Origin of the sequence: Streptomyces sp. NPDC050504 (genome assembly GCF_044458065.1) — a bacterium.
Lineage (GTDB): Bacteria > Actinomycetota > Actinomycetes > Streptomycetales > Streptomycetaceae > Streptomyces.
The window spans coordinates 1-57671 of sequence record NZ_JBITHO010000001.1 but is presented as its reverse complement, the minus strand read 5'-3'; the positions used below and the strand labels follow the sequence as shown (position 1 = coordinate 57671).

At 73.1% G+C, this 57671-nt stretch carries 42 protein-coding genes and 1 pseudogene (1 of these 43 running past the window's edge); 9 read left to right on the top strand and 34 right to left on the bottom strand.

What is annotated here, in order from left to right; genetic code table 11:
• Nucleotides 1–222 carry the final stretch of a catalase gene (locus ACIBNE_RS00215; protein WP_399269965.1) on the top strand. The gene continues 1932 nt to the left of window position 1, outside the view, so only the last 222 of its 2154 coding nucleotides appear in the window; its start codon lies off the left edge, out of view; the stop codon is at nt 220–222.
• A 107-nt stretch (nt 223–329) separates the two neighbouring features.
• A complete protein-coding gene (locus tag ACIBNE_RS00210; RefSeq protein WP_399267770.1) occupies nt 330–1385 on the top strand; it encodes a biotin/lipoate A/B protein ligase family protein in 1056 nt (351 codons plus the stop codon).
• A gap of 45 nt (nt 1386–1430) precedes the next feature.
• Here the strand turns inward: ACIBNE_RS00210 and ACIBNE_RS00205 are convergent, their stop codons facing one another.
• Entirely contained in the window at nt 1431–2186 is a 756-nt protein-coding gene (locus ACIBNE_RS00205; protein WP_399267768.1) for a response regulator, read from the bottom strand.
• Nucleotides 2183–3568: a sensor histidine kinase gene (locus ACIBNE_RS00200; protein WP_399267766.1), complete on the bottom strand. Its 1386-nt coding sequence runs from the start codon at nt 3566–3568 to the stop codon at nt 2183–2185. The genes ACIBNE_RS00205 and ACIBNE_RS00200 overlap by 4 nt, the downstream gene beginning before the upstream one ends.
• Nucleotides 3569–3735: 167 nt before the next feature.
• On the opposite strand from ACIBNE_RS00200, the gene ACIBNE_RS00195 reads away from it, so the two are divergent.
• The gene (locus tag ACIBNE_RS00195) at nt 3736–4719 is read left to right on the top strand and encodes a carboxymuconolactone decarboxylase family protein (protein ID WP_399267764.1); all 984 of its coding nucleotides are present in this window, start codon (nt 3736–3738) and stop codon (nt 4717–4719) included.
• A 29-nt stretch (nt 4720–4748) separates the two neighbouring features.
• Here ACIBNE_RS00195 and ACIBNE_RS00190 read toward each other — a convergent pair whose 3' ends face one another.
• From ACIBNE_RS00190 to ACIBNE_RS00130, 13 genes are all read right to left on the bottom strand, one after another.
• Nucleotides 4749–5777, bottom strand: a complete 1029-nt coding sequence (locus tag ACIBNE_RS00190) for a LacI family DNA-binding transcriptional regulator (protein ID WP_399267762.1) — start codon at nt 5775–5777, stop codon at nt 4749–4751.
• A gap of 290 nt (nt 5778–6067) precedes the next feature.
• Nucleotides 6068–7876 (bottom strand): glycoside hydrolase family 36 protein, encoded by a 1809-nt coding sequence (locus ACIBNE_RS00185; RefSeq protein ID WP_399267760.1) that lies wholly within the window; start codon nt 7874–7876, stop codon nt 6068–6070.
• A gap of 4 nt (nt 7877–7880) precedes the next feature.
• Complete coding sequence (locus tag ACIBNE_RS00180; protein WP_399267758.1) at nt 7881–8696, bottom strand: carbohydrate ABC transporter permease; 816 nt, start codon at nt 8694–8696, stop codon at nt 7881–7883.
• On the bottom strand, nt 8693–9640 hold the full coding sequence (locus ACIBNE_RS00175) for a carbohydrate ABC transporter permease (protein ID WP_399267756.1): 948 nt from the start codon (nt 9638–9640) through the stop codon (nt 8693–8695). The genes ACIBNE_RS00180 and ACIBNE_RS00175 overlap by 4 nt, the downstream gene beginning before the upstream one ends.
• A 5-nt stretch (nt 9641–9645) precedes the next feature.
• The gene (locus tag ACIBNE_RS00170; RefSeq protein ID WP_399267754.1) at nt 9646–10980 is read right to left on the bottom strand and encodes an extracellular solute-binding protein; all 1335 of its coding nucleotides are present in this window, start codon (nt 10978–10980) and stop codon (nt 9646–9648) included.
• The gene (locus ACIBNE_RS00165; protein WP_399267753.1) at nt 10965–12155 is read right to left on the bottom strand and encodes an aminotransferase class V-fold PLP-dependent enzyme; all 1191 of its coding nucleotides are present in this window, start codon (nt 12153–12155) and stop codon (nt 10965–10967) included. Before ACIBNE_RS00165 ends, ACIBNE_RS00170 begins: the two co-directional genes overlap by 16 nt.
• A 203-nt stretch (nt 12156–12358) precedes the next feature.
• Nucleotides 12359–12916 carry a class IV adenylate cyclase gene (cyaB, locus tag ACIBNE_RS00160; protein ID WP_399267751.1) on the bottom strand — a complete coding sequence of 186 codons (558 nt, stop codon included), beginning with the start codon at nt 12914–12916 and terminating at the stop codon, nt 12359–12361.
• 14 nt (nt 12917–12930) lie between these two features.
• Nucleotides 12931–13779: a helix-turn-helix domain-containing protein gene (locus ACIBNE_RS00155; RefSeq protein WP_399267749.1), complete on the bottom strand. Its 849-nt coding sequence runs from the start codon at nt 13777–13779 to the stop codon at nt 12931–12933.
• Between the two features lie 667 nt (nt 13780–14446).
• Nucleotides 14447–15466 (bottom strand): TIGR03842 family LLM class F420-dependent oxidoreductase, encoded by a 1020-nt coding sequence (locus ACIBNE_RS00150; RefSeq protein WP_399267747.1) that lies wholly within the window; start codon nt 15464–15466, stop codon nt 14447–14449.
• Nucleotides 15467–15566: 100 nt separating this feature from the next.
• Complete coding sequence (gene hydA / locus ACIBNE_RS00145; protein WP_399267745.1) at nt 15567–16973, bottom strand: dihydropyrimidinase; 1407 nt, start codon at nt 16971–16973, stop codon at nt 15567–15569.
• 61 nt (nt 16974–17034) lie between these two features.
• Nucleotides 17035–18315 carry an aspartate aminotransferase family protein gene (locus tag ACIBNE_RS00140; RefSeq protein ID WP_399267743.1) on the bottom strand — a complete coding sequence of 427 codons (1281 nt, stop codon included), beginning with the start codon at nt 18313–18315 and terminating at the stop codon, nt 17035–17037.
• Complete coding sequence (locus tag ACIBNE_RS00135) at nt 18312–19163, bottom strand: nitrilase-related carbon-nitrogen hydrolase (protein ID WP_399267741.1); 852 nt, start codon at nt 19161–19163, stop codon at nt 18312–18314. Before ACIBNE_RS00135 ends, ACIBNE_RS00140 begins: the two co-directional genes overlap by 4 nt.
• A 170-nt stretch (nt 19164–19333) precedes the next feature.
• Entirely contained in the window at nt 19334–20569 is a 1236-nt protein-coding gene (locus tag ACIBNE_RS00130; protein WP_399267739.1) for an alginate lyase family protein, read from the bottom strand.
• Between the two features lie 312 nt (nt 20570–20881).
• Between ACIBNE_RS00130 and ACIBNE_RS00125 the strand changes: the two genes are divergently transcribed.
• Nucleotides 20882–21796, top strand: coding sequence for an ion transporter (locus ACIBNE_RS00125; protein WP_399267737.1), 915 nt, complete (start codon nt 20882–20884; stop codon nt 21794–21796).
• 39 nt (nt 21797–21835) lie between these two features.
• Here ACIBNE_RS00125 and ACIBNE_RS00120 read toward each other — a convergent pair whose 3' ends face one another.
• Nucleotides 21836–22087 carry a helix-turn-helix domain-containing protein gene (locus ACIBNE_RS00120; protein ID WP_399267734.1) on the bottom strand — a complete coding sequence of 84 codons (252 nt, stop codon included), beginning with the start codon at nt 22085–22087 and terminating at the stop codon, nt 21836–21838.
• A gap of 32 nt (nt 22088–22119) precedes the next feature.
• On the opposite strand from ACIBNE_RS00120, the gene map reads away from it, so the two are divergent.
• A complete protein-coding gene (map, locus tag ACIBNE_RS00115) occupies nt 22120–22887 on the top strand; it encodes a type I methionyl aminopeptidase (protein WP_399267732.1) in 768 nt (255 codons plus the stop codon).
• 62 nt (nt 22888–22949) lie between these two features.
• Here map and ggt read toward each other — a convergent pair whose 3' ends face one another.
• The gene (gene ggt / locus ACIBNE_RS00110) at nt 22950–24755 is read right to left on the bottom strand and encodes a gamma-glutamyltransferase (RefSeq protein WP_399267730.1); all 1806 of its coding nucleotides are present in this window, start codon (nt 24753–24755) and stop codon (nt 22950–22952) included.
• 104 nt (nt 24756–24859) lie between these two features.
• On the opposite strand from ggt, the gene ACIBNE_RS00105 reads away from it, so the two are divergent.
• Nucleotides 24860–25600 (top strand): hypothetical protein, encoded by a 741-nt coding sequence (locus tag ACIBNE_RS00105; protein ID WP_399267728.1) that lies wholly within the window; start codon nt 24860–24862, stop codon nt 25598–25600.
• On the opposite strand, the gene ACIBNE_RS00100 is transcribed toward ACIBNE_RS00105, so the two are convergent.
• The 3 genes from ACIBNE_RS00100 to ACIBNE_RS00090 all read right to left on the bottom strand — a co-directional run bounded on the left by ACIBNE_RS00100 (nt 25583) and on the right by ACIBNE_RS00090 (nt 28718).
• The gene (locus tag ACIBNE_RS00100; protein ID WP_399267726.1) at nt 25583–26833 is read right to left on the bottom strand and encodes a cytochrome P450; all 1251 of its coding nucleotides are present in this window, start codon (nt 26831–26833) and stop codon (nt 25583–25585) included. The two genes, ACIBNE_RS00105 and ACIBNE_RS00100, sit on opposite strands and share 18 nt — an antisense overlap.
• Nucleotides 26830–27594: an alpha/beta fold hydrolase gene (locus ACIBNE_RS00095; protein ID WP_399267724.1), complete on the bottom strand. Its 765-nt coding sequence runs from the start codon at nt 27592–27594 to the stop codon at nt 26830–26832. Before ACIBNE_RS00095 ends, ACIBNE_RS00100 begins: the two co-directional genes overlap by 4 nt.
• A 293-nt stretch (nt 27595–27887) precedes the next feature.
• Nucleotides 27888–28718 carry a MerR family transcriptional regulator gene (locus ACIBNE_RS00090; RefSeq protein WP_399267722.1) on the bottom strand — a complete coding sequence of 277 codons (831 nt, stop codon included), beginning with the start codon at nt 28716–28718 and terminating at the stop codon, nt 27888–27890.
• A 165-nt stretch (nt 28719–28883) separates the two neighbouring features.
• Between ACIBNE_RS00090 and ACIBNE_RS00085 the strand changes: the two genes are divergently transcribed.
• Nucleotides 28884–30074 carry an Ig-like domain-containing protein gene (locus tag ACIBNE_RS00085; RefSeq protein WP_399267720.1) on the top strand — a complete coding sequence of 397 codons (1191 nt, stop codon included), beginning with the start codon at nt 28884–28886 and terminating at the stop codon, nt 30072–30074.
• Between the two features lie 48 nt (nt 30075–30122).
• Here ACIBNE_RS00085 and ACIBNE_RS00080 read toward each other — a convergent pair whose 3' ends face one another.
• The 3 genes from ACIBNE_RS00080 to ACIBNE_RS00070 are packed head-to-tail and all read right to left on the bottom strand — an operon-like array spanning nt 30123 to nt 33750.
• Nucleotides 30123–32321 (bottom strand): xanthine dehydrogenase family protein molybdopterin-binding subunit, encoded by a 2199-nt coding sequence (locus ACIBNE_RS00080; RefSeq protein WP_399267718.1) that lies wholly within the window; start codon nt 32319–32321, stop codon nt 30123–30125.
• Nucleotides 32318–33289: an FAD binding domain-containing protein gene (locus ACIBNE_RS00075; protein WP_399267716.1), complete on the bottom strand. Its 972-nt coding sequence runs from the start codon at nt 33287–33289 to the stop codon at nt 32318–32320. Before ACIBNE_RS00075 ends, ACIBNE_RS00080 begins: the two co-directional genes overlap by 4 nt.
• Nucleotides 33286–33750, bottom strand: coding sequence for a (2Fe-2S)-binding protein (locus ACIBNE_RS00070; RefSeq protein ID WP_399269963.1), 465 nt, complete (start codon nt 33748–33750; stop codon nt 33286–33288). Before ACIBNE_RS00070 ends, ACIBNE_RS00075 begins: the two co-directional genes overlap by 4 nt.
• A 178-nt stretch (nt 33751–33928) precedes the next feature.
• On the opposite strand from ACIBNE_RS00070, the gene ACIBNE_RS00065 reads away from it, so the two are divergent.
• The gene (locus tag ACIBNE_RS00065) at nt 33929–35551 is read left to right on the top strand and encodes an alpha/beta fold hydrolase (RefSeq protein ID WP_399267714.1); all 1623 of its coding nucleotides are present in this window, start codon (nt 33929–33931) and stop codon (nt 35549–35551) included.
• 35 nt (nt 35552–35586) lie between these two features.
• Here the strand turns inward: ACIBNE_RS00065 and ACIBNE_RS00060 are convergent, their stop codons facing one another.
• The 8 genes from ACIBNE_RS00060 to ACIBNE_RS00025 all read right to left on the bottom strand — a co-directional run bounded on the left by ACIBNE_RS00060 (nt 35587) and on the right by ACIBNE_RS00025 (nt 42405).
• Nucleotides 35587–36447: an amino acid ABC transporter permease gene (locus ACIBNE_RS00060; protein ID WP_399267712.1), complete on the bottom strand. Its 861-nt coding sequence runs from the start codon at nt 36445–36447 to the stop codon at nt 35587–35589.
• A complete protein-coding gene (locus ACIBNE_RS00055; RefSeq protein ID WP_399267710.1) occupies nt 36444–37088 on the bottom strand; it encodes an amino acid ABC transporter permease in 645 nt (214 codons plus the stop codon). Before ACIBNE_RS00055 ends, ACIBNE_RS00060 begins: the two co-directional genes overlap by 4 nt.
• 14 nt (nt 37089–37102) lie before the next feature.
• The gene (locus ACIBNE_RS00050) at nt 37103–38008 is read right to left on the bottom strand and encodes a glutamate ABC transporter substrate-binding protein (RefSeq protein WP_399267709.1); all 906 of its coding nucleotides are present in this window, start codon (nt 38006–38008) and stop codon (nt 37103–37105) included.
• Between the two features lie 16 nt (nt 38009–38024).
• Complete coding sequence (locus ACIBNE_RS00045) at nt 38025–38768, bottom strand: amino acid ABC transporter ATP-binding protein (protein WP_399267707.1); 744 nt, start codon at nt 38766–38768, stop codon at nt 38025–38027.
• Between the two features lie 195 nt (nt 38769–38963).
• The gene (locus tag ACIBNE_RS00040; protein WP_399267705.1) at nt 38964–39404 is read right to left on the bottom strand and encodes a DUF6278 family protein; all 441 of its coding nucleotides are present in this window, start codon (nt 39402–39404) and stop codon (nt 38964–38966) included.
• 89 nt (nt 39405–39493) lie between these two features.
• On the bottom strand, nt 39494–40273 hold the full coding sequence (locus tag ACIBNE_RS00035; RefSeq protein ID WP_399267703.1) for an exodeoxyribonuclease III: 780 nt from the start codon (nt 40271–40273) through the stop codon (nt 39494–39496).
• 40 nt (nt 40274–40313) lie between these two features.
• Nucleotides 40314–40946, bottom strand: a complete 633-nt coding sequence (locus ACIBNE_RS00030; RefSeq protein ID WP_399267701.1) for an MBL fold metallo-hydrolase — start codon at nt 40944–40946, stop codon at nt 40314–40316.
• Nucleotides 40947–40959: 13 nt separating this feature from the next.
• Nucleotides 40960–42405 carry an alpha/beta fold hydrolase gene (locus ACIBNE_RS00025; protein WP_399267699.1) on the bottom strand — a complete coding sequence of 482 codons (1446 nt, stop codon included), beginning with the start codon at nt 42403–42405 and terminating at the stop codon, nt 40960–40962.
• A gap of 334 nt (nt 42406–42739) precedes the next feature.
• Between ACIBNE_RS00025 and ACIBNE_RS00020 the strand changes: the two genes are divergently transcribed.
• Nucleotides 42740–43972 (top strand): nucleotide disphospho-sugar-binding domain-containing protein, encoded by a 1233-nt coding sequence (locus tag ACIBNE_RS00020; protein ID WP_399267696.1) that lies wholly within the window; start codon nt 42740–42742, stop codon nt 43970–43972.
• Between the two features lie 45 nt (nt 43973–44017).
• Here the strand turns inward: ACIBNE_RS00020 and ACIBNE_RS00015 are convergent, their stop codons facing one another.
• The 3 genes and pseudogenes from ACIBNE_RS00015 to ACIBNE_RS00005 form a co-directional block, all read right to left on the bottom strand.
• A complete protein-coding gene (locus ACIBNE_RS00015) occupies nt 44018–46888 on the bottom strand; it encodes an AAA family ATPase (protein WP_399269961.1) in 2871 nt (956 codons plus the stop codon).
• Between the two features lie 118 nt (nt 46889–47006).
• Nucleotides 47007–51074 carry a type I polyketide synthase gene (locus tag ACIBNE_RS00010; RefSeq protein WP_399267694.1) on the bottom strand — a complete coding sequence of 1356 codons (4068 nt, stop codon included), beginning with the start codon at nt 51072–51074 and terminating at the stop codon, nt 47007–47009.
• Nucleotides 51075–51081: 7 nt separating this feature from the next.
• Nucleotides 51082–57663: pseudogene (locus tag ACIBNE_RS00005) on the bottom strand (SDR family NAD(P)-dependent oxidoreductase); the annotation flags it as partial.
• Between the last annotated feature and the right edge of the window lie 8 nt (nt 57664–57671).

The window sequence follows — 57671 nt, the reverse complement described above, 5'->3', positions numbered from 1 at the left end:
CGCGACAGCTATCTGCACGGCAAGGCGATCGGCGCGCTGGGCGGCGGGGCGGGGGCGCTGCGGGTGCTGGGCGTGCTCCCGGACGGGCCCGACCCGGTGCCGGGCGTGATCACGCGCGCCGGGCCCGCGCCGGGCGCGGACACGGAGGAGTTCCTGCGGGCGTTCGCCGAGGCGGTCGCGGCGCACCGGCACCGGGACCGCCCGCCGCCGCGCGTCCCGTGACGTCCGCCGCGCGGTGACCGCCGTGCCGCGCCCCGCACCGGCCCGGTTATCGTGAGGTCCGGGAACGGACATCTCGGTCACGGGACAGCGGATCGCGGAGGCGCACGGTGCACGGTGAGTACAAGGTCCCCGGCGGCAAGCTCGTCGTGGTGGACCTGGAGGTCGAGGACGGCGCCCTGCGCGGCGTGCGGGTGGCGGGCGACTTCTTCCTGGAGCCCGACGAGGCGATCCTCGCCATCAACCGGGCCCTGGAGGGCGCCCCCGCCGACACCGACGCGCCGGGCCTGGCCGCCCGCGTCGAGGCCGCCCTGCCGCCCGGCACGGTGATGTTCGGGCTGTCGGCGGAGGGCGTGGCCGTCGCGGTGCGCCGCGCCCTGGCGCACGCCACGGACTGGACGGACTACGACTGGCAGCTGATCCACGCGGGCCCACAGCCCCCGGCCCTGCACATGGCGCTGGACGAGGTGATCACGACCGAGGTCGCCGAGGGCAGGCGCCCGCCGACGCTGCGCGTCTGGGAGTGGGGCGCGCCCGCCGTCGTCATCGGCTCGTTCCAGTCGCTGCGCAACGAGGTGGATCCGGCGGGCGCCGAGCGGCACGGCATCCAGGTGGTGCGCCGGATCAGCGGCGGCGGGGCGATGTTCATCGAGCCCGGCAACACCATCACGTACTCCCTCTCCGTCCCCGACTCCCTGGTCTCGGGGCTCTCCTTCGCCGACAGCTACGCCTATCTCGACGACTGGGTGCTGGGCGCGCTCGGCGACATGGGCGTCAAGGCGTGGTACCAGCCGCTCAACGACATCGCCACGGACGCCGGGAAGATCGCGGGCGCGGCCCAGAAGCGCGTGGTGACGGGCGGCGGCGCGGTGCTGCACCACGTGACCATGGCGTACGACATCGACGCGGACAAGATGCTCGACGTGCTGCGCATCGGCCGCGAGAAGCTGTCCGACAAGGGCACGAAGAGCGCGAAGAAGCGCGTCGACCCGCTGCGCCGCCAGACGGGCCTGGCCCGCGAGGCCGTCATCGACCGCATGATCGACTCGTTCCGGGGCCGCTACGGGCTGACCGGGGGCGAGGTCACGGACGAGGAGATGGCGCGCGCGGAAGAGCTGGCGCGGACGAAGTTCGGCACGGAGGAGTGGACGGCGCGGGTGCCGTAGGACGACTGGTACGGCCGGGACGGCGGGGTCACCGGCGGCGGGGGCTCAGCGCGCCCCGCCGCCGGGGGTCACGAGGCCCGACTCGTAGGCGAAGACGACCAGTTGGGCCCGGTCGCGGGCACCGAGCTTGGTCATCGCACGGCTGATGTGGGTCTTCGCGGTGTACGGGCTGATCACCATGTGGTCGGCGATCTCCTCGTTGCTGAGGCCGCGCGCGGCCAGCGCCGTCACCTCGCGTTCGCGGCGCGTCAGGGTCTCGAAGCCGGTGGGGGTCGCGCGGTCCGGCGGGCGGGAGACGAACTCGCCGATCAGACGGCGGGTGATCGCGGGCGACAGGAGCGCGTCGCCGCTCGCCGCGACGCGGACCGCCCGGAGCAGTTCGGCGGGCTCGGTGTCCTTGAGGAGGAAGCCGGCGGCGCCCGCGCGCAGCGCGTCGAAGACGTACTCGTCCAGGCCGTAGTTGGTGAGGATGACCACGTGCACGGAGGCCAGCGCGGGGTCGTCCGCGATGCGGCGGGTCGCCTCGATGCCCGTCATCACCGGCATCTGCACGTCGACCAGCGCCACGTCCGGGACGTGTGCGCGCGCCAGGGCGACGCCCTGCGCGCCGTCCGCGGCCTCGCCCACCACCTCGATGCCGTCCTCCGCCTCCAGCAGCGCGCGGAACCCCGCGCGCATCAGGGCCTGGTCGTCGACGACCAGGACGCGGATCGTGCCGTCCGTACGGGCCTCGCCGCCCGGCTCCGGCGCGTCCCGCACGCTGCGCCCGCCCGTACGGCCGCCCGCGCCCGGCGCGCTCATCGTGCCTCCAGCGGCAGCCGCGCGCGCACCGCGAATCCGCCGCTCTCGCGGGCCGCCGCGCTCAGGGTGCCGCCCAGCGCGGCGGTGCGCTCGCGCATGCCGGTCAGACCGGTGCCCGGCACCACCGGATCGCCGGGCGCGAGCGGCCCCTCGTCCTCGACCCGGACCAGCAACTCGCCCCGCCCGTAGGTGATCCGCACCTTCGCCTCCGCCCGGTCGGCGTGCCGCGCCACGTTCGTCAGCGCCTCCTGCACGATGCGGAACGCCGCCCGGTCCACGTCCGGCGGCAGGGACCTCACCGCGCCCTCGACCGTGACGGTGACCGGCACCCCGGCCGAGCGCGCCCGCTCGGCCAGCTCGTCCACGCGGGCCAGTCCCCCCGCACCGTCGGGCGCCACGTCCGTGCGCAACACCTCCAGTGTGGCGCGCAGTTCGCGCATCGCCTCGCCGCTCGCCTCCTGGATGGCCAGCAGCGCGGGCGGCGCCTCGTCGCCCCGCTTGTTCGCGAGGTGCACGGCGACGCCCGCCTGGAGCTTGACGATCGAGATGGAGTGGGTCAGCGAGTCGTGCAACTCGCGCGCGATGCGCAGCCGTTCCTCGCCCGCCCTGCGCAACGCGACCTCCTCGCGGGTGCGTTCGGCATCGGCCGCGCGCTGCTCGGTCTGCCGGAGGTACGCCTGCCAGTTCTTGTCCGCGATCCCGGTGACGACCGCGCACAGGAACCAGCCCGCGAGGAGCACGGTGCGCTCCGCGACCCCATCGGCGCCCGCGTGCGCGGTGACGTACCCGGCGAGGAACACCCCGCCCGCCGCCGCGCCGACGCCCCTGTTGCCGCTGCGCGAGACCGCGTGGACGGCGGCGACCACGGGCAGCGCCGCCCAGGAGCCGCCGTCGCCGTGGAACACGTACCCGAGCATGGCGGCCGTGGTGAGCGCGAGGACCGGCACCGGGGCGGACCGGTGCGCGACCAGGACCAGCGAGCCGACCGCGATCAGCGCGAGGTCCACCGCGGCCCCTGCGGCCCCGAGGCCGTCCGGCTCCCCCGACGCCAGCCCGGCCGCCGCGGTCAAGACGCCGATCACCACGACGAAGGCCACGTCGGCCACGTGCACCAGCCGCTGCCGCCCCGCACCGGCCGGCCCGCGCACGCCATCCGGCTCCACGCCAGCCGCCTCCCGCACGCCCACCCCGTCCACACCGGCCGCCTCCCGCACGCCCACCCCGTCCACACCGGCCGCCTCCCGCACGCCCACCCCGTCCACCTCCCGCACGCTCATCCCATCCGCGCCGGACGGCCCGCGCACGCCCACCCGCTCCGCATCCGCGGACTCCCGCGCGTTTCCCCGCTCCACGCGGGACGGTTCCCGCCTGCTCCCCTGCATGCGCGCACCCTAGCCCGCGCCGGCCCCGCCCCGCCTCAGTCGTCGAGACGGTTGCCGCACTACTCCCCACGCAGTAGTCGCGCCCCTCTCCGGCCCGCTCGCAGCAGTCGCGACTGCCTCCGGTCGTACGACGACGGGGACGCACCCGGGCGGCGAGCATCGTCCCCATGACCGGACCTTTCCGCTTCACCTCGCCCGTACCCGTCCCGTCCGCGACCGGAGTCGTCGCGGACGCCTACGCCCAGCAGGAGGCCGAGTTCGGCATCCGCGCCCCCGCGCCCTTCGCCGCGCTGTCGCCCTCCGTGCCGCTGTTCACCGCGGCCTGGGTGCTGATGCGCGAGTCGCTGCTCACCGGCATCGCGTCCCGTACGGAGAAGGAGCTGGTGGCCACGGGGGTGTCACTGGCCAACGCGTGCGGGTTCTGCGTGGGCGCCCACAGCATGCTGCTCCTCGCGGGCGGCGAGCGGGAGTTGGCGGCGCGGCTCGCCTGGGGCGACGAGCCCGCGGACCCCGCGCACGCCGCGCTCCTCGACTGGGGCAGGCACGGCGGCCCCGCGCCCTTCCCCGCCGACCTGGCGCCCGAGTTCATCGGTACGGCCCTCACCTTCCACTTCGTCAACCGCATCGCGTCCGTGCTGGTCCACGAGCCCGCCATGGCGGACCCGCGGCAGCGGGAGCGGCTGCTGGCGAGCCCGGCGGGCCGCCGCCTCGCCGAGGCGGTCCTGCGCGTGCCGCCGTCGGGCGAGGGGCTGCGGCTGCTCCAGACCCGGGGCGTGGAGCCGCCCTGGGCGTGGGGGACCCCGATCGGCGCGGCGTACGGCGCGCTGCGGGACGCGGCGCTGATGGGCAAGGGGCTGCTGTCGGGCGACGAACAGGCCTTCGTCGAGCGGGCGGTGGCCGAGTGGGACGGCGTTCCCCGTCCGGCCGAGCTGCCCGAAGCCCCCTCCCCCGGCGCGCGCCTGGCGCTGCTCGCGGCGCTCGCCCCGAACAGCGTCACGGAAGCGGACGTGGCCGCCTGGCTCGTACCGCCGCACTCGGACCACTGCCTGGTGCATCTGGTGTCGTACGGCGCGTGGTTGGCGGTCGAGCGGATCGAGGCGTCCCTGCTGGGGGTGCGGGCCGCCGGGGCCGTGGGGCACGGCGCCCGCTGAACACCCCCCGGAACCCGGGCGGTTGACGGCTATCGCGTCGGCGTGCTCCCCCGTACCACCGGCTCCGCCGGGAGGAGGAGGCCGCTCTCCGGGGCGGCCGCCGGGTCCTCGACGGCCGTGATCAGCCGCTCGACGAGGGCCTGGGCGATGGCCGGGAGGGGCAGCCTGACGCTGGTCAGGGCGGGCTGCAGCAGCGTGCAGAGGGGGATGTCGTTGAAGCCCGTGACGGCGACGTCGTCGCCGACGGTCAGACCGGCCGCGCGGACGGCCTGGTAGGCGGTGAGCGCGAGCCAGTCGTTCGCGCAGACCAGGGCGGTCGGCCGGTCGGGTCCGGTGAGCAGGCGCTGGACGGCCAGGGTCAGCGCGGCCGGGTCGTCGTCGGGGACGCCGACCTCGAAGGCGCCGTCGGTGGCGGCGGCCGCGGCCTGGAGGAAGCCGGTCCTGCGGTCGGCGAGCCAGGGCAGGGACGCGGCGGAGTTGAGGAAGCAGATCCTGCGGTGGCCCTGGTCGAGCAGGAGCCGCACCAGCCCGGCGGTGACGGCGGTCGAATCGATGTCCACCCAGTTCTGCGGGCGTCCCGGTGCGGTGCGGCCGAAGGCGGCGAACGGGAACCCGGCCTCGGCCAGCACGTCGACGCGCGGGTCGTCGTGGACGACGTCGGAGAGGACGAACCCGTCGACCTGCCGGGCCGCGATCAGCCCGTTGAACGCCTTGGCGACCGCGCCCGCGCCCTGCTGGGGGTCGGCGCGGAACAGCAGGATGCGGTGGCCCACCGCGTCGGCCGCGCTGACCAGCGCCTGGAGGAAGCCGCCCATCAGCGGGTTGGGGTCGGCGGGGTTGTCGGCGGGCGCGGGGTAGCCGATGACCTTGCGGGTGCCGGTGCGCAGGCTGCGGGCGGACTGGTCGGGCTGGTAGCCCAGCTCGTCGATGGCGGCGGTGACCCGGGCGAGGGTGGTGGCGCGCAGCCGGTGGGGCGCGTTGAGGGCGTTGGAGACGGTCTGGCGGGAGACTCCGGCCGCGTGTGCGACGTCCTCGATGGTCACCTGTCGAGCGGTCATCGTTCCTCTGCGGGCGGTAGGCGGCGGGTGGTGGGGCGGCCGGGGCCGGGGGGGGCGCCCGCCCCCCCCCCCCCCGGGGGGGGGGCCGCCCCCCGCCCCCCCCCGGGGGCGCCGGCCCGGGGGGGGGGGGCGGGGGGGCCCGGCCCCCGGGGGGCCCCGGGGGGGGCGGGCGGGGGGCCCGGGGGGGGGGGGGGGGGGGGGGGGGGGGGGGGCGGGGGGGGGGGGCCCCCCCCCCCCCCCCCCGGCCCCGGTGCTGCGTCCGGCCCCCGGCCCCGGCCCGGGGCGAGCGGTCAGGGCTCGCGGGTCAGGGTGAGCAGGCCGCCGGTCGGCACGGTCACCGCGTTCGCCCCCGCGGCGAGGTCGAGCGCGGTCTCGGACAGGATCTCACCACGGCAGTCCTGGACGCGGACGAGGGCACGCTGCGGCCGTGCGGCGACCAGCGGCACCACGGGGTCGTCGTCCGCGTTGGCGACGAACAGCGTCCCGGCCCCGGCCTCGCCCGTCCGGTCGGGGAGGTCGACAGACAGCGGCGCGTAGCGGGCGACGACGGTGGTGGCTCCGGCGCGGGCCACGACCAGCGGGTAGCCGAGGTCGGGCCGTACGGGCTCCAGGTCGCCGAGCTGGAGGACGTCCGCGTGCTCGCGGCAGAAGCCCAGCCAGAAGCGCAGCACGGCGAGCTGGTCGGCGCTCTGGGCGGTGAGGTCGACGGATATCTGCGGTACCGAGAACAGGGCGTTGACCAGGTGGACGGCGACGGACTCCGGCGTTTCGGCCGGGTGCCACATGGTCATGTCGGCGTGGACGGCGAGCGGGCCCGCCGTGAGCCGGCAGTCGACGGTGCGCTGGCGGTTCTGGGCGGCGCCGAGCGGGCAGTCGACGGCGCGGACCATGCTGGCGTACGGCCAGAGCCCGGGGCCGACGTACGGCTGGCGGTGCTCGACGATCACGTCGGGGCGGGTGCGGCGCAGCCGGGCGTCGAGGTCGGCGAGGAGCTGCCGCACGCCCTCGTGGACGGCGGTGCGGTCGGCGCCGGGCGGGGCGGGCGGCGGGTCCGCGACGGCGAAGCAGTCGATGAAGTCGAGCTTCACGCCGTCCGCGCCCCACTGTTCGACGGCGCGCGAGACCTTCTCGATCAGGTGGGCGCGCACCTCGGGGTGGCGCGGGTCCAGGACGGCCGCCTCCAGGTCCGCGTCCTCCCGCAGGACCAGGTCCTTGAACCGGTCCCACGCCTTGTTCTGGCGGCCGATGAACGGCAGGGCGTACCAGAGGAGGTGGGCGAGGCCGAGCCGGTGGACCTCGGCGACGTGGGCCGCGGGGTCGGGGAAGGCGGCCGGGTTGGGCTCCCAGTCGCCGCAGTGGGCGTAGCCGCGGGCGCGGTCGGCGGTCTGCCAGCCGTCGTCCACGATGACGCTCGCGCAGCCGAGGCCGGCGGCGAGCGCGGCCTGGCGCTCGACGGCCGCGGCGTCGACGTTCTGGTGGAGGCTGTACCAGGTGGAGTACGCGGGCAGCCGGGCGGCGGGCGGGACGCCGGGGTGCGTGGTGCCCTCGGCCCACCAGGCGGCGACGGCCCGGACGGTGGCGGCGAAGTGGCGGCCGCCGAGGTCGATCCGCAGCCTGAACGGCGCCGCGCCCGGGGCGAGTTCCTGCTCCACGGTGAAGGCGAACTCGCCGGTCTCCTCGACCACGCCCCCGCCGATGCGCACGGGTGCGGAGGTCTCGCCCAGGGCCGCGGTGCACAGGGCGCGGTCGCCGGTGCCGACGAGGCTGGCGACGGGGGCGCCCTTGGCGTACGAGACGGTCCTGGGCGTGCTCCAGGAGGGCGGGAGCCAGCGGGCGGCGCTGGTGTCGGGGGTCCAGTAGGCGGTGGCGCCGACGCAGGGCACCCGCCATTCGGCGCGGACGGTCGCGGGGGCGGCGGACGAGACCTCGATGAGGGTCACGCCGTCGTCGAGCTGGGTGGCGGTGGCCTCCAGCCCTTCGGCACCGGGGCCGGGTCCGGCAGGGGCCGCAGGGGCGGCAGGGGCGGCGGTGAGGTGGACCGTGAGCGGGGCGCCGGTGACGTGCGTCAGGCCGGTGGTCACGGTGATCGCGGCGTTCACGGGGTCACTCCTTGGTCGCCCCGGCCAACAGGCCGGAGATGAACTGGCGTTGCAGGAAGAGGAAGAGGGCCATCACGGGGATAGCGGCGATGGCGCTGGCGAGCAGGACCTGCGCGTAGTTGGTGGTCGAGAGGCCCTGGAGGGTCGCGGTGGCCACGGGCAGCGTGTGCATCTCGGGGCTGCGCAGCGCGATCAGGGGCCAGACGAACTGGTTCCACGCGCCGAGGAAGACGAACAGCGCGAGCGCGGCGATGACGGGCCGGTTCACCGGGATGACGATCCGCCACAGCACCCGCAGTTCGCCCGCGCCGTCGACGCGGGCCGCGTCGAGGAGTTCGTCGGGCATGGAGCGCAGCGCCTGCCGCATCAGGAAGATGCCGAACGGGGTGACGAGGCCGGGCAGGACGACGGACTGGTAGGAGTCGATCAGTCCGATGTCCATCATCATCTCGAAGATCGGGATCAGCATCACCGTGTCGGGGATGACGAGGGTGCTGAGCAGCAGCGCGAAGAACAGGTTGCGCCCGCGGAACTCGAACTTGGCGAAGGCGTATCCGGCCAGCACGGAGACGGCGACCGCGCCCACGGTCTGGGCGGTCGCCACCACGAGGGTGTTGACCAGGACGCGGGTGAGTCCGATGGACTCCTCAAGGCCCCGGAGGTTCTCCATCAGGTGGCCGCCGGGGAGCAGTTTCGGCGGCCAGGAGAAGACGTCCTTGTCGTCCTGGGTCGCGGCGACGGCGAGCCAGTAGAAGGGGGCGACGCAGAGCCCGAAGGCGCCCGCGAGCAGCAGCGTGAGCGCGGTGCCCCGGCGCTTCACCGGCGCTCTCCCATCACGCGGACCTGGATGAGGCCGAGTACGGAGACGATGACCGCGAGCGCGTACGCGAGAGCGGAGGCGTACCCGAAGTCGAAGTACTTGAAGCCGTTGTTGTAGAGGTACATGGTCACCGTCAGGGTGGAGTTGTCGGGGCCGCCGCCGGTGAGGACGTACGGCTCGTCGAAGAGCTGGAGGGTGCCGATGGTGGAGAGCACCACGGTGAGCAGCAGGATCGGCCGGAGCTGGGGCAGGGTGATGGCGGTGAAGCGGCGGACGGGTCCCGCCCCGTCGACCTTCGCGGCCTCGTAGAGCTCCTTGGGGATGCCCTGGAGTCCGGCGAGGTACAGCACCGCGTTGTAGCCGGTGTAGTGCCAGGTGAGGACGAGGACGATGGCGATGCGGGCCCAGAAGGGGCTGCCGAGCCAGTTGATCCGGTCGGTGCCGAACAGGGAGAGGACCCAGTTGAGCAGTCCCGCGTCGTGGTTGAGGATCACGGAGAACATCACGCCGGTCGCGACCAGGCCGGTCAGCGAGGGCACGAAGACGCCGAGCCGCCACACCGGGCGGAGCCACACCTTGCTCGAATTGAGGCCGAGCGCGACGAGCAGGGCGAGGCCGAGCATCAGCGGGACCTGGACGGCGAGGATCAGGCCGGTGTTCTTCAGCGCGGTCCAGAACAGCGGGTCGTCCAGCAGGCGGCGGTAGTTGGCGAGCCCGGCGAACTCCCGGTCGTCGCCGTTGCCGGTGGTGAGGCTGATCCAGAGCGAGGCGACGATGGGGTAGGCCTTGAAGACCGCGAAGCCCAGGACCGCGGGCATGATCAGCAGGTACGGGACGGAGGCGCGGGTGAGCAGTCGGCGCCGTCCCTTGCGGGCGGGGCCCGGCCGCCCGGCGGCGCGGCGGCCGGCCGGGGCGGGGGCACTCTTGGGCGGGGCGAGGGACATGATGGTCAGGCCGCCTGCTTCCGACCGGTCTGCTGGGCGAGCTGCTTGGCGGCGTCCTTGAGGGCTGCCGCCGGGTCGGCGCCCTTGAGCAGCACCTTGCTCTGGGCGTCGCTGGCGAGCTTGAGGGCGCGGGAGTAGTCGCTGGTGAAGTTGGTGGCGCCGGACCCGGCGCCGAGCGAGTCCACGAAGGTCTTCAGCACCTTCTGGCCGCCGTAGAAGGGGTGGGGCGCGCTGAACTTGGGGTCGGCGTAGGCCGCCTTGAGGGCGGGGAAGACGCCGCCGGCCGTGAAGATCCGGTTGATCTCGGCGGGCTTGGTGAGCGCGTACTCGACGAACCGCCAGGCGGCCTTGCGGCGCTTGCTGGAGCCCGCGACCGCCAGGTAGGTGGAGTTGACGATGGCGTTGCGCTGCCCTCCCGGCAGGGCGGCCGGCGGCTGCATGACGCGCCACTTCCCCTTCTGTCCGGGGAACTTGAGGGCGAGGTACTCGGCGGCCCAGGCTGCGTCCGCGACGGTGGCGAGCTTTCCCTGGCTCAGCAGCCGCTTGCTGGTGCCCTGGCCCGCCGTGTCGGCGAGCAGTCCGGCGTCGTTGAGGCGCTTGACGACGGTGAGGGCCTGGACGGCGGCGGGGGCCGCGAGCGTGATGTCGCCCTGGCCGTCGAAGTAGAAGGCGCCCTGGAGCTGCATCAGGTTCTGGAAGAAGTCCACGTCCTGGGTCGCGCCGGTCTTGTCGAGCCCGAGCAGGCTCGCCCCGGAGGCGGACCGGATCTTCGGTCCCGCGGCGATCAGGTCGTCCCAGCTGCTGATGCCGGCCGGGTCGACGTCGGCCTTCTCGAAGTAGTCCCGCCGGTAGAACAGGCCGAGCGGGTTGACCTCCCACGGGAGGGCGTGGACGGCCTTGTCCTCGCCGATGACGGTCGGCCACAGGCCGTCGGCGAAGGCGTCCTTGTGCTTGTCGGCGCCGAGCTTGGACAGGTCGGCGAGGCCGTCGGGGAACTTGTCCAGGTAGCCGGGCAGGTAGTCGACGCCGACGTGCAGCACGTCGGCGAGGCCCTTGCCGCCCGCCGCGAGGCCGACGGTGATCTTGTCCCAGATGGCGGGCTCCCCGACGTCCTGGACGTCGACGGTGATGCCGGGGTTGTCCCGCTCGAAGGAGGGGACGACGGCGCGCAGGCCCTCGGCGGCGGTGGTCCAGCTCCAGACGGTGATGCTTCCGCTGTCGCCGTCACCTCCTCCCGCGGCGCCACCGCCGCCGTTGTCGCCGCAGGCGGCCAGGCCGAGACCGGCGGCGGACGCGGTCGCTGTCCGGAGCAGTTGGCGGCGGTTCAGGCGGTGGGACATGTCGGCTCCTGGGGTGGGGTCGTGGGACGGAGGGTGGAGTGGGAGGGGACGGGGTGGTGCGCCGTGCCGCGCGCGAGCGCGTGCAGCGCGTCCGCGAACAGGTCGGCCGCGGCCGTCGGGGTGTCCGCGTGCGGGGACAGCCGGATCCACTCGTCGCGGCGGGTGGTGATCACGCCCGCCGCTCCGAGGGCCGCGTGCACGGCTGCCGGGTCGTGTCCCGGCAGCCGGAACGCGCCGATGCCGCCCCGCTCGCCGGGGTCGATGCCGTCCAGCAGGACTTCGGCACCGGCCCGCCGCGCGCGGTCGAGGAGGTCGGCGAGGGTGGCGCGGATCCGGGTACCGACGGCGGCGGGGCCGCCCCCGGCGAGCAGGTCGTCGATCGCCGCGCCGAGCGCGGCGGCGGCCGGGAAGTCGGGGTTGGTCGCGAGGTGCGCGGCCGCGCCCGGCAGCGGCGCGGCCGGATGCCGGTGCGCGAAGGGCTCCTCGACGCCCGCCCAGCCGCCGAGCCCCGGGGTCAGGCGCTGTGCGCACCGGTCGCGGATGAGCAGCAGCGCGGCGCCCCAGCCGGCCCGCAGCCACTTCTGGCCGCCGCTGACGAGGACGTCGGCGGCGCCCGCCTCGATCGGGACGGCGCCCAGGCCCTGGATGGCGTCCACGATCAGCAGCCGGTCGGGGCCCAGGGCCTCCTTGAGGTCGGCGAGCGGCGCCAGGTGGCCGGTGAGCGAGTCGACGGCGCTCACCGCGAGGGCGGTGACGTCGGGGGCGAGGTGGCGGCGCAGCAGGTCGGGGGTGATGTGGCGGTGGCCCGCCGGGTCGAGGAGGCGGACGGCGGGGCCGCCCCTGGAGGCGAAGCGGAGCCAGGGGTAGAGGTTGGCCGGAAACTCGCCCCTGGGGACCAGGACCGCCCCCGGGCCGCGCAGTGCGGCGGCCACGGTGAACAGGCCGTTGCTGGTGGACGGGGCGAGCGCGATCTCGTGCGGCCCGGCGTCGAGCAGCCGGGCCGCCGAGGCGCGGGCCGCGTCACTGAGGGCGAACAGCCGGTCGAGGTCGGCGGGGCCCGAGCGGGTGGCGAGCGAGGTCGCCCCGGCGAGCGCGGCGGCGGCCGGACGGGAGACCGGGCCGACCCTGGCGTGGTCGAGGTAGCCCGCGGCCGGGCCCTCCCCCTGAATCGACACAGAAATTGGATCGTTCAAAATTTGCCCTAACGGAACCCACGTGAAGCACTTCCTGGAATTTGAAGGTTCACATTAGGGAGGTCGGGCCACCCCGGCAAGAGGTTGGACGCACCTGGTTCTCAGCGGGACGCGGACACCTCGCGGTCGCGCTGCGGCCACATCCCGGCCACGCCGAACGCGGCGGGGGCGTCGTGCGTCCAGGGTCAGCGCGCGCGGCTGGCGCGGACCGCGCTGGTGTACGTGTCGCGGGTCAGATCCTCCTCACCGATCCCCAGATCGGCGAGTACGGCCCGCACGTCCGCGAGAGCCGCCACAACGTCGTCCTCGGCGGCCAGTGTCTCCACTTCCAGGAACGTCCCGTCGATCTCCGGGACCCGCACCAACGTCGCCAGCACGTCGCGGCCATGGGCCTCGATGTCGTAGTTCCGACAGCGCTTCTCGAACGCGATGAGCGGCACGTAGCCCAGCCCGCGCAGCATCGCGTGCACCGCATCGGCGTCCTCCACTCGCGTCTCGTACTCAGGCTTCGACCCTGACGCCTCGTCAACTGCGGCGCCCTTGAAGGTGAGCACCGTGCGGATGCCGTCGGCGCCGTGCACGGTCCGTACCCTCAGCTCCTGATCCTGCCCGTCGAGTGACCCGTCCGGCCGGTCGTAGTACGTGTCCTGATACACCTCTACCCGGCCGGGCGCACGCTCCTCCAGCCGGTTCAGGACCTCTTCCGGTGCACGCACCCAAGCCTTCAGCTCTGCCTCGATCACCCGCTGCTCCCTTCTCAGGCCGTGCGTTCGCCCTCGTCGAGCATCGCCTCGAACATCCGCCGGAAGCCGCGGTACAACGGCCCGTGTGGTGTCTCCATCACCTTGTACGTCGCCGACTCGTGTCCCTCCCACCCGACGTCGAAGGCGGACACGAACATGACGGCATCCAACCGGATGATCCGCCAGGTCGGCAGCATCCGGTAGCGGAACACCGACAGGTCGCAGATGTCGGTTAGCTCGCGCAGCCGCGCCTCGGCGAGGCGGACCCCGCTGGCCAACGACTCCACGGATTCACCGATCTCCGCAGCGCGGCGGGCGAGTGCGGACGCTTCGGGGTGGAGGAGCAGTACCCGGACCCGGGGCAGCGGTCCCGCAGTGCGGGTCAGCGAGGCCCGCAGCAGAGAGTCGTTCAATCCGATCAGCCCGAGCCCGCGAACAGCAAGCACATCCAACTCGGTTGCGGTGGTGGCCTGCTGCTGGATCTCTTCGGCGGCGGACGCCTGCCCGGCGTAGACGCGTACGACCTCGGGGAAGGCGGCCAGGTCGAAGACCGCACCCGCTGAGCGGGCCTCTCGACTCGCGGCGAGTCCCATCAAGTGTCGGGCGTCGTCGGGCATGTGGAGGCCGTCGGCGACCCGCTCGTACACGTCGAGCCTCACGACCTCCCGGCGCCCGTTGATGATCTCGTTGACGCGGGCCTGGGTCATGCCGACGGCCGCGGCGATGCGGGACTGGCTGGCGCCGGCGTACTGCTGAACGTAGCGGAGGACCGCGCCGACATCGCGGGCCCGTAAGGCCTGGCGCACCTCGGCGTGTTGCCATGCCCACTCGGGCATGGGGATCGGGACGAGCGCTGTCGACATCGGCCCCCACTGTTCATGGCGGGATGGAAATGCATCTCACCATGAGATTACCGGCAGGGGATAGAGCAGTCAGGCACGCCACAAGATCCTGAAGACATGACGAACCCACCGCCTCTCGAATGGACGCCATCCGGCGTCACGGTCTCCATGCAGCCCGCAGGGAGTTGGTGGGACGCCGTGCGCGTCCCCCGGAGTCTCTGCCCGGTTGCCCTCGGCCGACTCGACGCGCGCACGGGCGCCGTCATCGAGGACCCCCAGAGCGGACCGCCGTACTGCCTCGACCGCACTGCGGCGCGGACACTCGGGCCACGACCGTGACGGCGCACCTCGTAGCCGACTACGACCAGCCGTGCCACCGGTGCGGGCATCTGATCCTGGCCGATACCCCCTACGTCGAGTTCGTCGTGGGTGAGGGCCTGCGTGGGACCGTCCGGGTCCACCTCCGGTGCCCGGATGAGAGCGAGGACGCCCCGTGCCCGGACGCAGGGGGAGGACGCGTGACCCGCGAAGCGGCACTGTGCGCACGCTGCGGCAGCGGACGCAACGTGCAGACCGTCGCATACGTGGATGCCGCGTCGGGTCCACCACGGTCGGTGTACGCGTGCGGCGAGCATCGGGCCGCAGTCGCCAAGGCGGCCCGGTGATCCCGCCCCCTCCCCCGTCAGCCTCAAGCGCCGGTGAACACCGGGACGACCTCGGAGCCGTACGCGTCGATGACGCTCTCGCGCGCGTCGTGCATGGCGTACACCGCGAACTGGTCGACGCCCAGGTCGCGCAGTGCGGTCAGCTTCTCGATGTGCGCGGACGCCGGGCCGAGCAGGCAGAAGCGGTCGACGATCTCGTCGGGGACGAAGGCGGTGTCGGGGTTGCCCGTCCTGCCGTGGTGGCTGTAGTCGTAGCCCTCGCGGGACTTGATGTACGCGGTGAGGTCCTCGGGCACCAGACCGGAGTGTTCGCCGTAGCGGGCGACGAGGTCCGCGACGTGGTTGCCGACCATGCCGCCGAACCAGCGGCACTGCTCACGGGCGTGCGCCAGGGCCGCCGGGGAGTCGTCCGCCGTCACGTACGCGGGGGCCGCGACGCAGATGGTGACCGAAGCGGGGTCGCGGCCCGCGGCCTCGGCGGCATCGCGCACCGCCTTGACCATCCACTCCGTGAGGAAGGGGTCGGCGAGCTGGAGGATGAAGCCGTCGGCCTTCTGCCCGGCGAGGGCCAGCGCCTTGGGCCCGTACGCGGCCATCCAGACCGGCAGCTTCCCCTCCCGCACCCAGGGGATCCTGACCGGGTTGCCGTCCACGGCCGCCTCCCGGCCCTCGGCCAGGTCGCGGATGACGTCGATGGCCTCGCCCAGCCTGGCCAGGGTGTTCGGCGCCCGGCCCGCGACGCGCATCGCGGAGTCGCCGCGCCCGATGCCGCACACCGTGCGGTTGCCGTACATGTCGTTGAGCGTGGCGAAGGTGGACGCCGTCACCTCCCAGGTCCTGGTGCCGGGGTTGGTGACCATGGGGCCCACCGTCAGCTTCCTGGTGTGCTCCAGGATGCGGCTGTAGATGACGAAGGGTTCCTGCCAGAGCACCGCCGAGTCGAAGGTCCAGCCGTAGGTGAATCCGTTGCGCTCCGCGCGGCGCATCAGTCCGACGACCTCGGATGCCGGCGGGTCGGTCTGGAGGACGAGTCCGAAGTCCATGGCGTGCTGCCCCTCTTGGTCCGGTTCGGGTGCCGGGGACGGCCCGGCGGTCGGGCCGCCCCGGCGGTGGGATCGAGTGGCCCCTTCGGCGGGGCCGCACTCAGCCGAAGTGCTCGCCGACGCCTCGGGGCACGTACGCGCCGTGTCCGGCCCGGCCCACGAACTCCCGCCGCTCGATGACGAGTTCACCGCGCGAGAAGACCGTATCGGCGCGGCCGGTGACCGTCTTGCCCTCGTACGCCGAGTAGTCGACGTTCATGTGGTGGGTCTCGGCGGAGATGACCTGGGTCGCCGCCGGGTCGTAGATGACGACGTCGGCGTCCGCGCCGGGCGCGATGGTGCCCTTCTTGGGGTAGAGGCCGAACATCCGGGCCGGACTGGCGCAGGCGATCTCGATCCAGCGGCGGCGCGAGATGTGCCCGTCGAGCACGGCCTGGTGGAGCAGGTCCATGCGGTTCTCGACGCCCGGCAGACCGTTGGGGATCTTCGAGAAGTCGCCCCGGCCCAGCTCCTTCTGGCCGGTGAAGCAGAAGGGGCAGTGGTCGGTGGAGACGACCTGGAGGTCGTTGGTGCGCAGGCCGCGCCAGAGCGCGGCCTGGTGTTCGCGCGGCCGCAGCGGCGTGGAGCAGACGTACTTGGCGCCCTCGAAGTCCGGCTCGGCGAGGTTGTCGGTGGACAGGAAGAGGTACTGGGGACAGGTCTCGCCGAACACCGGCAGGCCCTCGTCCCTGGCCCTCGCCAGCTCGGCGACGGCCTCCAGGGCGGAGACGTGCACCACGTAGAGGGGGGCGCCCGCGACCTGGGCGAGCTTGATCGCGCGGTGGGTCGCCTCGGCTTCGAGGAGCGCCTTGCGGACCTCGCCGTGGTGGCGGGGGTCGGTCTCGCCGCGCTGGAGGGCCTGTTCGACCAGGACGTCGATGGCGATGCCGTTCTCGGCGTGCATCATGATCAGCCCGCCGTTGGCCGCCGAGCGCTGCATCGCGCGCAGGATCTGCCCGTCGTCGCTGTAGAAGACGCCCGGGTAGGCCATGAACAGCTTGAAGGAGGTGATGCCCTCGCCGACGAGGACGTCCATCTCCTTGAGGGTCTTCTCGTTGACGTCGGAGAGGATCATGTGGAAGGCGTAGTCGATCGCGCACTTGCCGTCCGCCTTGGCGTACCAGGCGTCCAGTCCCTTGCGCAGGGCGTGGCCTGGCGACTGGACGGCGAAGTCCACGATGGTGGTCGTCCCGCCCCAGGCGGCGGCCCTGGTGCCGGTCTCGAAGGTGTCGGACGCGAAGGTGCCGCCGAACGGCAGCTCCATGTGGGTGTGGGCGTCGACGCCGCCCGGGACGACGTACTTTCCGGTGGCGTCGAAGGTGCGGTCGGCCGTCAGGGCGTCGGCGGCGGCCGTGCCGTGCGCGACGAGGGCGGCGATGCGGCCGCCCTCGATCAGCACGTCGGCGTGGGTCTCTTCGGCGGCGGTGACGACGAGGCCGCCGCGGATCAGGGTGCGGGTGCTGCTCATGGTGGTGCGCTCCCTCGACGGTGCGTCGGTTGTCCGGTGCGTCGGTTGTCCCGTGCGTCGGCTACAGCGCGCGCAGCGCTCGTTCGATGATCGACGCGCCCTCTTCGGCCTCGGCCACGGTGAGCGTGAGCGGCGGGGCGATGCGCAGGACGCTGGTGTCGTGGCCGCCGCCCTTGCCGATGAGCAGTCCGCCCTCGCGGGCCGCCTCCAGGACGGCTGCCGCCGCCTGCGGGTCCGCCTCGTCGGTGCCCGGTTTCACCAGCTCGATGCCGAGCATCAGGCCCCGGCCGCGCACCTCGCGCACGGCGGGGCTCTGCGCGCCGATGGCCCGCAGCCGCTCGATGAGCAGTCCGCCGACGCGCCGCGCGTTGCCCTGGAGGTCGTGCTCCAGGAGGTACGCGAGGTTGGCGTTGCCCGCGGCCATGGTGACCGGCGAACCGCCGAACGTCGAGATGGAGTTGGCGTCCAGGCAGTTCATGACCTCGGCGCGGGCGACGACGCCGCCGATCGAGGTGCCGTTGCCGATGCCCTTGGCGAAGGTGAGGACGTCGGGCGGGCCGCTCGCGGCGTGCGCCTGCCAGCCCCAGAAGTGGTCGCCCGTGCGGCCCCAGCCGGTCTGCACCTCGTCGGAGATCCACAGGATGCCGCGCTCGGCCAGCACCTCGCGGAAGGCGGCGTACAGCCCGTCGGGCGGGGAGGTGAAGCCGCCGACGCCCTGGATCGGCTCGGCGATCAGGGCCGCGGCCTCCCGGGTGTGGCCGAGGAGGTCGCGCAGGTCGGTGACGCACGCCTCGATGAACTGCGCGTCGCTCAGGTGCGCGTACGGGCCCCGGGAGCGGACGCCGCCGTGCACGTACAGCGTCTGGAGCGGCGAGAGGCTCGTCGGGGACCAGGCGCGGTTGCCGGTGATGGAGACGGCAGAGAAGGAGCGGCCGTGGTAGCTGTTGCGCATCGCCAGGATCTGGTTGGAGCGGCGGTACGCGGTGGCGAGCAGCAGGGCCGTGTCGTTGGCCTCGGTGCCGGAGGTGGTGAAGAAGACGCGGGCGTCGGGGATGCCGGAGAGGGTGGCGATCCGCTCGGCCAGCTCGACCATCGGGCGGTTGAGGTAGAGGGTCGAGGAGTGGATGAGCCGCCCGGCCTGCTCGCTCACCGCCTTGGTGACCTCGGGCAGGGCGTGGGCGGTCATGGTGGTGAGGATGCCGCCGAAGAAGTCGAGGTACTTGCGGCCCTCGGCGTCCCAGACGTGGCGGCCCTCGCCGTGGGTCAGCTCGATGGGCTCGCCGTAGTAGAGGGCGAGCCACTCGGGGGTGACGGCCTTGTGGCGGTCGAAGAGGGACGTCACGGCTTGACCAGCCCTTCGTAGGCGTCGGGTCGGCGGTCGCGGTAGAAGGCCCACTGCTGCCGCACTTCGTCGATTAGCCCGAAGTCGAGGTCGCGCACGAGGAGTTCCTCCTCCTTGTCGGAGGCCACGTCGCCGACGAACTGGCCGCGCGGGTCCACGAAGTAGCTGGTGCCGTAGAAGTCGTTGTCGCCGTACTCCTCCTGGCCGACGCGGTTGATGGCGGCGACGAAGTACTCGTTGGCGACGGCGGACGCGGGCTGTTCCAGCTGCCAGAGGTAGCCGGAGAGGCCGCGCGAGGTGGCGGACGGGTTGTACACCAACTGGGCGCCGTTGAGGCCCAGTTGCCGCCACCCTTCGGGGAAGTGCCGGTCGTAGCAGATGTACACGCCGATCTTGCCGACGGCGGTGTCGAAGACGGGCCAGCCCAGGTTGCCCGGCTTGAAGTAGTACTTCTCCCAGAAGCCCTTGACCTGGGGGATGTGGTGCTTGCGGTACTTGCCGAGGTAGCTGCCGTCCGCGTCGATGACGGCGGCGGTGTTGTAGTAGAAGCCGGACTGCTCCAGCTCGAAGACCGGGACGACGATCACCATTCCGGTCTCGCGGGCGAGGTCCTGCATGCGGCGGACGGTCGGCCCGTCCGGGACGGCCTCGGCCCAGCGGTAGTGCTCGGGCTCCTGGACCTGGCAGAAGTAGGGGGCGTTGAACACCTCCTGGAAACCGATGACCTTCGCCCCCTGCCGGGCCGCCTCGCGGGCGTGCTCCTCGTGCTTGGCGATCATCGATTCGGTGTCGCCCGTCCAGGTCGCCTGGACGAGTGCGGCGCGTACGACGGAAGGGTCTGCGGACATGTGCCTGCTCCTTCGACGGGACGTCAGAGAGCCTCTACGCACGTAGACATGGCGTGTAGGAGGAGAACGTAAGCCCCGGCCCACGCCGGGGCAAGACCATCGCCGTCAACAGCCAGAGTCGATCATGTTTCGCACCCGACCGGTCCACAACGCACAGGATCCGCAGGCAGTCATGCCCCTTGATCGGCACCCGGGTTCCGGGCGTGCGTCAGCGTCTCCCACGCCACGAACAGGTCGTCCGTCCCCGCGGGCCGCTGCTTCTCGGCGAGCCGTTCGGTCTGCGGCAGGGCCTGGTGGAGCCGCCCCTGAAGGTGGTTGAGCGCGACCTCGACGTCCGGGCCCATGCTCCGCTCGACCTTCCCGCCGCACAGCCACTTCGGCGCGGGCGCGCCGAGCTGGTAGCGGGCGTGGAACTCCAGCGCGGCGCGCAGCCGGTCGGCCTGCTCGTCGTAGAGGTCGACGCCCTGGTGCCAGGCGGTCTCCGCGATGTGCGCGGTCGAGGCGAGCGAGTAGCCGATGTGGCGCAGGTTGCGGCAGGTCTCCTGGCCGAGCCCGTCGCGGTAGGTGCGCTGGCCGAACCAGTACGTCGCCAGCTCGTCGGGGGTCTTCACGTGGCCGCCCGGCGGCGCCTTGGGCAGCGGGCCGTCGGACGACAGGTAGAAGTACGCGGGCACCCGCGCCCTGAACCGCTCCAGGGACGCCTCGAACAGGCCCTTGTCCTCCAGGAACACCGCCATGCCGATCGACGCGTCGGTCATCGCCAGTTCCCAGTTGCCGTTGTAGTCCGGCACCCGCGCGGTCACCGCGGGCAGGTACGCCTTGCGCAGCATCCACTTGAAGCGCTGCACCTCGGGCCCCCGCCACTTCGGGTACCCGGCGTGCACGATCTCCGCGGCCCGCGCCCAGGACGAGCCCGCCCACGCGGTCTGGAGGTCGGCGTCGTCCCTGGTGTGCGCCTTGATCACGGCCGACCAGGCGTCCATGATCTCGACGGCCTTGGCGGCGTGCGCCTCCTGGCCCGTCACCGACCAGAGCAGCGCCTGGGTGTACGCGGCGATGGCGTCCTCGCGCTCCGCGACGCAGGCGGGGGTGCCCGCGTTGGACGCGCAGGCGACGGTCTTCGCGGGCTGGGCGGTGTAGTCGGGGTCGGCGTACCTGCTGGCCTTCATCGCGGTGAACGCGGCGGCCCACGGCTCGGCGCCCGCGGCGACCTTCTCCCGTACGGTGCGCAGTTGCGCCCCGTCGACCAGTACGCCCGGATGGCTGAAGCGCTCGGGCGCGCCGCTCTCGTCCGCGGCGGCGACCGCGGCCCCCCGGGTGCCGGTACCGGCCGACGAGCAGGCGGCGGTCAGGAGCAGGGGGCCCGCGAGGGCGGCGACGACGGCTCTCCGTACGTATCGGTGCACGCTGTCCACGGTCGCCCCGGGCGCGCGGCCCCGCAATCCGGGCGGGGCGGGGGCAGGGGCCGGGGCGGGGGCAGGCCTGGGCCGGGCCGGGGCGGGCGACCGGGGCCCGCTGCCCGGCACCCGGCACCCGGCACCCGGCACCCGGCACAGTCGAGCGCAATGGAGCACTTCCGTACACGCGCTCGGCTCGTTGTCCCTCCCGACGGGCCGAGCAGGTTGCCCGGTGCAGAGCGGGGCGCACACCGGACGGCGCTCCGCGGGGCACCGATACGGCCGACGGAACACAGGGGAAAGCGAGAGATGAGCCCACACATGACGACTGGTGCCAGGACGCTCGACGGGCGGGCCCAGCGAAGTGGCAGCGGCAGGCGAGGGGCGGTGGCCGTACGGGCCGGGAGGATCGCGGACGCGGCCTGGTTCTCCGCCGCCGGGGTCGCGGCCATCGCGCTCAACGCGGTGCTGCTCGGCCTGGAGACGTACTCCGGCCTCGCGGCCGGCTGGCGGCAGCAGCTGCACTCCCTCGAACACCTGCTGCTCGTGGCGTTCACGGTGGAGATCCTGGTGCGCGCGCTGGCCCACCTCGACCGGCCGGCCGACTTCTTCCGCAATCCGTGGAACGTCTTCGACGCGCTGGTCGTCGGGATCGCGCTGGCCCCGTTCGGCGGCCAGAACACCACCCTGCTGCGGCTCCTCAGGCTGGCCAGGGTGGTGCGCGCGGTCCGCTTCCTGCCCCAGCTGCGGATCATCGTCACCGCCATCGGCAAGAGCCTGCCGGGCATGGCGGGCTTCCTGCTCGTGGGCTCCCTGCTGCTCTACCTGTACGCGATGCTCGGCTGGGCCTGGTTCGGCGACGTCGACCCGGGGCACTTCGGATCGCTGGGGCGCGCGGTGCTCACGCTCTTCGTCCTGATGACGCTCGACGGCTTCGGCGACGCGGTGCACGCGGGCCTGGCGATCTCGCCCTGGTCGATCGTCTACTACGGCTCGTACGCGCTGCTCAGCTCGTTCCTCCTGGTCAACATGTTGATCGGGGTGGTCATCGAGTCCATGGACCAGGCCCGGGAGATGGAGCAGGAGGAGAAGGCGCGGGAGCGGGAGGCGAGGCGCGCGGGGGCCGCGCACCACGAGCGGGAACAGGAGCGCGCGGAGCTGAGCGCGGGCATCGCGGCGGCCAGGGAGGTCCTGGACGAGCTGGAGCGCAGACTGGCGTCGGCGCCCTCGAAGTAACCGCCCCGGACCGGACCGCGGGTCAGGCGGGACCGCAGGTCAGGCGGGCACCAGTGCGCAGCGCACGATCAGCTCGTCCATGGACAGGCCGAGCGCCCCGGCGAGCGCGGCCACGGTGAAGAACGCGGGCGTCGGGGCGCGGCCGGTCTCGATCTTCCGCAGCGTCTCGGCGGAGATGCCGGCCGCCGCCGCGACGTCCGCCATGCTGCGGATGCCGCGCGCCTCGCGGATCAGGAGGCCGAGCTGCTCGCCTCGGCGGTGCTCTTCGGGAGTCAGTGGGGTGCGAACCATGACCCCATTCTAATACCGGTATAGTAATTGGAATGGTACAGCTGAAGACGGACACGTCCATCGAAGAAATGCGCGAGGCGGGCCGGGTCGTGGCGCAGGCCCTGACGGCGGTGCGGGAGCGGGCCGCCGTCGGCGTCTCGCTCCTGGACCTCGACAAGGCGGCGCGCCGGGTGCTGAAGGAGGCGGGCGCGGGCTCGCCGTTCCTGAACTACCGCCCCTCCTTCGCCACGACCCCCTTCCCCGCCGTGATCTGCGCGTCGGTCAACGACGCGATCGTGCACGGCATCCCCGACGAGTACCGGCTGCGCGACGGCGACCTGGTGAGCATCGACTGCGGCGCCACGCTCGGCGGCTGGGTCGGCGACTCGGCGATCAGCTTCACGGTCGGCACGCCGCGCCCCGAGGACGCCCGGCTGATCGCCACCGCCGAGGAGGCCCTGGAGGCGGGCATCGCGGCGGCCGTCGTCGGCAACCGCATCGGCGACATCGCGCACGCCGTAGGCCGGGTGTGCCGCGGCGCCGGTTACGGCATCCCCGAGGGCTTCGGCGGGCACGGCGTGGGCCGGTCGATGCACGAGGACCCGTCCGTGCCGAACGAGGGGCGGCCCGGCCGGGGCGTACCGCTGCGGCACGGCATGGTGCTCGCGATCGAGCCGATGCTGATCGGCAGCGGTCGCGACGACTACTACGAGGCGTCGGACGGCTGGACACTGCGCACCTCGGACGGCAGCAGGGCCGCGCACGCGGAGCACACGGTGGCGATCACGGACGCGGGACCCCGCATCCTGACGCGGCTGTGAGCGGACCGGGCGGGGCACCGGGAACCCCGGCGCCCCGCCCGCGCCCCACCCGCCCTTCGCGGCTACCCCGCGCGCACCACCATCGCCGAGCCGCCGCCCCTGCGGACCTTCTCGGCCGCCGCCTGCCAGCGGCCGTCGGGCAGCCGCCGCACGCCGGTCGCCGCACCGATCTCCGGGTTCAGCCGGAACGCGTGGCCGATCGCCTCCAGCTCCGCGCGCACCGGGCTGTTCCACAGCTCGGGCTCCAGCTCGGTCGTCGGCTGGTTGCGCTGGCTCGCGCGCGGCGCGGCGATCGCGTCCACCAGCGGCAGGCCCCGGTCGAGGTGGCCGGTGAGCGACTGGAGGACGGTGGTGATGATCGTCGCCCCGCCCGGGGAGCCCAGCGCGAGTACCGCGCGCCCCTGCCGGTCCAGGACGACCGTCGGGGAGATCGAGGAGCGCGGCCGCTTGCCGGGCCCGGGGAGGTTCGGGTCGTGGACCGCCGGGTTCGCCGGGGCGAAGGAGAAGTCGGTCAGCTCGTTGTTGAGGAGGAAGCCGCGGCCAGGCACGGTGATGCCGCTGCCGCCGGTCTGCTCGATGGTCAGGGTGTACGAGACGACGTTGCCCCACTTGTCGGCCACCGTCAGGTGCGTGGTGTTCTCGCCCTCGTACGTCGTCGGGGCCGCCGCCCCCTTCGTGCCGCAGGGCACCGGGTGGCGCGGGTCGCCCGGGGCCAGCGGGCTGGTCAGCACGGCGTCGTCCTTGATCAGGCAGCCCCGCGCGTCCGCGAAGCGCTGCGAGAGCAGCTCCCGCTCCGGCACGTCCTCGAACGCCGGGTCGCCGACCCACCTGCCCCGGTCGGCGAAGGCGATCCGGCTCGCCTCGATGTAGCGGTGCAGGTACTTGGCGTCCGACAGGCGCGAAAGGTCGGTCCGTTCGAGGATGTTGAGCGCCTCCCCGACGCTGGTGCCGCCCGAGGAGGACGGGCCCATGCCGTACACGGAGAGCCCCCGGTAGTCGACCTTCGTGGGCCTGGGCCGCTCCACCTCGTACCGCCGCAGGTCCTTGCCCGTCAGGTCGCCCGGACGCACGACGCGGGTGGACGCCGGATCGACGGGCGGCTTGCGCACGGTCCGTACGATCTCCTCGGCCAACTCGCCCTCGTACAGCTCGCCGATGCCCCTCCGGCCCAGCTCGCGGTAGGTGCGGGCCAGGTCGGGGTTCTTGAACACCGAGCCGACGACGGGCAGTTGACCGCCGGGCAGGAAGAGCTTCACGGTGTCGGGGAAGTCCCGGAAGCGCGCCTCGTTCGCGGCGGTCTGCGTCCGGAACGTGCCGTCCACCACGAAGCCCTCGCGCGCCAGGCGCTCGGCGGGCTTGAGGAGTTGACGCAGCGGCTTGCTGCCCCAGGAGTCGAGCGCGGCCCGCCAGGTCGCGGGGGTGCCGGGGGTGCCGACGCCGAGGCCGCTGGTGACGGCGTCGGCGAAGGGGATCGGCTGCCCGTTCTCCTGGAAGAGCGTCGCGTCCGCGCTGTGCGGGGCGGTCTCACGGCCGTCGATGGTGCGCACGGCGCGCCGCTTCGCGTCGTAGTAGACGAAGTAGCCGCCGCCCCCGATCCCGGCGGAGTAGGGCTCGGTGACGCCGAGGGCGGCGGCCGTCGCGACGGCCGCGTCCACCGCGTTGCCGCCGTTCTTCAGCACCTCGATCCCGGCGGCCGACGCGTCGGCGTCCACACTGGCCACCGCGCCTCCCCAGCCGGTGGCGACGGGACTCTTCGGCGGCGGGTCCACCGCACCCGCGGCCCGCTCGGGCGGCACGGCCGCCGTGACGGTCAACACAGTGGCCGCTACGGCCAGAAACGACACATTCCGCGCGCTTGTGCGGCGCATGCGTACCTCCTGCGACGAGACGTCCGCGCAGGGTAACTCCCCCGTGGCCGCCCCGCCAGGACGCTCCCGGACAAGCGGGAGCGGGACCGCTAACATGCCCGCCCATGACCGACGACGTACGCAACATCGTGCTGGGCGTCATAGCCGCCGGCCTCAGCGCCGCCATCGGCTGGTTCACCCGCACCTACCTCTGGCGGCGGAAACTGCGCCGCAAGCAGAGGTTCTTCGGGCTGCCGAAGAACTCGGAGAGCCTGCTCGTCGTCAACCGCGACGCGGGAGGCACCGGAGCGGTCCACCGCTTCGACGTCTTCGCGCTGCTCGAACTCTCCGTCCTCATCAAGGACTGCGGGGCGCACGCCCAGATCATCCAGCACGACCTGACCCAGCAGGGCTTCGGCGAACGCACGGAATTCTGCGTCGGCGGGCCGGTCTCGAATCGCCGGATGGCAGCGCACCTGCACAGCCTGCTCCCCGGCATCCGCATCAACACCGACCCCGAACCCGGCCCCGACCGCGCCGCCTTCCAGATCGGCACCGAGCGCTACCGCATGGAGCCCGGCACCAGCGAACACGTCATCCTGGCGCGACTCACGGCGGGCCAGGACGCCCGCCCGGTCTTCGTCTTCTGCGGCCAGAGCGCCATCACCAACCAGGCCGCCACCCGCTATCTCGCGCGCAACTACGAGAAGCTGGCGCGCAAGCACGGCAACAACTCCTTCTGCCTGCTGCTCAAGGTCAGCAACTCGCAGGCGTACGGCCCCGACGTGGTCGACACCGTGCTCGACGTGACGCGGGCGGCGCAGTCGCCGGTGCCCGCGCCGCGCACCTCACACCGTGCCGGTTGACAGCCGCAGCTCCTTCACGCCGTTGATGAAGTTGGAGACCAACCGGCGCGGCGGCGCCGCGAGTTCGTACGGCGGCAGGATCCGCAGCGCCTCCTCGTGCAGCACGCGCAGCTGGAGCCGGGCGAAGTGCGCGCCGAGGCAGACGTGCGGACCGTCGCCGAAGGAGACGTGCGGATTGGGCGTCCGGGCCAGGTCCAGGCCGTACGGGTCGGTGAACACCCGCTCGTCGTAGTTGGCGGACGCGTGGAAGACCACCACCTTGTCGCCCGCGCGGATCCGCCGCCCGCGCAGCCCGGTGTCGCGGGCGGCGGTGCGGCGGAAGCTGAGGACGGGCGGGTGGTACCGCAGCAGTTCGTCGACCGCGGTGCCGATGCCGGTCGACCCTTCGCGCAACCGACGCTGCTGGTCCGGGTGTTCGGCGAGCGCGAGGAAGCCGCCGGGGGCCGCGGCGCGCACGGTGTCGTTGCCCGCGACGGTCAGCAGGAAGAAGAACATCTCCAGTTCGCCGTCGTCGAGCCCGCCGTGCGCGAGCGAGGTCATGACGTCGTCTGCCGGGCTGCGGCGCTTGTGGGCGGCGAGTTCCTGGGCGTACGCGAACATCTCGGCGAGCATCGCGGGCGAGCGCGGGTTGACGGGCCGTCCGTCGGGCCCCGTGACCTTGGGCTCGTCGGGGTCCTGGTAGGCGATGACCCGCTCGGTCCACTCCAGGAGCAGGGCCCGGTCGCCGTGCGGGACGCCGAGCAGGTCGGTGAGGTTGAGCAGCGCGTACTCGTCGGTGACGGCGGCGACGAGGTCGAAGGCCGGTCCCCGTTCGCGCGCGGCGGTCAGCAGCTCCCCGGCCCGTCGGCGGGCCGCCGCCTCGAAGCGGTCGGTGCGGCCCGGTACGAACGCCCGGCTGACGAGGCGGCGCAGCCGTCCGTGGTGCGGGACGTCCTGGTTGAGCATCATGCGCCGGATGAACGGCAGGTCGGCGGGGTCGGGGTCGCGGATCTGGGTGGCGCCCAGCCGCGAGGAGTACGTCCGGGAGTCCTTGAGGACGCGGACGACGTCCTCGTGCCGGGTCACGGCCCAGAAGCCGGGGCCCGGCGGCCAGCCCAGCACCTCGTGCTCCTCCTGCCGGTGCACGGGGTGCGCGTCGCGCAGCGCGCGGAAGACGGCGTGCGGGAGGCCCCGCGCGTACACCCGGGGGTCGAACACGTCGAGTGCGCGGGGGCGCACGTGGAGGTCGCTCATGCGCGCAGGAAGTCCTCCACCGTGCGGATCAGCTGGAGCGGCGTCTCGTCCATGGCGTAGTGCCCGGCGCCCGGCAGCTCGACGAGGGAGCCCCTGCGGTACCAGATGAGCCAGGTCTCGCGCATGAGCCGGGCGCTCAGCGCCGGGTCCAGGGCACCCGCGATCGCGAGGGCCGGCACCTCGCTGCCCGCGATCTCGGTGTGGAAGTCCTCCCCCGCCCAGGAGTCGAACCAGGCGCGGAACGCCTTGGGGTCGCTGCGCTCGACGGACTGCCGCACGACGCGGTCGAGCCAGGCGGCGGGGCGGCTGCCGCCGGTGGTGGTGTCGAAGATGACCCGGCGGTTGGCCGGGGTCTCGGCGGCCTCCTGGAAGAGCCGCCGCTGTTCGTCGGGCATCGGCAGTCCGCTCGCGGGGACCGGGGACACCCCGACGAGGCGGCGCACGCGGTGCGGGGCGGCGGCGAGGACGCGCTGGGCGACGGAGCCGCCCATGGAGTGCCCGACGAGCGAGAACGTCTCCCAGCCGAGGCGGTCGGCGAGCGCCAGGACGTCGGCGGCGCCCTCGGAGGTCGTGTACTGCCCCGGCGCGTCCTTGGCCTCGCCGTAGCCGCGCAGGTCGACTAGGGCGTAGGTGAAGGCGGCGGTGTCCAGGTCGGCGGCGACGGCGGAGTACGCGGAGCGGTCCGCGAGCCAGCCGTGGATCGCCAGGACGGGGTGGGAGCCGGTGCCGATGAGCTGGTGGGGCAGCGCGAAGGTGTCCATGGGGGAAGCGTGGGGGGCGCCGGGGGCGGGGGCAAGAGGGCGTGCCGGTGCGCGGGGCGCGCGGCGGGGGGAGCGGTGCGCGGGCGCGGGTGCGGGTCTGGGTGCGGGTGGGCGCGGGTTCCGCTGCGCGGGGCGTTCCCCACCCCGCCCCTTCCCGAAACCCTCCGGGGGCCCTGCGGGGCCAGTGGGTACGCGCGGCATCTGCCCCACCCTCGCGCCGTTCCCCGCGCCCCTAAAAAGGGGCGGGGCGGGGTGCAGCCCGCCGCAGGCGACGGGCCACACCCCCGTAACCGCTACCGCGTCGCCAGCGGTTCCTGGAGTTCCGTCACCCACTGCTCCGGGTCCTCCGGGCACTCCAGGTTGACCTCACGCGGATACCCCGCGGAGCGGTACTCGCTGTCGTCCACCCACCGCGCCAGCACCTGCGCCGTCGGCACGATCCGTTCCATCGACCCCCGGTGCACCACCGTCGCCGCCCGCTCGACCGCGGGCAGGTCGACGATCGAGAAGTCGTGGCCCTCGCCCGCCGAGGCCGCCGCGGACACGACGACCGCCGCGTGCACCAGTACCGCCCCGTCCCCCTCGGGCGCGTCCTCGTAGTAGGTGATCCCCGGCCCGGCCGGGGTGACCCCCGCCGCCTCCAGCGCGGCGAACAGCCGGCCGTACAGCGGCTGGATGACCGGCCCGATGTTCTCGGGCCCGAAGCTCGCCGCGACACCGGTCAGCTCGGCGACGCGGACCGCCGGGACGCTCTTCACTACGACGTCGTTCGTGGGCATGTGCCCCTCGCTCTCAATGGTGCGGAGCCTCGCCTCGACCTGGACCAGTCGCGCCGCCGCGGCGGCCATCGCCGCCTCCAGCTCGGCGTGCCGCAGGCGCAGCATGCCGCGCAGCTCGTCCGTGCTCACCTTGTCGTCGAGGATCTGCTGCACCTGTTCGAGCGTGAAGCCGAGGTCCTTGAGCGCGATGACGCGGTTGAGCCGGGCGAGCTGGGCCGCCTCGTAGTGGCGGTAGCCGGTGAACGGGTCGGTACGGGCGGGGCGCAGCAGTCCGATGGCGTCGTAGTGACGCAGCATGCGGACCGACACCCGGCCGTGCCTGGCGAAGTCTCCGATGGTGAACATGATGTCTCCGAGTTCAGGGCCTCACACGGTGTCAGGGTCAACATCCTCTCCCCTGCCCGCCCCGTTCGGGACTTTGGTCCCGGACATCGGTGACCAAAGGCCCGCAACCAATCGCCCCGGCTCCCGAGTCTCCCTGATTGTCATCACTGCAATGGAGGAGTCCCGTTGAGCCGCATACGTCCCCGCACCCTGGCCGTCGGCACCGCTGTACTCGCCGCGGCCCTCTCCGCCTGTTCGGGCGGGGGCAAGGGCGGGGACGGGGGCAGGGGCGCCGCCGACCTGAAGGCGGAGCAGCCCCCGAAGATCTCGGTGAACCTCCAGGGGCAGGCCGCTCGGGCGGGACAGCCGGTCACGGTGACGCTGGCCGAGGGGAAGCTCGCGCAGGTCACGGCGACGGCCAAGGACGAGGACGGCAAGGGCGTCCCGCTCGCGGGCAAGATGTCCGCCGACGGGCGGACCTGGACGTCGGAGCGGGTCGCGGCGCCGGGCACCTCGTACGACATCACGGCGAAGACGGACGGCGGCGGCAGCGCGAAGGCGGCGTTCGCGACGGCCGCGGCCGAGAAGGTCAACAAGCTGACGCTGGTCCCGGGGAAGAACTCCACGGTCGGGATCGGCCAGCCGCTGTCGATCGTCTTCGACCACCCGGTGAAGAACAAGGCGGCGGTGGAGAAGGCCCTCAAGGTGACGACCTCGAACAACACCGAGGGCTCCTGGGGCTGGATGCAGGACTGGTCGGGCAAGGACCGCGTCGACTGGCGTCCCAAGGAGTACTGGAAGTCCGGTACGAAGGTGACGCTGGACGCGAAGCTCGACGGCGTCGACTCGGGCCAGGACGGCGGCTGGTTCGTGCGCGACTACACCACCAACCTGACCATCGGGAAGAACCAGCTGGTCAAGGTCGACCTGGACGGCCACCGGCTGAAGCTGGTGCGCGACGGGCAGGTCGTCAAGGACGTTCCGATGTCGGCGGGCACGCCCGGCGGCGAGAAGGCGTCGTGGCGCGGCAAGATGGTGCTGATGTCGAAGGAGGGCACGATCAACATGCGCTCCGAGACGGTGGGCCTGGGCGACGCCTACGACAAGATGGTCGACTACTCGATGCGGATGACGTGGTCGGGGATGTACGCGCACGCGGCGCCGTGGAACGCCGGGTACTTCGGCAACGCGAACCGCAGCTCGGGCTGCGTCGGCATGAGCGACGCGGACGCCGGGTGGATCTACGGCGAGGTGCAGGTCGGCGACCCGATGGAGGTCACCGGGTCCGAGGCCAAGGGCACCCAGGCGCTCAACAACGGCTACGGCAACTGGAACCTGTCGTGGGCGGACTGGCAGGCGAAGAGCGCGCTGCGCTAGGGCGCGCGGCAGGCCCGGAGGGGGTCTCGCGCGGCAGGCCGAAGGGGGCTACGGTCCCCAGACCTTCTCCGGGGTGATCGGCAGTTCCCGCACCCGTCGTCCCGTCGCGTCGTACACCGCGTTCGCGACGGCCGCCGCGGCGCCGGTCACCCCCAGTTCCCCCGCGCCGAGCACCCCGAGCGGCATGGTCGGGTCCGGGTCGTCCAGGAATGCCACCTCGATGTCGGGCACGTCGGCGTGGACCGGGACGCGGTAGCCGTCGAGCCCCGGGTTGACCACCCGGCCGTTCCTCGGGTCGACCAGGGTCTCCTCGCTGAGCGCCATGCCGATGCCCATCACGATGCCGCCGCGCAGCTGGCTCCCGGCGAGCTTGGCGTTGACGACGGTGCCCACGTCGTACGTCCCGCTCCAGCGGACGACCCGCACCTCCCCGGTGTCCCGGTCGACCCGCACTTCGCAGAAGTGCGCGCCCGACGCCGCCCGCATCACGGCGCGGCGCCGCTCGCGCAGCCGCCGCGCGAGCCCGGCGGCCCTGTCGGCGGCGCGCTCGGCGAGACCGAGCGGTCCGGTGCCGCAGCCGACGGACGCCTCCACGTACGGGCGTCCCGGCGGTACGGGCATGCGGCGGCGCAGTTTGGCGCACGCCCGCAGCAGCGCGCCCGCGACGGTCGCGGTCTGTGCCGAGCCGCCCGCGCCGGGCCCGGTGGGCAGCGCGGTGTCGCCGTACTCGATCCGTACCGCCGTGACGTCCACGCCCAGTTCGTCGGCGGCGATCTGGGCCTGCGCGGTCGCCGCGCCCATGCCCAGTTCGTGGAAGCCGCACCGCACGAGGACCGTGCCGTCCGCGTGCAGCCGTACGGTCAGCCGGGCGTCGAAGCGCCAGGAGGGGTGGTAGGCGACCGCGCAGCCGGTGCCGGTCAGCCAGCGGCCCCCGGGGTCGGGGCGCGGTCGGCGCGCGTCGGCCCAGCCGAAGAGCTCCGCGCCGCGCCACAGGCACTCGGCGACCCTGCGGTGGGAGAACTCCCGGCCGTCGTCCGGGTTGGTCAACGGCTCGTTGACGAGCCTCAACTCGACCGGGTCCAGGTCGAGTTCGCGGGCCAGTTCGTCGACGGCCGATTCCAGCGCGAAGGATCCGGGCGCCTCGCCGGGCGCGCGCATGTAGGTGTTGGGGACGAGGTCGAGGGTGACGCTGCGCTGGGTGAGGGCGAGGTCGGGCGCGGCGTAGAGGTGGCGGGACGGCGAGACCGTCTGTTCCTCGTCGCCGCCCGTCCTGGGGAGGTAGCCGGTGCCCCAGTGCCTGAGCGAGGTGAGCCGGCCGTCGGGCCCGGCGGTGAGCGCGAGGCGCTGGCGGGTGGCCGAGCGGCAGCCGACCGTGCGGGTCACGGCCTCGCGGGTGAGGGCGAGGCGTACGGGTCGGCCGGTCGCGCGGGCGGCGAGCACGGCGAGCACGGTGCCGGGCCAGACCCTGATCTTGCCGCCGAAGCCGCCGCCGACGAAGGGCGCGCTGACCCGCACCCCGGAGGCCGGGACGCCGAAGGCGCGGGCGAGGTGGGCGCGGGTGCCGTGGACGTTCTGGGTGGTGTCGAGGACGGTGAGCCGGTCGCCGTCCCAGGCGGCGGTGGTGGCGTGCGGCTCGATGGCGTGGTGGTTGAGGTACGGGGTGGTGTAGACGCGGTCGACCGTGGCGGCGGCGGGCGGGACGACCTCGGGCAGGTGGTGCGCCTCGGCGGTGAAGTCGGTGGTGGCGGGCAGCTCCCGGTAGGTGGCGCCGACCAGGGACGCGGCGTGGTGGGCCGCCTCGGGGGTCTCGGCGACGACGACCGCGACGGGTTCGCCGTTCCAGTGCACCTCGTCGGAGGTGAGGCAGCCGGGTGCGGGGACGCGCAGGACGGGGGCGTTGCGGTGGGTGAGGACGGCGACGACGCCGGGCACCGCCTCGGCCTCGTCCGTGCGCAGCGCGGTGATGCGGGCGCGGGCGACGGTGGAGTGGACGAGCGCGGCGTGGGCGAGGGGGCGGCCTTCGGCGGCGCCGGGCGCGGGCAGGTCGGCGGTGTAGCGGACCGTGCCCGCCGCCTTCGCGGGGCCGTCCACGCGGTCGAGGGGCCGTCCGACGAAGCGGCCCGAGCGCTGCCCGCCGTCGGCGGGGGCGGGGGCGGGGGTGTCGGCGGGCGCGGGGGCGATGGTGCCGCTCGTGCCGGTGCGGTCGCTCATTCCGGTGCGGTCGCTCGTGCCGGTGCGGTCGCTCATGCCAGGCTCCTCAGGACGGCGACGAGGGTGCGCCGGGCCAGCGCGGCGCGGGCGGCGTGGCGCGGTTCGGACGCCGCCCCGGCGAGTTCCGCGCGGGCCGCCGTCTCGAACGCCGCCTCATCGGCCCGCGCCCCGAGCAGCGCGCGCTCCGCCTCGTGGGCCCGCCACGGGACGGTGGCCACGCCGCCGAGCGCCAGCCTGACGTCCGCGACGGCTCCGTCCCGTACCGCCAGCGACGCGGCCACCGACACGAGCGCGAAGGCGTACGAGGCCCGGTCGCGCACCTTGCGGAAGGCCGCGCGTCCGGGGTGCGGCGGGGGCAGCTCGACCGAGGTGATCAGCTCGTCGGCGGCGAGCCCGGTCTCGACGTGCGGGGTGTCGCCCGGCGGCAGGTGGAAGTCCCCGATGCGGACGCGCCGGGTGCCGCCCGGTCCCGTCGCGACCACCACGGCCTCCTGCGCGACGAGCGCCACGCACAGGTCCGAGGGGTGCACGGCGACGCAGGCGGCGCCGCCCCCGAGGAGCGCGGCGGTGTTCCCCGGGCCGCCGGTCGCGTCGCAGCCCGCGCCGGGCGCGCGCTTGTTGCAGCGGGCGGCGAGGTCGTAGAAGTACGGGCAGCGGGTGCGCTGCATGAGGTTGCCGCCGACCGTCGCCATGTTCCGCAGCTGCGGCGACGCGCCCGCCAGGAGCGCGTCGGCGACCAGCGGGTACCGCTCGCGGACCAGCGGATGCGCGGCGAGGCGGGCGGACCTGACGAGCGCGCCGACGCGCAGCCCGCCGTCGGGCAGTTCCTCGACCCGGTCCAGGGGCAGCCGGTTGAGGTCCACGACGGTCGACGGGTGCTCGATCCCGCCGCGCATCAGGTCGACGAGGTTGGTGCCGCCGCCGAGGAACTTCGCGCCGGGTCGGGAGCCCTCGGCGACGGCCTCCTCGACGGTGGTCGCGCGGAGGTAGGTGAACGGCTTCATCCGCGCGCCGCCTCCTCGATCGCGTCGACGATGCCGTTGTAGGCGCCGCAGCGGCAGAGGTTGCCGCTCATCGCCTCCCGGATGCGCTGCCGGTCGAGCGGCGCGCCGGAGCCGCCGGTCTCGCGCGCCGTCTCCGCGAGCAGCGCGACGGCCGAGCAGATCTGGCCCGGGGTGCAGAAGCCGCACTGGAGGCCGTCGTGCCGGACGAACGCCTCCTGGAGGGGGTGGTCGATCCCCTCGACGGTGACGACCTCGCGGTCCTCGCAGGTCACGGCGAGCGTGAGGCAGGCCAGCACGCGGTCGCCGTCCACAAGCACGGTGCACGCGCCGCAGGCGCCCTGGTCGCAGCCCTTCTTGGCGCCGGTCAGCGCCAGGTGTTCGCGCAGGGCGTCCAGGAGGCTGGTCCTCGGGTCGAGGCCGAGGCGATGGACCGTGCCGTTCACGTCGAGTCGCACATCGATCACGTACCGATGCTAGGGGTTCCGCCGCGGACAGGAGGGTCGATCCGCAGGTCGGCCGGTATCCACCGCCCCCGCCCAATCGTTACCCGCACGTAACTTACCGACCAGTTACCCCAGGTAGCCACACCCGGTTACCGTCGGGTCACTTTTGCACCGCGCACGCGAGGAGCGACCCCCCATGGCACACCCCCGCATGGCACACCCCCGCACCGCACGTCCCCGCAGGGCCCTGCGCGCCGCCACCGCCGCCGCCGCGACCGCCGCCCTCGTCGCGGGCGCCGGGCTCGCCGCGGGCCCCGCCGCACAGGCGGCCCCCGGCGCGCGGACCGCCGCCGCGTCGAGCACCGTGCGCCTCCACGACCTCCCCGGCTCCGGCGGCATCACCCTCAAGGGCAACGTCTTCACGCCGTCGGGCGCGAAGGAGGGGCAGAAGTTCCCGCTGCTCGTCTTCCCGACCAGCTGGGCCATGCCGCAGATCGAGTACGTCGCCCAGGCCGAGCGGCTCGCCGACGCGGGCTACGTCGTCGTCAGCTACACCTCGCGCGGCTTCTGGCTCTCCGGCGGCGAGATCGAGACGGCGGGCCCCGAGGACGTCGCGGACGCCCGCTCGGTGATCGACTGGGCGCTCGCCCACACTCCGGCCGACGCCGACCGCATCGGCATGGGCGGGGTCAGCTACGGCGCGGGCATCAGCCTGCTGGCCGCCGCGCACGACGACCGCGTCAAGGCCGTGGCCGCGCTGAGCGGCTGGGCCGACCTGATCGACTCGATCTACAGCGGCCGCACCCAGCACCTCCAGGCCGCCGCGCTGCTCGGCGGCCTCGGCCTCGTCACGGGCCGCCCCAGCGCCGAGCTGAAGCAGACCCTGAAGGACTTCACCGGGTCCAACCTCGACAAGGAACAGGACATGCTCGCCTGGGGCGCCAAGCGCTCCCCCAAGACGTACCTGGACCGCATCAACGAGAACGGCACGGCCGTCCTGATGGGCAACGCCTGGGGCGACACCATCTTCCCGCCCAATCAGTACGCCGCCTTCTACGAGCGCCTCACCGGCCCCAAGCGCCTGGAGTTCCGCCCCGGCGACCACGCCACCGCCGAGGCCACCGGACTGCTCGGGCTGCCCAACGACACCTGGACCAGCACCCGCCGCTGGTTCGACCACCACCTCAAGGGCGCCGACAACGGCATCGACCGCGAGCGGCCCGTCCAGCTCAAGTCCCGTTCCACGGGCGGCTACGAGGGCTACCCCGACTGGAAGTCGGTCGGCGCGGACCGGCGGAAGATCGAGCTGGCGGCCACGCGGAAGATCCGCACGAACCTGGATTCGGGGGCCAACGGCGGCACCTCGATGCTCTCCAACACCCTCGACCAGTTCCTGAGGATCCCGCCGATGGCCTCGATCCCGCTGCTCCCCCGCTCGTACGCGGCCGTCTGGCAGTCCGAGCGGCACGCCACCGCGCAGCGCGTGCGGGGCGACGCGAGGCTGCACACCACGGTGACCTCGACGGCGTCGAGCGGCACCCTCGTCGCGTACCTCTACGACGTGGGCCCGCTCGGCGTCGGCAAGCTGGTCAGCCACGCCCCGTACACCTTCCACGACAAGGCGCCCGGGCGGCCGTTCGGCGTCGACCTGGAGCTGTTCTCCACGGCCTACGACGTCCCGGCGGGCCACCGCCTGGCCGTGGTCGTCGACACCGTCGACCCGCTCTACATCGAGCACAACCCGACCGGCGCGCAGCTGACCTTCTCCTCGCCCGCGTCCGACCCGTCCTACCTGTCGGTCCCGCTGCGCGAGGAGTGATCACCGGCTGCTGCCGGGCGGGTGCCGCCCTCCCGCTACCGCGCGCCCGGCAGCAGCGTCCCCGGTTCGGCCGGGGCGACGTCCACGGCCTCCGTCTTCGGATTGCGCTTCTGCCTCCTGGCCACCCAAGTGGCGAACCAGGAGAGCAGCATGCACATCCCGATGTAGATCGGCGAGATCACCATCACCACGGGGATGAACGGCAAATCGTAGTCGAGGTTCGACGCGATCAGCTTCCCCGCGTGGAGGAACTCCTCATAGGTGATCAGATAGCCGAGGGAGGTGTCCTTCAGGGCCACCACCAGCTGGCTGATGATGGTCGGCAGCATCGCGCGCACCGCCTGGGGCACCAGCACGTGCGTCATGACCTGCGTCTTGTTCATGCCCAGTGCATACGCCGCCTCCTTCTGGCCCCGCTCGACCGAGTTGACTCCGGTACGGAAGACCTCGGCGAGCACCGAGCCGTTGTAGAGCGTCAGGCCCGCGACGAGGGCGGGCAGGGGCTGGACCTTCAGCGCCACGAAGACGAAGAAGATCATGACCAGTACGGGCATGGCGCGGAAGAACTCGACCAGCAGCGTCGCCACCCAGCGCACCGGCCGGTGGTCGGAGAGCCTGCCGACCGCGAGGACCGCGCCGAGCGCCAGCGAGAGCACGGCCGCGTACGCGAAGGCCTTGAGGGTGTTGCCCAGGCCCTTCAGCAGCAGTTCCTGGATGCCCTTGTACTCGAAGGGCGCCCACTTGGTGCTCGTGAACTGGTCGGTGTCGAACAGCAGGTGGACGAGCCAGCCGAAGAGGGCGAGGATCAGGACCGTCGAGCCGATCCCGTACACGAGGTGCCGACGGCGGGTCCTGGGGCCGGGGATGTCGTAGAGGGCGGTGGAATCGGCGGTCATCGGGCGACTCCCCAGCGCTTCTCCAGGACGTTGAAGAGCGCACTGATCGACAGGGTGATGATGAGGTAGCCGACGGCGATCCAGACGAACGTCCAGATGATGCTGTAGCCCAGCTCATTGAGGGTCTTGTAGGTGCCGAGCAGCTCGGTGACGCTGAACGCCCCGGCGATCGCGGAGTTCTTGGCGAGCGCGATGAGCGTGGAGCCGACGGGCGGGATGACGGCGCGGAACGCCTGCGGCAGCACGATGGCGGTGAGCGTCTGGCCGAAGGTCATGCCGAGGCTGCGGGCGGCTTCGCCCTGGCCCTTGGGCACGGTGTTGATGCCGGAGCGCAGCGCCTCGCAGATGAACGCGGAGGTGTAGCAGCCGAGTGCGAGCACCGCGAAGACCTGGAAGGGCAGGACGAGTCCGAAGCGCGGCAGGCCGAGCAGGACGGCGAAGAACAGCAGGGTGAGCGGGGTGTTGCGGAGCACGGTCACCCAGACGGCGCCCAGCACCCGGAAGGAGCCGACCGGGGACACCCGGCAGGAGGCCATCGCGAAGCCCAGGACCAGGGCGAGCAGCGAGGCGTAGACCGTCAGCTCGACGGTGCCGAGGAAGCCCTTGCCGTAGAGCGAGAAGTTCTCTGTCAGTACGTCCATGGTGCGTCTCCCCCTCAGCTCGCCGGGTAGCGGTCGATGGGCGGGGCGGGCGCCGCCCTGCGGCCCGAGAGGCCGAGCGTCGCGTCGTACGCCTTCTGCCAGTCGCCGTTCTTCTCGTGGCGTTCGAGGGCGTCGTCGATGGCGAGGCGCAGGGCGTCGTCGCTCCTGGGGACGCCGATGCCGTAGGGCTCCTTCGAGAACGGCTTGCCGACGACCTTCATCTCGTCGGGCAGCTTGGCCGCGTAGCCGCTGAGGATCGTGTCGTCGGTGGTGACGGCGTCGACCTGGTAGGTCAGCAGGTTGTCGACGCAGATCGAGTAGGTGTCGTACGCGACGAGGTCGGCCTTCGGGTAGTCGGCCTCGATGCGCTGGTACGGGGTGGAGCCCGCGGCCGAGCAGACGCGCCTGCCGTCCAGGTCCTCGGGCCCGTCGATGTCCTCCTCGTCGGCGCGCACGAGCAGGCCCTGGCCCGCCAGGTAGTACGGGCCGCCGAAGCCGACGAGCTTCTTGCGGTTGTCGTTGATGGTGTAGGTGCCGACGTAGTAGTCGATCTGGCCGTTCTGCAGGGCCGTCTCGCGGTTGGCCGACGCGATGGTCTTGAACTCGATGCCCTTCGGGTCGAAGCCGAGCGCGGCGGACATCATCTTGGCGATCTCGATGTCGAAGCCGGAGTAGCGGCCGGTGGCCGGGTCCTTCTCGCCCATGTAGGGCTGGTCCTCCTTGGCCCCGACGACGAGGTGGCCGCGGCTCTTCGCCTTCTTCCAGGTGCCGGAGGCGGGCAGCCGGAAGTCGGCCGCGATCCGGTAGACGGGCAGCTGGTCGGCGCGCGGGCCCTTGGTGGGCGGGCTGCCCTCCTTGCCGCAGCCCGCGAGGGCGGCGACGCACACGGCCAGCACCGCGAGGGTTCGCTTGGTACGCACAGTGGATCCGCCCCCGTCAGTGCTTGAGGATCTTGGAGAGGAAGTCCTTGGCGCGGTCGCTCTCCGGGTGGGTGAAGAAGTCCTCGGGGCTGCGGTCCTCGACGACGCGGCCGTCGGCCATGAAGACCACGCGGTTGGCGGCGGAGCGCGCGAAGCCCATCTCGTGGGTGACGACGACCATGGTCATGCCGTCCCGGGCGAGCTGCTGCATGACCTCAAGGACCTCGTTGATCATCTCGGGGTCGAGGGCCGAGGTCGGCTCGTCGAAGAGGAGGACCTTGGGGTCCATGGCGAGCGCGCGGGCGATGGCGACGCGCTGCTGCTGGCCGCCGGAGAGCTGGGCGGGCAGCTTCTCGGCGTGGGCGGCGAGGCCGACGCGTTCGAGCAGTTCCCTGGATCGCCCGTCGGCCTCGTCCTTCTTCCGCCCGCGGACCTTGGTCTGCGCGAGCGAGACGTTGGCCAGCACGGTCTTGTGCGCGAAGAGGTTGAACGACTGGAAGACCATGCCCACCTCGGCGCGGAGCCTGGCGAGCGCGCGTCCCTCCTCGGGGAGGGGCTGTCCGTCGATGGTGATGTCGCCCGACTCGATGGTTTCGAGTCTGTTCATGGTCCGGCACAGCGTCGACTTGCCCGAGCCGGACGGGCCGATGACCACCACCACCTCCCCACGGCCGACCGTGAGGTTGATGTCCTGGAGGACGTGCAACTTTCCGTAGTACTTGTTGACGCCACGCAGTTCGATCAAAGGATCGACGGCCATACGCTGTCCTGCCCACTCGTCGACGTGTAGGAGTCAGCGCAAACTATCCAGCCCGATAAGGGACTTCACGCCCGACACGCGCATATGGGGCGTAAGCCTATTTATTCAGTTTTAACGACGTCGTACGGCTCCGAACGACGTCGTTCACCGCGCGAACCCGGCGCCGTTCACCGCGGGAGTCCGGCGCCGGCGGGCTCAGCTCTCCGCCGCCTCCGCGTACACCTGGGACAGCTCGGGCGCCCCGGTCGTCGCCCACTCCTGGCCCGTGTGCACCGCGTCGATCTCCTGCCCCGACGCGAGCCGGACGATCGGGCTGTCGTCGTCGCCGATGCTCCAGTGCGCGCCCTCGACCGTGCGCACGATGACCGTGCCCAGGTAGAGCCCGGCGTCCTTGCCCAGCTCGGGCAGCTCCTCCGGGTCGTCGCGCCAGCGCGGCGGCAGCTGGTCCAGCGCCTCCAACGACTCCGGCGTGTCGTCGAGTTGGAGGCCGTACTGCCCGGCTCGGACGCGCAGCAGCTCGTACTCCGAGAGCAGCTCGGCCAGGCCCTCGGGGTTGTCCTTGACGGCGGCGGCGAGGCCCGTCGCCTGCGCCTCGTCATGCCGCTTGCGCCAGTTGTCCAAGAAAGGGATGTTCATACCGCTCAGGGTCGCATTCCGTAAGCCGTAGGGACCACAGGGCGCGCGGAAGTTGGCGCGCGCCCCGTGGCAGGAACCGGTCAGATGGGTCACACGTCGAGGTCGACCACGACCGGCGCGTGGTCCGAAGCGCCCTTGCCCTTGCGCTCCTCGCGGTCGACGTAGCCGTCCTTGACGGCGGCGGCGAACGGGGCGTTGCCGTACACCAGGTCGATGCGGATGCCCTTGTTCTTCGGGAAGCCCAGCTCGCGGTAGTCCCAGAAGGTGTAGGGCCGGTCGTACTTGAGGGGGCGCGGCACCACGTCCGTCAGGCCCCCCTCGCGCAGCGCGGCCAGCGCGGCGCGCTCGGCGGGCGTCACGTGCGTGGCGCCGACGAACAGGGCGGGGTCCCAGACGTCCTCGTCGGTCGGCGCGACGTTGAAGTCGCCCAGGACCGCGAAGGGGCGTGCGCCCGCGCTGTCCTCGGCCACTGCGGCCTTCAGCGCCTCGAACCAGCGCAGCTTGTACGCGTAGTGCTCGTGGTCGACCTCGCGGCCGTTGGGCACGTAGACCGACCAGACGCGCACCGGGCCGCACGTCGCGGACACCGCGCGCGGCTCCTGCCCGCCGTCGTAGTCCGGACCGCCCGGCAGGCCCTTGACCACGTCGTCGAGGCCCACGCGGGAGAGCAGCGCCACGCCGTTCCACCGCCCCGTGGCGTTGACCGCGGCCTCGTAGCCCAGCTCGCGCAGCGGCTCGTAGGGGAACTGCTCGTCGGAGCACTTGGTCTCCTGGACGCAGAGCACGTCCGTGCCGGACGTCTCCAGCCAGGCCAGGAGGCGGGGCAGTCGGGCGGTGATCGAGTTGACGTTCCAGGTTGCGATGCGCATGTGCGTAAACCTAGCGGTTGGGTGTGACAGGGACGGGCTCTCAGAGGGTGGCGGACTCGCCGGGGGTCAGGCGCAGGTGCTCGGCGCCGCCGAGGGCGCCGATCTGGCCGTCGTAGATGGGGCGGGCGAGGTCGGTGAGCAGCGCGTCGTGGATGTCGTACGCGCGCCGCGGCTTCACCTCCCTCACGTAGTCGATGACTTCGGAGATCTTGTTCCAGGGGGCCATGACGGGCAGCAGCAGGGTGTCCACGGCGTGGCCGGGCACGGTCAGCGCGTCACCCGGGTGGAACACGGAACCGTCCACCAGGTAGCCGACGTTGGTGATGCGCGGGATGTCCGGGTGGATCACCGCGTGCAGCTCGCCGTGGACCTGGACGTCGAAGCCCGCCGCGGTGAACGCGTCGCCGTGGCCGACCGTGTGGACCCGGCCGGGGAAGGCCGCCGAGACCTTCTCGGCGACGCTGCGCAGCGTCCAGAGCTCGGCGGCCGGGTTCGCCTCCAGCGCGGCCCGCAGCTGCCCCTCGTCGAAGTGGTCCGGGTGCTCGTGGGTGACCAGCACGGCGTCGGCGCCGACGGCCGCGCCCGCCTCGGTGAACGCGCCGGGGTCGACGACGAGGCTCCGGCCGTCCTTCTCCAGCCGCACGCAGGCATGCGTCTTCTTCGTCAGCTTCATGGTTCCCATCCTGCTACGCGCGCGGGGTGGTTTCCTCCTGGACGACGGTCCTGGCCACCTTGAACGCCGCGTTCGCGGCCGGGGCGCCGCAGTAGACCGCGGTCTGGAGCAGCACCTCCTTGATCTCGGCGGGCGTCAGGCCGTTGCGCAGCGCGGCGCGGACGTGCGCGGCGAGCTCGTCCAGGTGTCCGGACGCGACGAGCGCGGTGAGCGCGACACAGCTGCGGGTACGGCGGTCCAGACCGTCCCTGGCCCAGATCTCGCCCCAGGCGTAGCGGGTGAGCAGCTCCTGGAAGTCGGTGCCGAAGCCGTCGGCGACCGCCTCGGCGTCGGCGGTCTCGCGGTCCACGTGCGCGTCGCCGAGCACCTCGCGGCGGATCCGGGCGCCTTCGTCGTACGGGTCGGGCCGGCCGGCGGGCGGGGGCGCGGCGGCGGGACCGGCACCGGTGCCGGTCCCGGGGACCGCCTCGGGGGCGGGGGCGGCGAGCGGGTGCGGGGGCGGAGTCGGCGGCTGCGGGGGCTGGGGCTGGTCCTGCGCGGGGTGCGGGGGCGGGGTCGCGGGGGCCTGGGGAGCCGCCGGGACCGGGGCTGCGGGGGCGCCCGGGACGTCCGGGGCGGGCCGTGCGGGCTGTACGGGGGCCGGGGCGGGCGGCAGGGGCGCGAGCGCGCGGGGAGCGTCGGGCCAGGCCGTCGCGAAGTGGTGCGCGAGCAGGTCCGTGACGGCCGCGGGCTGCTCGATCGGGGCGAGGTGCGAGGCGCCGGGCACCACCGCGAGGCGGGCGTCGGGAATGCCCGCGACCAGGGTGCGGGCGTCGGCGGGCCCGGTCACCTCGTCCTCGGCGCCGACCAGGACGAGCGTGGGGACGCCGATGCGGCCGAGCCCGGTGCGGACGTCGAAGGCGGCCAGCGCCTCGCAGGCCGCGATGTAGCAGCCGGGGTCGGTGGTGCGCACCATCTGTACGGCCCACTCCACGATCGCGGGCTGCGCGGCGGCGAAGGCCCCGGTGAACCAGCGCTCGGGCGCGGTGCGGGCGATGGGGTCGAGGCCGTTGGACCTCACCACCACCCCGCGCTGCCGGAACTCGTCCGCCGTGCCGAACCGCGCGGACGCCGCGACCAGCGCGAGCGAGGCGACGCGGTGCGGATGGCGCAGCGCGAGGTCGGCGCCGATCGCGCCGCCGATCGAGCAGCCCGCGTACCCGAAGCGCTGGACGCCGAGCCCGTCGAGCGTGGCCAGCAGCCGGTCCGTGAGCTCCTGGACGGAGGCGGCCGGGACGGCGGGGGCGCCGCCGTGGCCCGGGAGGTCGAAACGGAGCACCCGCCACTGCTGGGACAGCTCGGGGACCTGCCGGTCCCACATGTGCCACGTCGTGCCGAGAGACGGGCCGATGACGAGGACGGGGGCGTCTTCCGGTCCGTCGAGCCGGTGCTGCAAGGTGTTCGGTGGTGTCTCACTCACTCGCCCGAGCCTCTCATCCGGCGCGGCAGCCCCTATGAGCGGGGTCCCGACCACGGCCGGTCGCGTCGCGCGCGGGCCCCCGCCGACCCGGAGCCGGCCGGGCGCGTCGCGACCGCGGGGAGTCCGGAGGGCGAACAGCCGGGCTTTGTCACCGAGTTGACCATCCATTACAGTGAGGCATTCCATTGTGAGAGTGTGAGACATTCGCATAGCGCCTTATGCGGAACACCCCCGGCGCCCGATCACAGGATGCGATCGATATTGTTTGAGCCAACATTGTTTGAGCCGACAATCATCTGCGCGGCGGCGACCACGGGCACGGGAGACCGTCGTCATGCCTGACGAATTCCCCGCATCGCGCTACAGCATCGTCATCCTGAATGATCCGGCCGAGCCGCGGACCCGTTCGACGCTGCCGATCGCCCAGGAACTGCGCCGCCGCGGGCACCGCGTCACCTATGTGACCACCCGCGATTTCGCGCCGCGCGCCGTGGCCACCGGCGTGGACGTCCTCGTGCACGAGCCCTGCCCCGCCTACGGGCTCGAAGTGGACCTCTGGGCGTGCGAGAGCGCGGCCGACCCCGTCTCGGTCGTGAGCACCCTCGACTGCGCCGAGGACATCCACTCGGCGCTCGTCGACGACATACCCGACCTGGTGCTCTACGAGGCGTCGGCGCGCATCACGGCCCGCCTCCTGACCTGCCGCTGGAACCGGCCCGCCGTACAGATCCTCCCGTCGTTCGCCGGGAGCGACACGGCCGTCGGGGACGCGGCGCACCGGGCCGTTCCCGACACCGACCGCACTTCGTGCGTCAGCACCCTGCCCGTGCGCGTCAGGGAGCGGCTCTGGCGGTTCCTCTCCCCGGCGGGAAAGTCCGGTATATCGCCGAGCGACTTCTATACGAAGCCGGAACCCCTGTCCATAGCTCTTTTTCCCCCGGAGTTTCAAGCCAACGGTGACGGCTTCGACAGCCACGTGGCTTTCGTCGGGCCCTGCATACCGGAGCGGACGATGGCCGAAAGGTGGGTGCCACCGATCACGGACCGTCCCCTCGTGCTCCTCTCCCTCGACCGGACTTTCACCGGGGACCCGCAGGATTTCCTCAGCGGCTGCGCCTCGGCCTTCGCCGGGAAACCGTTCCGTCCGGTGGTCGCGACGGACGGCGGTCCGGGGTCCCTGGCGGCCGACGAGCAGTCCGCCGTCGTCGAGATCCACGAGAACGTGCCGCGGACCGTGGTGCTGCGCCGGGCGGCGGCGGTCGTCTGCCACCCGGACCTGGACGACGTCATCGAGTCCCTGTACTTCAACACCCCGCTCGTCGTCGTCCCGACGTCCCGCTTCCAGCGCGCGGTGGCCGACCGGGTGACCGAACTCGGCCTGGGCATCCAGGTGGCCCCCGAGGACGCCGACTCCGCCGCTCTCGCCGACGCCGTCGCCACCGTCATGGACGACCCGGACATCACCCGCGCGGTGCGGGAGTTCCAGCGGCAGATGCGCCGCGCGGGAGGCCCGCGCCGCGCCGCCGACGAGATCGAGCGCTATCTGGAGTGGAGCTACGGGCCGTGAGGCCCGGCCCGCCCGGCCCTCCCCGACCCGCTCGGCCCCGCCCGCTCAGGCCGACTCGACGTCGCCCGTGGGGACGACGTTGAGCCGCTGCGCCAGGTCCGACCGGCGGCTGACGCTCAGCTTCCGGTAGACCCGGGTCAGGTGCTGTTCCACGGTGCTGGTGGTGATGTACAGCTTGCGGCCGATCGCCCGGTTGGTAGCGCCCAGTGCCGCCAGTTCCGCCACCCGCCGTTCCGCCTCGGTGAGCAGGTCGGCGCCGTCGGGTCTGGTCCCGGCCGCCGGGGGCGCCGCCTCGGGCTGCGGCGCGCGGGCCGGTGCCGGTACCCGTGAGGGCTGCTCCCACTCCGTGGCGGCCGAGCACGCCCGCAGCATCTGTGCCGCGTTCTCCGCGAGGTCCTCCGCCCGGTCCTTGTCGCCCAGCTGCCGGTGCGCGTCGCTGAGGTCGGACAGCGCGCGGGCCAGCTCGTAGCGGGCGACGTCGGGGTGGAGCAGCCTGATGGCCTGTTCCAGCAGTTCGGGCCGTTCCTCGGGTTCCGACGTCGCGGCCAGCACGCGCAGCGTGGCGCCCCTGCTGCTCGGCAGATGGGCACCGGTGCGGCTCAGTTGCTCCTCGATGAGGACGCGGGCCTTCCTGCGCTGCCCGAGGGCCAGCGCCGCTTCGGCCGCGCCGCCGCGCCAGGGGACGAACGACGGCAGGTCCATCCCCCAGGTGTCCATGAGCCGTCCGCAGCTCTCGAAGTCGGTCAGCGCGGCGGTGGGTCTGCTGCGCGACAGGTGGAACTGTCCCCGCGCGTAGAGGTAGGGCAGTCCGTACCGGGACTCGAAGAGCGTGTCGGGCACCGGCAGCCGTACGTACTCCACCGCCTGTTCGTGCCGTCCCTGGTAGGTGTGGGCCAGGATGAGGTTGGCCAGCGTGCCGCCGAGGGCCACGCCCCAGCCGATCGGGGAGAACTGGCCCAGTGCGGCCTCGCCGTGCCGTACGGCCGTCTCCGTGTCCCCCTGGCGGAGCGCCGCCTCCGCGCGGACGGCCGCGAACAGGGCCCGCCAGGCCGTCGACCCGTGCTCGGCCGCGACCTTCAGCAGCTCCTCCGACCAGGCGGTCGCCTTGTCGGGCCGGTCCGCGTAGAGCAGCGTGAGCAGCGCGGCGTGGAGCGAGACCAGGGTGTCGTCGCCCAGGCTGACGCTGTGCAGGATGCCTTCCGCGGTCGTCACCGTGTCGTCGTCGGGGCCCTGGTCGAGCAGCCGGGTCAGTTCGGTGACCGCCTTGCGGCCGAACGAGCGCGCCAGTTCTCCGGTGCCCCTGGGGCCCGCGGTCACCGTCCCGTCGGCGGAGCGGGCGGCGGACCTCGCCGCTCCCCCGGCGCTGGGAGCGCTCCCCGCTCCAACGGTCACCGAGGGGTGCGTGTAGGCGACCCAGTGGGTGAAGGCCGTCAGTTCCTCCGAGGGGGCGCCGTGGCTCCCGGTCTCGTTCTCCTCCCACAGGGCAAGTGCCTCGCGCGCCTCGGTGTACCGGCCGTGCCAGAGCAGGTTGCGGATGAGCAGGCTGGAGTCCTGTCCCGATATGTGTCCCCGGCGCAGGGCGTCCTTGAGCCAGGTGGTGTGGCGCATGGCGCGCAGCGGGGACTTGCGCCAGTCGATGCGCATCAGGTCGGCGATGAGGGCGGCGAGCTGGCGGCTGTTCGTGCCGTAGGTCAGCGCGAGCCTGAGGTACTCGCCCGCCGCTTCCGTGCGGCCCGCGGCCAGTTCGGCGCGGGCGGCCTCGCGTAACACGTTGATCATCCAGCTCTCCGGGGCCTTGCCCGCGGCGAGGAGCTGATCGGCGACCGTCGCGGGGGGCGTGCCCTCGTTCTGGAGGACGGTCGCGACCCTGAGGTGGAGTTCCTGCCGCCGGTCGGGGGGCACCTGTTCCAGGATCGCCGTGTGGGCCGTGGGGTGCCGGAACCTGCCGGAGTTCAGCAGGCCGGTGGCGGTGAGCGTGGCGACCGCGTGCTCGACGGTGGCGGTGTTCCGGCCCAGGATGTGGGCGATGGCCGCCGGGGGGAGCACCTCGCCCGCCGCGGCCACGGTGCGCGCGACGTCGAGCACGGCGGGGCTCGCCATGAAGAGACAGCCGGTGAGCGCGTTGCGGAACGACTCGTCCGCGATGGCCGGTTCGCAGCGGTGGTCGCAGCCTGCCGTGCGGTGGCCCGCCTCGTAGTCGTCGAGCAGGGCGGACAGGAAGAGCGGGCTGCCGCCCGACGCCTCGTAGTACGAGTCGGTCAGCTCGTTCGCCTTGGCGGGGCCGAGTCTGGTCTCGATCACGTCGCGGGTGCCGGCCGGCGAGAGCATCCGCAGGCGGATCTTGCGGCAGTTCGGCTGCCGGAACAGCTCGGCGTGGAAGACCGGGTGGGGCGAGCGGACGGTGGACTCCTCGGCGAGGAGCAGCAGCGTCCGGGACGCCTTCGTCCTGCGTTGCAGGAACAGCAGCATCTGGAGCGAGGGGCCGTCCGCGAACTGCAGGTCGTCGATGCTCAGGACGACCGGGCAGCGTCTGCTCAGCTCCAGCAGCACCGAGCGCAGCCCGTGGGCCACGGTGATGCTCGGCTGTCCGGCCATGATGGGGTCGCGGACCCGGCTGGCGGACAGCTCCTCCATCAGCAGTTCGCCGGCCCGGTCCCGCAGTTCGGGGGGCAGCTCCGCACTGCGGAAGAGCTGGTCCATCACCCCGAGGGGCACGTCCTGCTCCGTCGGCGAGGCGGCGGCGGTCAGTACGACCGTGCCGGCCGCCTCCGCCTGCTTGCAGAAGGTCTGGATCAACTGCGTTTTTCCGCTACCCGTCGGTCCACTGACGATAGCGATACCGCTCCGTCCTCCCGCCGATTCGCCGAGCAAAGCAGTCAGAGCGGCCAGTTCACGCTCGCGCTCGGCGAGCTGCATCGTTGGCCGTATTTCCATACCGTCCCCCGTACATGTCCATATGCCCCGGGGAACGTGAATATAGCAAACGAAATCGAACGGCCGAAGATTCCTTGATCACATGGCCTGAATAGGTACTTCAGCGACGATTCCTGTCCTGAACCCGCGCGAGGGCCGGTCCGGTGCGCAGCCAGGACTCGACGGCCCCGGCGGTGGTCCCCGCGGCATTCTCCAGCAGGGTGAAATGATTCCCCTGAACTTCACTCAGAGTGTGCGGGGCGGGCCAGGAGGAGCGCCATTCGCCGTCGTCGGCCCCGGCGCCCGGCTCGACCGGAACGAATGATTCCGTGGGTCGTACGAACAGCACGGGCGCCCTGACCTCCTGCGGAGCGCACTGCCGCATGAGGGTGCCGTAGCGGCCCATCGCCGACAGCCTGGTGGCGGAGAACGTCCCGAAGTGGTCCTCGCGCTCCATCATTCCGTCGAGCATGCGGGCCCACAGTCCGTCGGCGTCGTCCCTCGCGCCGGTGGCCCGCTCGTCGTCGCCGTCGAGGGGCAGGTAGGTGTCCAGCAGGACGATCCCCGCGGGGAGCACGCCGTCGCGCTCCAGGCGGGCGGCGGTGGCGTGGGCGAACTGGCCGCCCGACGAGTAGCCGACCAGCACGAAGGGCGCGTCGCCCGCCAGTTCCCGCACGCTCCGCGCGAAGTGGTCCACGGCCGCGTCCACCGACACGGGCAGCGGCTCGCCGTCCGCGAAGCCGGGCGGGCTGACGACGTGCACCTCGCGCACGTCGTGGAAGCCCGCGGCGAACCGCGCGTACTGCTGGGCCCCGGCGAGCGCCATCGGGGACGGGAAGCAGATGAGCACGGGGGCGTCGGGGCCCTTGGCGAGCTGTACCGGCGGGCTGACGGCACCGGCCTCGGCGGCCGTCGTGAAGGACGGGCGCAGCTCGGCGACCGCGCCCAGCAGGGCCATTCCCTGGACCATCCTGCCGTCGCGGACCGCCGCCCGGAACAGCGCGCCGACGGCCTCCGGCGCGGCGGCCGGGTCCTCGGCGGCCGCCGGCGCGGCACGCGGCGCGGCCGCGAGGTGCGCGGCGAGCCGGGCCGGGGTGCCGAGGTCGAAGACCGCGGCGGCGGGGACCTCCAGGCCGGTGGCCCGCCGCAGGCCCTTGCGCAGCTCCATCGCGGACAGGGAGTCGATGCCCACTTCGAGGAAGGCCCGCTCCGGGTCGAGCGCCTCGGGCGAGTCGTGGCCGATGACCGCGGCCACGTGCGCCATGACCACCTCGACCAGCAGCTTCTCGCGGTCGGGCCCGGTCAGCGCGTCCAGCCGGGCACGGAACCCGTCGGCCGCGAGTCCGTCGGTGGGCGGGCCAACGGCCGCGGGCCCGGAGGCGTCCGGTGCGGCCTCGCCGTAGAGCGCGGGCGACGCGGTCCAGTAACGCCGGTGCTGGAAGCGGTAGGTGGGCAGGTCCACCACCTGCGCGCCGCTGCCCCGGTAGAGCGCGGGCCAGTCCACCCCGGCGCCGGTGGCGTGCAGCATCCCCACTCCGGCGAGGAGGGTGCCGACCTCGGCGCGGTTCGCGCGCATCAGGGGGATCACGGTGGCCCGCTCGGCGTCGTCCGGGCTCAAAATCGGCTGCACGAGACCGGAAAGCACCGCGTCGGGGCCGATCTCCACGTAACGGACGACGCCCCGCGCCCCGACGGACCGCACCGCGTCGGCGAACCGGACCGCCTCGCGGACGTGGGTGATCCAGTAGGCGGAGGTGGTGGGGGCGGCGGGCTGCCCGGTGACGGTGGAGACGAAGGGGAGGACGGGTTCGTGGAAGGTGAGGCCGCTGACGGTGTTCTCGAAGTCGGCGAGCATCGGTTCCATGAGGGGCGAGTGGAAGGCGTGGGAGACCTTGAGGCGGGTCGCCTTGCCACCGGCGGCCTTGACGGCCTCGACGACCGCATCGACGGAGGCGGCGGCGCCGGAAACGACGACGGAACGCGGCCCGTTGACGGCCGCTATCGCCGCGTCCGTCACACCCTCCAGCAGGGCCCGGACCTCGTCCTCGGTGGCCTGCACGGCGGCCATCACACCGCCCTCGGGCAGGCCCTGCATCAACCGGCCCCGCGCCACGACCAGCGCGCAGGCGTCAGGCAGGGAGAACACCCCGGCCACACATGCGGCCGCGATCTCACCGATGGAATGCCCGGCCAGCACGTCAGGGCGCACCCCCCAGGACTCGACCAGCCGGAACAGGGCGGTCTCGACCGCGAACAGGGCAGGCTGCGCGTACTCGGTACGGTCCAGGAGTCCCGCGTCGCCTTCCTCCGCGTACAGCACCTCCTTCAGAGGACGCGGCAGCAGCGGGTCCAGATGCCCGCACACCTCGTCCAGCGCCTCCGCGAACACCGGGAAGCTCTCCGCCAGCTCACGGCCCATACCCACCCGCTGCGCACCCTGACCCGTGAACAGGAATGCGGTCTTGCCGCTCGGGTGGGCCGTGGCGCGGACGAGGTTCGACGCGGGGGCGTCCTCTACGAGGGCGGTCAGGGCGGCGGTGAGTTCGTCGGCGTCGGCGGCGGTGACGACGGCCCGGTGGTCGAGGTGGGCGCGGGTGGTGGCGAGGGAGTAGCCGAGGTCGGCGAGGGAGGGGGCCCCGGATTCCACGACGCGGGCGCGCAGGGCCGCGGCCTGGTCGCGCAGGGCGTGTGCGGTGGCTCCCGACACCGGCCAGAGCACCGGCGTACGGGAGTTCCCGGGCGCCGGGGCGTCGTCCGGGGCGGCCACGGCGCTCGGGGCCTGCTCCAGGATCACGTGGGCGTTGGTGCCGCTGATGCCGAAGGACGAGATGGCAGCGCGCCTGGGCCGGTCGCTCTGCCAGGGCCGGGACTCGGTCAGCAGCTCCACCCGCCCCGCCGACCAGTCCACCTTCTTTGACGGCTCGTCCACGTGCAGCGTCTTCGGCAGCACGCCCTCCCGCATCGCCATGACCATCTTGATGATGCCCGCGACGCCCGCGGCCGCCTGGGTGTGACCGATGTTGGACTTGATCGAGCCGAGCCACAGGGGCCGGTCGGCCGCGCGGTCGCGGCCGTAGGTGGCCAGCAGTGCCTGGGCCTCGATGGGGTCGCCGAGGACCGTGCCGGTGCCGTGCGCCTCGACGGCGTCGATCTGGTCGGCCGAGAGCCGGGCGTTCGCCAGCGCGGCCCGGATGACGCGCTGTTGCGCGGGCCCGTTGGGCGCGGTGAGGCCGTTGCTCGCGCCGTCCTGGTTCACGGCGGAGCCGCGCACCAGGGCGAGGATCCGGTGGCCGTTGCGCCGGGCGTCGGACAGCCGCTCCAGGGCCAGTACGCCGACGCCTTCGGAGAAGCCGGTGCCGTCGGCTGCCTCGGCGAAGGACTTGCAGCGGCCGTCGGCGGCGAGCCCGCGCTGCCTGCTGAAGTCGAGGAACGTGCCGGGCGTGGCCATCACCGTGACGCCCGCGGCGAGCGCGAGCGAGCACTCGCCGTTCCGCAGCGCCTGGGCCGCGAGGTGCAGCGCCACCAGCGACGACGAGCACGCCGTGTCCACGGTGACCGCAGGGCCCTCGAAGCCGAAGGTGTAGGAGACCCGGCCGGGGACGACGCTGCCGCTGCCGTAGCTGTTGACGTAGTCGTGGTACATCACCCCGGCGAAGACGCCGGTACGGCTGCCGCGCAGCGTGCCGGGCACCAGCCCGGCGTGTTCCAGCGCTTCCCAGGCGACTTCGAGGAGGAGCCGCTGCTGCGGGTCGAGCGCGGCGGCCTCGCGCGGTGCCACGCCGAAGAAGGCCGGGTCGAAGTCGCCCGCGTCGTGGAGGAATCCGCCGTGCCGGGAGTAGGTGGTGCCGTCGTGCTCCGGGTCGGGGTCGTAGAGGGTGCCGAGGTCCCAGCCCCGGTCGGCGGGGAACTCGTCGATGGCGTCGGCCCCTTCGGCGACCAGCCGCCACAGGTCCTCGGGGGAACGGACCCCGCCGGGGTAGCGGCACGCCATCCCGACGACGGCGAGGGGTTCCCGCGCGGCGGCGGTCAGGCGGCGGTTCTGCTCGCGCAGCCGCTCGGTCTCCTTGACGGACGCCCGCAGCGCGTCGACGAGCTTCGCGCCGGGGTCGGCGGATGCGGCGGATCCGGCTGATCCGGCTGATCCGGCGGACGGGGGTACGGCCCGGCCCGGACGAGTGGTCTCGGTCATGGCGTTCTCACTTCTCCCACGTCGTGTCGTTGCCGTCGAACTCGTCCTGGCCGTTGCCGTACTCGTCGTACGCGTCGGATCCGTACGCGTCCGTTCCGTACGCATCTACGTCGTACGCGTCTGCGTCGTACGCGCCGTCCGCGCCGCCGTCCCGCGCGGTGCCGCCGGGGCCCGCTTCCGCGAGCGCCATGCTGATCAGCGCGTCGGCGTCCATGGCGTCGATGGAGCCGCCGCCGTCCGCCTCCCCGGTGACCGGTTCCGCCTCGATGCCCGCGAGTTCGAGCAGGCTCTCCAGGAGTCCCGCCTCCCGCAGCCGGGACAGCGGTATGGCCGCGAGGGCGCCGCGGACGCGGGCCTCGGCCGACCCGCCGTCCGCCCCTTCCCCGTACTCGCCGCTCTGTGGCACGAGTTCCGCCAGCAGGTGGTCCGTGACGGCGCGGACGCTCGGGTGGTCGAAGATGAGCGCGGCCGGGAGGCGCAGCCCGGTCGCGGCGCCCAGGGCGTTGCGGAACTCAACGGCGGTCAGCGAGTCGAAGCCCAGGTCGCTGAAGGACCGGTCGGCGTCGACCCCTTGGCCGTCGGCGTGGCCGAGCACCGCCACGACGTGTCCGCGCACCAACTCGATCAGCAGTTCGTCCCGTTCGGCGGCCGGCGTCCCGGTGAGGCGGGCGCGCAGCCCGTGGGAGTCGGCGGGCGCCGCGACGGCCTGGGTAGCCCGCCGCGCCGGGGCCCTGACCAGGCCGCGGAAGAGCGGCGGCAGCTCTCCCCCGCCGCCCTGCGCCATGGCCCGGGTGTCGAGTGCGACGGGGACGAGGAGCGCGTCGGCGGGGGCACCGGCGCGTTCCGTGCCGAGTACGGCCGCGTCGAGGAGCGCGAGGCCCTGCTCGGCGGTGAGCGCGCCCGCTCCGGAGCGCGTCATGCGCTGGGCGTCGGTGCCGCTGAGCCCGCCGCCCATGCCGCCCTCGTCCGCCCACAGGCCCCAGGCCAGCGAGGTGGCCGTCAGACCGTGGGCGCGACGGTGCTGGGCGAGTGCGTCGAGGAAGGAGTTGGCCGCGGCGTAGTTGGCCTGCCCGGGGACGCCGAGCGCGCCCGCGATGGAGGAGAAGAGCACGAACGCCGACAGGTCGAGGTCGCGGGTCAGTTCGTGCAGGTTCCAGGCCGCGTCGACCTTGGGCCTGAGGACCCCGTCCACCCGCTGCGGGGTCAGCGAGCCGAGGACGCCGTCGTCGACCACGCCCGCGACGTGCACGACCGCGGTCAGCGGGTGCTCGGCGGGGACCTCCGCCAGCAGGGCGGCCAGCTGGGGCCGGTCCGCCGCGTCGCAGGCGGCGAACGTGACGTGCGCGCCGTGCCCGGTCAGGTCCGCGCGCAGCTCGGCGGCGCCCGGCGCGTCCTCGCCCCGCCTGCTGGTCAGCAGCAGACGGCGGACGCCGTGCTCGGCGGCCAGGTGACGTGCGACCAAGGCGCCCAGGGCGCCGGTCGCGCCGGTGACCAGGACGGTGCCCTCGGGGTCCCAGGCCCGCTCGCGCGGTGCGGCAGGGGCGGGGGCGGAGGGTACGCGGGCCAGCCTCGGCACGGTCAACGCGCCTTCGCGTATCGAAAGTTGGGGCTCGTCGCTGCGTACCGCCGTCGGCAGGGCGGCCAGTGAGGCGTCGGCGGCGTCCACGTCCACCAGCACGATCCGGCCGGGGTGTTCCATCTGCGCGGACCGCACGAGGCCGCTCGCGGTGGCTGCCGCGAGGTCGGCGACCTCTCCGTCGGCGGCGGGCACCGCGCCCTGCGTGACGACCACCAGGGTCGCGGAGGCGAACCGGTCGTCCGCCAGCCAGCCCTGGAGGGCGGCGAGCGTCCGGTGCGTCAGCTCGCGCACGGCCCCCGGCGTGCCGTCGGCACCCCCGGCGGCTCCGACGAGGGGCAGTACGACGATGTCCGCGTCGCCCGCGTCGTCCAGTTCCGGTATCACCGCCGTGCTCGCCACCACGGGGGCCAGCGCCTCCGACCAGGCGGTGGCGCCGCTGCCGACCACGGCCCACTTGCCGACGCCGACGGCCGCGGAAGCGTGCAGCGGGGTCCAGTCCACCCGGTACAGCGAGTCGATGAACTCGGTACGGGCCAGGGCCAGTTGTTCCGTGGAGATCGGCCGTACGTCCAGCCGCTCCACCGACACCACCGGCTGCCCCGCCGCGTCCGCCACCGCGATCGACACCGCTCCGACGCCGGACGTCACGCCCTGGCCGAGCGGGCGCACCCGCACCCGCAGCGCGGTGGCACCCGTGGCGAACAGTTCGACGCCCGCCCAGGCGAACGGCAGCCCGGCCCGGTCCCCCGAACCGCTCAGACCCACGGCGTGCAGCGCGGCGTCCAGTACCGCCGGGTGCACCCCGAACCCGTCGACCGCCACGCCGTCCGGCAGCGCGACCTCGGCGTACACGTCGTCACCGAGGCGCCAGGCGGCGCGCAGGCCGCGGAAGACGGGGCCGTACGACAGCCCGCCCTCGGCGAACCGCTCGTACATCCCCTCGACCGGCAGCGGCACCGCGCCCACCGGAGGCCAGGCGGCGAACTCCGCGCCGTCCGCGACGGCGGGCGCCGACGCGGCCAGCACACCGGAAGCGTGCCGCACCCACGGGGCCTCGTCCACGGGGCCCGCACCGCGCGTGTGGACGGTGAAGGCGCGGTGTCCCGCCTCGTCGGGCGCCTGGACCACGAGCTGGGTGTGGACGGCACCGCGTTCCGGGAGCACCAGTGGCGTCTCCAAGGTCATCTCCGCGAGGACCGGGCAACCCGCCCGGTCGCCCGCCGCGACGGCCATCTCCACGAACCCGGTGCCGGGGAACAGCACGGTGTCGCCGAAGGCGTGGTCGACCAGCCAGGGCTGGGTCCGGGTGGAGAACTGCCCGCTGAAGACCAGGTTGTCGGTCTCCGCGAGCACAACGGCCGCGCCGAGCAGCGGATGGCCGGCGCCCTCCGAGGCCGCGCCGAACGGGGAGTACCCGTCGATCCAGTAGCGCTGGTGTTGGAAGGGGTAGGTGGGGAGGTTGATGTGGCGGTTGGGGTTGTTGGTGTGGAGGGTGGTCCAGTCGACGGGGTGGCCGTGGGTCCAGAGGCCGGCCAGGGCGGTGAGGGCCTGGGTGTGTTCGGGGCGGTCGCGGCGGAGCAGGGGTACGCAGTGTCCGGTGTCGGCGGCCATGGTGGTGAGGACGGCGTCGGGGCCGATCTCCAGGAACGTGGTGGCGCCGTCGTCGGCGAGCGTGCGGACCGCGTCGGCGAAGCGGACCGCCTCGCGGACGTGGGTGACCCAGTACTCGGGCGAGGTGATCTCTCCCGGGGTGAGGGTCTTGCCGGTGACGGTGGAGACGAAGGGGATGACGGGGTCGTGGAAGGTGAGGCCGCTGACGGTGTTCTCGAACTCCTCCAGCATGGGTTCCATGAGGGGTGAGTGGAAGGCGTGGGAGACCTTGAGGCGGGTCGCCTTGCCACCGGCGGCCTTGACCGCCTCGACCACGGTGTCCACGGAGGCGGCGGTGCCGGAAACGACCACGGCCCGCGGGCCGTTGACGGCGGCGATCGCCGCGTCCGTCACGCCCTCCAGCAGGGTGCGGACGTCGTCTTCGGTGGCCTGCACGGCGGCCATCACACCGCCCTCGGGCAGGGCCTGCATCAACCGGCCGCGTGCGGCGACCAGCGCGCAGGCGTCAGGCAGGGAGAACACCCCGGCCACGCATGCGGCCGCGATCTCGCCGATGGAATGACCGGCCAGCACGTCCGGGTGGACGCCCCAGGACTCGACCAGGCGGAACAGGGCGATCTCGACCGCGAACAGGGCAGGCTGCGCGTACTCGGTACGGTCCAGGAGTCCCGCGTCGCCTTCCTCCCCGTACAGCACTTCCTTCAGCGGACGCGGCAGCAGCGGGTCCAGATGCCCGCACACCTCGTCCAACGCCTCCGCGAACACCGGGAAAGCGTCGGCGAGTTCGCGGCCCATGCCGATGCGCTGCGCACCCTGACCCGTGAACAAGAACGCCAAGCGGCCCTTGGTTGCGGTGGCTTGGACGAGGGTGGGGGCGGTGTGGTCGGCGGCCAGGGCCTGGAGGCCGGTGCGGAGATCGTCGTGCGTGGTGGCGAGGACGACGGCGCGGTGGTCGAGGTGGGCGCGTCGGGTGGCCAGCGCCGTGGCCAGGTCCTGGAGATGCGGGGCGTTGTCGGTGTTCAGGAACGCGGCGAGGTCGCGCGCCTTCGCGCGCAGTGCGGCCGGGGCCGCGGCGGACACCGGGAGCAGCACGGGTCCGGTGAGGGCCTCGGGAAGCTCGGCCGAAGTGTCGTCGGCGGGTTCCGGGGCCTGCTCCAGGATCACGTGGGCGTTGGTGCCGCTGATGCCGAAGGACGAGATGGCAGCGCGCCTGGGCCGGTCGCTCTGCCAGGGCCGGGACTCGGTCAGCAGTTCCACACGCCCCGCCGACCAGTCCACCTTCGACGACGGCTCGTCCACGTGCAGCGTCTTCGGCAGCACGCCCTGCCGCATCGCCATGACCATCTTGATGATGCCGGCGACGCCCGCGGCCGCCTGGGTGTGACCGATGTTGGACTTGATCGAGCCGAGCCACAGCGGCTGTTCCGCCGTCCGGTCGCGGCCGTAGGTCGCGATGAGGGCCTGGGCCTCGATGGGGTCACCGAGGACCGTGCCGGTGCCGTGCGCCTCGACGGTGTCGATCTCGTCGGTGGACAGGCGCGCGTCCGCCAACGCGGCTCGGATGACGCGCTGTTGGGAGGGGCCGTTGGGGGCGGTGAGGCCGTTGCTGGCCCCGTCCTGGTTCACGGCGGAGCCGCGTACCACCGCCAGGACCTGATGCCCGTTGCGCTGGGCGTCGGAGAGCCGCTCCACCACCAGCACGCCGACGCCCTCGCCCCAGCCCGTACCGTCCGCGCTCTCGGCGAACGACTTGCAGCGGCCGTCAGCGGCGAGGCCGCGCTGCCTGCTGAACTCCAGGAAGGTGGCGGGCGTGGACATCACCGTCACGCCGCCGACCAGCGCGAGGGAGCACTCTCCGGTACGCAGTGCCTGGCCCGCGAGGTGCAGGGCCACCAGCGAGGAGGAGCACGCCGTGTCGACGGTGACCGCCGGGCCTTCGAGGCCGTAGGTGTAGGCGATTCGGCCGGAGACGATGCTGCCCGCGCTGTGGCTGGTCGGGTAGTCGTGGTACATCACGCCGGCGAAGACGCCGGTGGCGCTGCCCTTGAGGGTGGCCGGGTCGATGCCCGCGTGCTCGAACGCCTCCCAGGACGCCTCCAGGAGCAGCCGCTGCTGCGGGTCCGTGCTCAGTGCTTCGTTGGGGCTGATGCGGAAGAAAGCGGCGTCGAAGTCGGCGGCGTCGTGCAGGAATCCGCCCTTGTTGACGTAGGTGGTGTCCGGGCGCTCGCCCTTCGGGTCGAAGATCGCGTCGTTGTCCCAGCCGCGGTCCTCGGGGAACTCCGAGAGGACTTCCCTGCCGCCGAGCACCAGGTCCCACAGGTCTTCCGGCGCCTCGATGCCTCCGGGGTAGCGGCAGGACATGCCGACCACGACGATCGGGTCGTCGTGCGCCGGACCCTCGCGCCGCGCCACCGCCGTGGCGGGAGGGGCGTCGAGGGTGCCGAGCAGTTCGTCGTGGAGGAAGCCCGCGAGGTCGCCCGCGGTCGGGTAGTCGAAGACCAGGGTGGCCGGCAGGCGCAGGCCGGACGCCGCGTTGAGTCCGTTGCGCAGTTCGACGGCGGTGAGCGAGTCGAAGCCGAGGTCGCTGAAGGCGCGGTCGGGCGCGATGGACGCGGGGTTGGCGTGGCCGAGCACATCGGCGATCTGGGCCCGCACCACGGCGAGCAGGGCCCGCTCCCGTTCGGGCCTGGTGAGTGCGGAGAGCTGCTGGTGCAGGGAGTCGGCCGTGCTCGTGTCGCCGACGGCGGCGGTACGGCGTACGGCGGGGACGAGGCGGTGGTAGAGCGGCGGAAGCTCCGCGCCCTGTGCGCGGAGTGCGTCGACGTCGAGTCGTACGGGCACCAGCGCCGAGCCCGCCCGGACACCCGCGTCGAACAGCCCAAGCCCCTCGGACGCGGACAGCGGCAGGACGCCACCGCGCGCCATCCTCAGCAGATCACCCTCCGACAAACCACCACCCATACCACCGACGCCCTGGTCCCACACACCCCACGCCAGCGACACACCCGCCAGACCCTCAGCAACCCGCGCCTCCACCAAACCATCCAGGAACGCGTTCCCCGCCGCATAGTTCCCCTGCCCCGGCGCACCCAACACACCAGCCGCAGACGAGAACACAGCAAACAGACCCAGACCCAGATCACGGGTCAACTCATGCAGATTCCAACCACCCGCAACCTTCGGACGCAACACACCCGCAAGCCGCTCCACCGACAACGACCCCACAAGACCGTCATCCAGCACACCCGCCGCATGCACCACACCCACCAACGGAAACTCCCCAGGAACCCCCGCCAACACCCCGGCCAGAGACTCCCGGTCCGCCACATCACACGCCACCACCTCAACCGACACAGCCCCCAGATCAATCAGCCCGTCAACCAACTCCTGCACACGCGGACCACCAC

Bases quoted from the DNA above. Each gene is read 5' to 3' on its own strand.
- ACIBNE_RS00040 (WP_399267705.1), bottom strand. From the start codon at position 39,404: ATGAACATCCCTTTCTTGGACAACTGGCGCAAGCGGCATGACGAGGCG.
- ggt (WP_399267730.1), bottom strand. From the start codon at position 24,755: ATGCGCCGCACAAGCGCGCGGAATGTGTCGTTTCTGGCCGTAGCGGCC.
- ACIBNE_RS00125 (WP_399267737.1), top strand. From the start codon at position 20,882: ATGACGACTGGTGCCAGGACGCTCGACGGGCGGGCCCAGCGAAGTGGC.
- ACIBNE_RS00065 (WP_399267714.1), top strand. From the start codon at position 33,929: ATGGCACACCCCCGCATGGCACACCCCCGCACCGCACGTCCCCGCAGG.
- ACIBNE_RS00150 (WP_399267747.1), bottom strand. From the start codon at position 15,466: ATGGACTTCGGACTCGTCCTCCAGACCGACCCGCCGGCATCCGAGGTC.
- ACIBNE_RS00095 (WP_399267724.1), bottom strand. From the start codon at position 27,594: ATGGACACCTTCGCGCTGCCCCACCAGCTCATCGGCACCGGCTCCCAC.
- ACIBNE_RS00155 (WP_399267749.1), bottom strand. From the start codon at position 13,779: ATGTCGACAGCGCTCGTCCCGATCCCCATGCCCGAGTGGGCATGGCAA.
- ACIBNE_RS00170 (WP_399267754.1), bottom strand. From the start codon at position 10,980: ATGTCCCACCGCCTGAACCGCCGCCAACTGCTCCGGACAGCGACCGCG.
- ACIBNE_RS00045 (WP_399267707.1), bottom strand. From the start codon at position 38,768: ATGGCCGTCGATCCTTTGATCGAACTGCGTGGCGTCAACAAGTACTAC.
- ACIBNE_RS00200 (WP_399267766.1), bottom strand. From the start codon at position 3,568: ATGCAGGGGAGCAGGCGGGAACCGTCCCGCGTGGAGCGGGGAAACGCG.
- ACIBNE_RS00100 (WP_399267726.1), bottom strand. From the start codon at position 26,833: ATGAGCGACCTCCACGTGCGCCCCCGCGCACTCGACGTGTTCGACCCC.
- ACIBNE_RS00135 (WP_399267741.1), bottom strand. From the start codon at position 19,163: ATGTCCGCAGACCCTTCCGTCGTACGCGCCGCACTCGTCCAGGCGACC.
- ACIBNE_RS00080 (WP_399267718.1), bottom strand. From the start codon at position 32,321: ATGAGCGACCGCACCGGCACGAGCGACCGCACCGGAATGAGCGACCGC.
- map (WP_399267732.1), top strand. From the start codon at position 22,120: ATGGTACAGCTGAAGACGGACACGTCCATCGAAGAAATGCGCGAGGCG.
- ACIBNE_RS00175 (WP_399267756.1), bottom strand. From the start codon at position 9,640: ATGTCCCTCGCCCCGCCCAAGAGTGCCCCCGCCCCGGCCGGCCGCCGC.
- ACIBNE_RS00105 (WP_399267728.1), top strand. From the start codon at position 24,860: ATGACCGACGACGTACGCAACATCGTGCTGGGCGTCATAGCCGCCGGC.
- ACIBNE_RS00090 (WP_399267722.1), bottom strand. From the start codon at position 28,718: ATGTTCACCATCGGAGACTTCGCCAGGCACGGCCGGGTGTCGGTCCGC.
- ACIBNE_RS00010 (WP_399267694.1), bottom strand. From the start codon at position 51,074: ATGACCGAGACCACTCGTCCGGGCCGGGCCGTACCCCCGTCCGCCGGA.
- ACIBNE_RS00030 (WP_399267701.1), bottom strand. From the start codon at position 40,946: ATGAAGCTGACGAAGAAGACGCATGCCTGCGTGCGGCTGGAGAAGGAC.
- ACIBNE_RS00120 (WP_399267734.1), bottom strand. From the start codon at position 22,087: ATGGTTCGCACCCCACTGACTCCCGAAGAGCACCGCCGAGGCGAGCAG.
- ACIBNE_RS00015 (WP_399269961.1), bottom strand. From the start codon at position 46,888: ATGCAGCTCGCCGAGCGCGAGCGTGAACTGGCCGCTCTGACTGCTTTG.
- ACIBNE_RS00205 (WP_399267768.1), bottom strand. From the start codon at position 2,186: ATGAGCGCGCCGGGCGCGGGCGGCCGTACGGGCGGGCGCAGCGTGCGG.
- ACIBNE_RS00035 (WP_399267703.1), bottom strand. From the start codon at position 40,273: ATGCGCATCGCAACCTGGAACGTCAACTCGATCACCGCCCGACTGCCC.
- ACIBNE_RS00020 (WP_399267696.1), top strand. From the start codon at position 42,740: ATGCCTGACGAATTCCCCGCATCGCGCTACAGCATCGTCATCCTGAAT.
- ACIBNE_RS00195 (WP_399267764.1), top strand. From the start codon at position 3,736: ATGACCGGACCTTTCCGCTTCACCTCGCCCGTACCCGTCCCGTCCGCG.
- ACIBNE_RS00055 (WP_399267710.1), bottom strand. From the start codon at position 37,088: ATGGACGTACTGACAGAGAACTTCTCGCTCTACGGCAAGGGCTTCCTC.
- hydA (WP_399267745.1), bottom strand. From the start codon at position 16,973: ATGAGCAGCACCCGCACCCTGATCCGCGGCGGCCTCGTCGTCACCGCC.
- ACIBNE_RS00060 (WP_399267712.1), bottom strand. From the start codon at position 36,447: ATGACCGCCGATTCCACCGCCCTCTACGACATCCCCGGCCCCAGGACC.
- ACIBNE_RS00190 (WP_399267762.1), bottom strand. From the start codon at position 5,777: ATGACCGCTCGACAGGTGACCATCGAGGACGTCGCACACGCGGCCGGA.
- ACIBNE_RS00075 (WP_399267716.1), bottom strand. From the start codon at position 33,289: ATGAAGCCGTTCACCTACCTCCGCGCGACCACCGTCGAGGAGGCCGTC.